Raw genomic sequence first — 57671 nt, 5'->3', positions numbered from 1 at the left:
GTCTCGGTGACCGTCCCCACGACACGACCTGCCGGCCAGGACCCGACCACCAGGACGACGACCCCGTCCACGACGACCTCCCCCACAACCGAGGACCCACGCACCACGCAGGACCCACCGACCAGCACGGCGTGACCCGCCGCGGCGAAGGAGACCCATGCGCATCGCAGTCCCGACAGAGACCAAGCAGGACGAGCTGAGGGTCGCCCTCACCGCGGACGGCGCCCACCACCTGGTGCAGGCGGGCCACGAGGTGCTGGTGCAGTCCGGCGCCGGGGTCGGGTCCTCCGTGACCGACGCCGACTACACGGCTGCGGGCGCGCGTGTGGTCGCCGACGCCGAGCAGGTCTGGGCGGAGGCGGAGCTGGTCGTCAAGGTCAAGGAGCCCCAGCCGTCGGAGCACCGGTTCCTGCGCAGCGACCTCACCCTCTTCACCTACCTGCACCTCGCCGCCGACCGCGCGTGCACGCAGGCGCTGCTCGACGCCGGCACCACGTCCTTCGCCTACGAGACCGTCCGTCTCGCAGACGGCTCGCTGCCGCTGCTCGCCCCGATGAGCGAGGTCGCCGGGCGGCTGGCCACCCAGGTGGGCGCCTACCACCTCACGAGCCCGGCCGGGGGAGCGGGACTGCTCATGGGCGGCGTCCCGGGGACCCGTCCGGCCAAGGTGGTCGTGCTCGGCGGCGGCACCGCCGGGCGCAACGCAGCGCAGGTCGCGCTGGGCATGCGGGCCGACGTCACCGTCCTCGACCTGCAGGCGCCGGTGCTCGCCTCGATCGACCGCGAGCACCGCGGGACCGTGCGGACCGTGACCTCGACGGCCGCCGCGCTCGACCGCGAGGTCGCCGGAGCCGACCTCGTGGTCGGTGCGGTGCTGGTCCCCGGTGCCCGGGCGCCCCGGCTGGTCTCGGACGAGCTCGTGTCCCGCATGCGCCCGGGCTCGGTGCTCGTGGACGTGGCCGTCGACCAGGGCGGCTGCTTCCAGAGCACGCGAGCCACGACGCACAGCGACCCCACCTACCGGGTGCACGGCAGCGTCTTCTACGCGGTCGCGAACATGCCCGGCGCGGTCCCGGTGACGAGCACGCAGGCGCTCACCAACGCGACCCTGCCGTACGTCGCCCGCCTCGCAGCGCTCGGCGGGGCACGGGACCTCGAGGCCCTCGCCGCCGACGCGCCCCTCGCCGCCGGGCTCGCGACGCTGCACGGCACGCTCGCCCACCGCGAGGTGGCGCAGGCGCACGGGCTCGGGTGGGTCGAGAGGTTCGCACCCGCCGTCTGACCGGGCAGGGACGGCGCGACCGCAGACGGGGGCGCGGGTCAGGTGGGCCCGTCTCGTCGTGGCTTGTCGACCTCGGACGGCTCGTGACGTATGAATGGAGTCATGTCTGACTCTTCCCACGAGCTCGACGCGAGCAACCCCTTCGCGAGCCGGTCCACCCTTCCCTACGCCCTGCCCGACTTCTCGGCGATCCGCGACGAGCACTACATCCCGGCGGTGCGCGCCGGGATGGCCGCGGAGCTCGCCGAGATCGAGGCGATCGTCACCGACCCGAACCCGCCGACCGTCGAGAACACCCTCGAGGCGCTCGAGACGAGCGGTGAGGTGCTCGACCGAGCCCTCACCGTCCTCTACAACGTCGCCTCGGCCGACGCGAGCCCTGCGCTCGAGGACATCGAGGAGACGCTCGCCCCCGAGCTCTCGGCGCACCACGACACCATCTACATGGACGCGCGCCTCTACGCCCGCGTCGTCGCCCTCGACACCGCGGTCCGCGCGGGCGAGGTCGAGGCCGGTGACGACACCCGCTGGCTGCTCGAGAACCTCCTCCAGGACTTCCGCCGCTCGGGCATCGACCTGAGCGCCGAGGACCAGGCGACGCTCCGCGACCTCAACGCGCGCACCACGTCGCTGGAGGCGGCCTTCGGGCGGCGCCTCCTGGCCGGTGCGAACGCGGCGAGCGTCTTCGTCGACGACGTCGCCGACCTCGAGGGCCTCGCCGACGACGCGATCGCGGCAGCCGCGCAGGCCGCCGCCGATCGCGGCGAGGAGGGGCGCTACCTCCTCGAGATGCAGCTGCCGACGCAGCAGACCGTGCTCGCCTCGCTCGCCCGTCGTGACGTGCGCCGCCGGGTGCACGAGGCCTCGGTGACGCGCGGGGCGACCGGTGACGACACCGACACCCGCGAGATCGTCGTCGAGCTCGCCCGGCTGCGGGCCGAGCACGCCCGCCTGCTCGGCTACGACCACCACGCGGCGTACATCGCCGAGGACGCCACCGCCAAGACGACCGAGGCCGTGAACGCGATGCTCGCCCCGCTGGCCCCGGCCGCGGCCGCGAACGCCCGCAAGGAGGCCCTCGACCTCACCGAGGCGCTCGTCGCCGACCTCGGCGACCCGGGCGCGACGCTCGAGGCCTGGGACTGGGCCTACTACGCCGAGCGTGTCCGCAAGCAGCGCTACTCCCTCGACGACGCCCTGCTCCGCCCGTACCTCGAGCTCGAGAAGGTCGTCCAGGACGGCGTCTTCAAGGCCGCCACCAAGCTCTACGGCATCACCTTCTCCGAGCGCACCGACCTCGTGGGCTACCACCCCGACGTGCGGGTCTTCGAGGTCTTCGACACCGACGGCGCCGGCATGGGCCTGTTCCTCGCCGACTACTACACGCGCGAGTCCAAGCGCGGCGGCGCGTGGATGAACAACCTCGTCGACCAGAGCTACCTCACCGGTGAGCTGCCGGTCGTGGTCAACAACCTGAACATCGTCAAGCCGCCGGCGGGGGAGCCCACGCTGCTCGTCTTCGACGAGGTCATCACGCTCTTCCACGAGTTCGGCCACGCGCTGCACGGGCTCTTCTCCGCCGTCCGGTACCCCTCGCACTCGGGCACCGACGTGCCGCGCGACTTCGTCGAGTACCCCTCGCAGGTCAACGAGATGTGGGCGTGGGACGAGTCGATCCTGCGCTCCTACGCGGTCCACCACGTCACGGGCGAGCCGCTCCCGGAGCAGTGGGTGCGCACCATGCTCGACTCCCGCCTGTTCAACGAGGGCTTCGCGACGACCGAGTACCTCGCCGCGACGCTCCTCGACCAGGCCTGGCACCAGGTGACCCCGGAGCAGGTCCCGAGCTCCGTGGACGAGGTCCTGCCCTTCGAGGCGGCCGCTCTCGAGGCCGCCGGCGTCGCGCTCTCCGAGGTCCCGGCCCGCTACCGCACCACGTACTTCAACCACGTGTTCGGCGGTGGCTACTCGGCCGGCTACTACTCGTACATCTGGTCCGAGGTGCTCGACGCGGAGACCGTCGAGTGGTTCCGCGAGAACGCCGACGCCGACGGCCGGGTCCTCAACCGCGCCTCGGGCGACCGCTTCCGCGCCGCGCTGCTGTCCCGCGGAGGGTCGACCGACCCGATGCAGGCCTTCGGCGAGCTGCGCGGGCGGGCGCCCGAGATCGCCCCGCTGCTGGCCCGCCGCGGCCTCGTCTGACGAGGCCACCGGTCACCTCCGGAGCCCCGCTCCCGGCCACGGCGGTCCCACCAGACCGTCGTGGCCGGTGCGCGTGATGCGGCGCGACCGCTCTCCGGGCACCTCGGCCGCGCCGCCGCGTGGCAGGTAGCGTGGGGGGATGACCTCACAGAACACCGCACCGACCCCAGTCCCGAGCGCCCAGGACGAGGTCGTCCAGATCTGTCAGGACCTGCTGCGCATCGACACGTCGAACTTCGGCGACGGGTCCGGCCCCGGTGAGCGTGCGGCGGCCGAGTACGTCATGACCTCCCTGCACGAGGTCGGTCTCGAGCCCGAGCTGTTCGAGTCCGAGCGTGGCCGCGCGAGCGTCGTGGTCCGGCTGCCCGGGCTCGACCCGACCCGTCCCGCCCTGGTGCTGCACGGTCACCTCGACGTCGTGCCGGCCCAGGCCGACGACTGGCGGGTCGACCCCTTCGGCGGCGAGGAGATCGACGGTCTTCTCTGGGGCCGCGGTGCGGTCGACATGAAGGACATGGACGCGATGATGCTCGCCGTCGTCCGCCAGATGGTCCGCGAGGGACGCAAGCCGGCGCGCGACGTCGTGCTCGCGTTCTTCGCCGACGAGGAGGCCGGAGGTGCACTCGGCGCCCGGTGGGCGGTCGACCACCGCCCCGAGCTCTTCGAGGGTGCGACGGAGGCGATCAGCGAGGTCGGAGGCTTCTCGACCACCATCAACGGCCAGCGGGCGTACCTGCTGCAGACCGCCGAGAAGGGCATCGGCTGGCTCCGTCTGATCGCCGACGGACGTGCCGGGCACGGCTCGCAGGTGCAGACGGACAACGCCGTGGTGCACCTCGCGGCAGCCGTCGCACGCATCGGTCAGCATCGATGGCCGTACGTGATGACGCCGACGGTCGAGGCGCTGCTGCGCGGGGTCTGCGACCTCACCGGCCTGCCCTTCGACCCCGAGGACCCGGCCACGGTCGACGCGCTCATCGACGCGATGGGGTCTGCCGCCCGGTTCGTCGGGGCGACGGTCCAGAACACCTCGAACCCCTCCCAGCTCGCCGCCGGGTACAAGGCGAACGTCATCCCGGGCCGAGCCGAGGCGACGGTCGACGCGCGGTTCCTGCCCGGGCACGAGGAGTCCGCGATGGCGACCCTCCGCGAGCTCGCCGGAGAGCACGTGCGGATCGAGCCCATCCACCAGGACATCGCGCTCGAGGTCCCCTTCAGCGGCAACCTCGTCGACGCCATGACGTCGTCGCTGCTCGCCGAGGACCCAGAGGCCGTGGTCCTGCCCTACGCGCTCTCGGGCGGCACCGACAACAAGTCGCTCGCGCGGCTCGGCATCACCGGCTACGGCTTCGCGCCCCTGCTGCTCCCCGAGAGCCTGGACTTCCCGGGGATGTTCCACGGCGTCGACGAGCGGGTCCCCACGGACTCGCTGAAGTTCGGCACGAGGGTCCTCGACCGGCTCCTCGCCACCTGCTGACGCGGGGTCTGCCCGGGGACGGCCCTGCCGGGGGACGGCCCTGGGCAGGGCCCGCGGCTCAGAGCGTGCTGCGCACCCGGATGATCTTGCGGCGCAGCCACACCCGACGCGCGCCGCCCATGTAGAGCACCGAGCGGGCCAGCTCCCACCGGCCGTACTCGGCCTCGTCGGTGAGCATCCGGCGGGTCTCGGACCGGCCCTGCTCCCGGGGGATCGAGATGACGCGGTACTCGTACTGGCCGCCGTCCTCGGCCCACATGGTGGGCCGGACGCGCGGCTGGGTCGGTGCTGGGGATGCGGGGGAACCCCCGGGGTTGTGACGATCCATGGTCCCACCACCTTCTCGCGTGCCGTCGGGGGCACCGGGGACGCCTCGATCGACCCGCCGAACGTACCAAAGCCTGCTGACAGCGGCCTGGGGTGGCCACGGTCTCGACCTGCGGCGGCCGCCTTTCCCGCCTGCAGCGGCCGCCGTCGCGGACCGGGCGGTGCTGCGGAGGGCGCGGTGCGGTCGAGCGTCGTGCGGGGTGTGCTGAAGTCGCAGGGTCTGCGTGGTGCCATTCGGGCTGGTGGGGCGCTACGGTCAGGGTATGACCGTCGACCCCCGCGCCGCCCTTGATCGTCTCGTCGCCGCACTCGAAGCCCACCACGGGGCCGTGAGCAGCGCACGCGGCGACCAGGACGCCTCCGTCGACGACGCCTACGACGTGCTGGCCGACGCCTTCGACGTCTACGACGAGGCCATCGGCAACTCGTACGGCGAGGCGCTGCCCTTCGTGCTCGCGGACGACGACGAGGACGACGACGGCGAGCACGACGACGACGTGGACGAGGACGACCTCGACGACGACGAGATCGACGGTGCGGACCTCGACGACGCGGACGAGTCTGGCTACCGCGGCTGAGGTCGGCGACCTCTCCCACACCCCGACGGTGCGTCAGCCGCGCGGCGCGCCAGCACCGTGCCCGTCGGCCGCGCGTCCGTCAGGCCTGCGGCGCGCTGACGTCGTCGAGGGCCCGGCTCACCGCCGACGGCAGCTCGAGGCCGTCGGCGCCGAGGATCTCGCGCAGCTGCGCCGGGGTCCTCGCCCCGACGATCGCCGACGACAGGTAGCCGCGCTCGAGCAGCCACGCGAGCGCGACCTCGAGCGGCGAGCGCCCGAGACCTGACGCAGCCGTGCACAACGCGTCGACCACGGACGAGGCCGGCCCGGAGAGGTAGGGCTCGACGAACCCGGCGAGGTGCGCCGAGGCGCCGCGTGACCCCGGCGGCACGGTGCCCCGGTACTTGCCGGTCAGCACGCCACGGCCGAGCGCAGACCACCCGAGCACGCCGACGCCGAGCGCCTGCGACGCGGGGACCAGGCTGCGCTCGACCTCGCGGGCCAGCAGCGAGTGCTCCACCTCGACCGCCGCGAGGCCCGGGCCGTCGCTGCCGGCCAGGCGACCCGCGACGTACCCGATGTGCCAGGAGCTGTGGTTCGACAGGCCCACGTAGCGGGTCCGGCCGGACGACACGGCGTGCGCGAGGGCGGCGACCGTCTCGTCGAGCGGCGTGCCCAGGTCGGGCGCCTGGACCAGGAAGAGGTCGACGTGGTCGGTGCCCAGCCGGGCCAGGGACGCGTCGAGGTCGGAGAGCAGGGCGCGCCGGGAGGAGTCCACGACCGTGCCCTGCGGAGAGCGGCGCAGCCCACCCTTGGTGGTCAGCACGAGGTCGTCGCGGTGCACCACCGAGCCGACCAGGGAGCCGAGGATCTCCTCGCTCGCGCCGTCGGCGTAGGAGCCCGCGGTGTCGACCAGCGTGCCGCCGGCGTCGGCGAAGTCGCGCAGCTGCTCCGCGGCGTCCTGCGCGTCGGTCTCGCGACCCCAGGTCATGGTCCCCAGACCGATCGCGGAGACGTGCAGGCCGGTGCGGCCGAGGCGGCGGTGTTCCATCCCCGCAGACTACGTGGAGCGTCGGGGCGTGCGTGCACGGCGTGCCCGTCGGCGGGTCCTGCGCCAGAGCGGGGCTGCGGGCCCGTGGAGGGGTAACGTGTCTCGACGTGAACGCGATCGAAGCACTCGTCCTCGGGCTCGTCCAGGGCCTCACGGAGTTCTTGCCCGTCTCGTCGAGCGCGCACCTGCGGATCGTCGGCGAGCTCATCGGCTCCTCCGACCCCGGTGCGGCGTTCACCGCCATCACCCAGATCGGTACCGAGGCCGCCGTCCTCCTGTACTTCAGGCGCGACATCGCGACGATCTGCCGGGCGTGGTGGCGCGCGCTGCGCGGCGCCGACGGCACGGGGTGGCGCGAGCGCATGGGCTCACAGGACCACGACGCCCGCATGGGCTGGTTCATCGGCCTCGGCAGCGTCCCGATCGTGATCCTCGGGCTCCTGCTCGAGGACTCGATCGACCAGAACTTCCGCAACCTGTACCTCGTCGCGCTCATGCTCGCGGTGTTCGGCCTCATCCTCGGCCTCGCCGACAAGGTGGGCAAGAAGACGCGCACCCTCGACCAGCTGACGCCCCGGCACGCGCTCTACTTCGGGCTCGCGCAGGCGATGGCGCTCGTGCCGGGCGTCTCCCGCTCGGGCGGCACCATCACCGCGGGGCTGCTCATGGGCTACTCCCGCGAGGCCGCGGCGCGCTACTCGTTCCTGCTGGCGATCCCGGCGGTGCTCGGCTCCGGGTTCTACAAGCTCTTCAGCTCCTCGGGTGACGTCGCAGGACCCGGTGCTGGCGCCACGCTGCTCGCGACGCTCGTCGCCTTCGTCGTCGGGTACCTCGTCATCATCGTGTTCCTCAAGATCGTGTCGACCTTCAGCTACAAGCCCTTCGTGTACTACCGACTCGGTCTCGCCGTCGTGGTCGTGCTGCTCCTGGCGACCGGCGTCCTCACGGCCCAGGGCGGCGTCTGACCGCACGCGGACCCGCTCTGACGGCGGCGCCCGCCCACCACGGGCGTCGGTCTGTGGGCCCGGTGGCTCAGAGCCAGCCGTTGTGCCGGAAGGCGCGGTGCAGCCCGAGGCAGATGCCGACCATCGCCACGAGCACCCCGGGGTAGCCCCAGGTCCACGAGAGCTCGGGCATGTGCTCGAAGTTCATCCCGTAGATCCCGGCGACCAGGGTCGGCACGGCAGCGATGGCGGCCCAGGCCGAGATCTTCCGCATGTCCTCGTTCTGACGGACGGACACGAGCGACAGCCGGACGGTGAGCATGTCGGAGAGCAGCCTGTCGTGGCTCTCGAGGTGCTGGTCTATGCGCTCGGCGTGCGTGGTGAGCCGCTCGAGGAGCTGACGGTCCAGGCGCAGCGACTCGGTCGCGGTCGTCGTGCGGTCGTCCCCGAGGTCGGGCAGCTCGACCGACAGGGGCAGCAGGGCACGCCGGGCCTCGGAGATCTCCCGCTTGAGGTTGTACAGCCGGGGGAGCGGGTCCTCGTCGAGCTCGAAGGCCACCTGCTCGAGGTGCGCCACCGCGTCGCCGAGCGCGAGCTCGACGTCGGACGCGCCGGCGAGCAGCTCGACGAGCATCGCGGCGAGCGCGGGCAGGGCGCCGGCGCCCTTGAAGGCGCGGTGCTCGGCGAGCTTCTCCGCCACCTTCTCGGTGATGCCGGCCGTGCCCGACTCGGCCGAGAACAGCATGGTCCCGGTCGCGAAGAGCACGAGGCGGCCGGTGGTGACCTGCTCGTCGTCGTAGGCTGCGGTCGGGACCACCACGTAGAGCGCGTGGTCGTTCACCCGGACCACCCGTGGGGCCGCGCTCGACGGGCCGTGGCTGGTGCGTGCCAGCCGGGCACGGACCTCCGAGACGTCTCCACCGCGCTCCTCGGCGGCGTCGAGGACGTCCGCGCCGTCGTCGACCACGAACCACCGTGCCTCCGGCCGGCTGGACCCTGCTGCGCCGGCGGCGGCTGCGGACCCGGCACCACCGACTGCCGGTGGCGTCCCTGCCTCGCTCCCGAGGTCGTGCCACTCGTCGTCGACCCGCTCGACCGTGCGCCGGACGGTGACGGAGTGCTCCTCGGTGGTCATGCCTGCATTGTGGACCATGCCCGCACCCGGTGCCGGGAGAGGGCCGCCCGCGCCCTGAACACGACCCAGCAGGGGCTCCAGCTCGGGATACTGTTGGACCGTGCTCACCTGGCCTGCCCCACAGATCCCTGAACTTCCCGGCCGCGGCGACGTCGTCCGCGTCCACGACAGCTCCACCGGCCGGCTGGTCGTCGCCGCCGAGGGGCCGTCGGCGTCGCTGTACGTGTGCGGCATCACGCCCTACGACGCGACCCACATCGGCCACGCGGCCACCTACGTGGCCTTCGACCTCCTCGGTCGGGCGTGGCGCGACGCCGGCCAGCAGGTCACCTACGCCTCGAACGTCACCGACGTCGACGACCCGCTGCTCGAGCGGGCCACGGCCACCGGCGTCGAGTGGCAGGACCTCGCGGTCGAGCAGACGGCGCTGTTCGCCGAGGACATGACGGCCCTCGGCGTCGTGCCGCCCGACGTGTACCTCGGTGCGGTCGAGACCATCCCCCCGGTCGCCGCCGCGGTCGAGGAGCTCGTGGCGGCCGGCGCGGCGTACCGCGTGCCCCTCGAGGAGGGCGCCGGCGGTGACGCGCCCGCTCTCGGCGACGTGTACGCCGACGTGACGGCCGACAGCGCCTTCGGGCAGGTGTCGCGCATGGACGAGGCGACCATGCTCGAGCTCTTCGCGGAGCGCGGGGGAGACCCCGGGCGTGCCGGCAAGCGCAACGCCCTCGACCCGCTGCTCTGGCGCCGGGAGCGCCCGGGCGAGCCGGCCTGGGAGGCCGGTTCCCTCGGGACGGGCCGTCCCGGCTGGCACATCGAGTGCGCCGTGATCGCCCGCGCAGGCCTCGGCCTGCCCTTCGACGTGCAGGGCGGCGGGTCCGACCTGCTGTTCCCGCACCACGAGATGAGCACCTCGCACGCCCGCCTCATCGGTGACGGCGACGTCCACGGCGTCGGCGCGGCGACGCACGTGCACGCCGGCCTCGTCGGCTACCAGGGCGAGAAGATGAGCAAGTCACGCGGCAACCTCGTGTTCGTGTCCCGGCTGCGCGCCGAGGGCGTCGAGCCCATGGCGATCCGCCTCGCGCTGCTCGCCCACCACTACCGCTCCGACTGGGAGTGGACCGACGCGAGCCTCACCGAGGGTGTCGCCCGCTTCGAGACGTGGCGCTCGGCGGTCTCCGGCAACGGCGGACCCGACGCCGACGCGACCCTCGCCGAGGTCCGTGCAGCCCTCGCCGACGACCTCGACGCGCCCCGTGCGCTGGCCGCCGTCGACCGGTGGGCCGAGCTCTCGCTCGCCGGCACGGAGAAGCCGGTCGAGGGAGCGCCGGGTGTCGTCTCGCGTGCCGTCAACGCGCTGCTGGGCGTGCGCCTGTAGGACGGACGCCGAGCAGGACGGGCCACCGGGCAGGTGCGCTGACGCCGAAGGCTTGCAGGTCACGTAGCGTCATGTGATCCGGTGGACTCACTCCAGTCCCCCTGAGGAAGGTCCCGCCCATGCTCTCGTCCATCACGTCGCCGCGACAGGTCAAGATCGGTGACGCCGCAGCGTTCGTCGGCACCACACCCCGGGCGATCCGTCACTACCACGCGATCGGCCTGCTCCCCGAGCCTGAGCGGGGTGGTGACGGCCGCCGCCGCTACGGCTACGACGAGATCATCCGGCTGCTGTGGATCCGCAAGATGGCCGATGCAGGCGTCGCCCTGGACGACGTCCGCGACGCCTTCGCCGACGCGGCACCTGCGGGAGCCGACGGCGAGAGCAGCAGCGGCGACGTCGCAGACGTCCTGGCGCGGCTGGAGCAGAACCTCGTGGCCCAGGAGGCCGAGCTGCGGCGCCAGCGAGCCGCCGTCGAGCGGATGCGCACCCGGGGCAGCCGGCTCGGTCTGCTCGACGACCTCGTCTCCCGCCGCCTCGAGGGTCTGCCCGAGGGATCCCTGCGCCAGGCAGACCTCGACACCCTGCTGGTCACGGAGCGGATCTTCAGCCCGCTCGGCGCCGCCGTCCAGGCCGGCCGCTTCGTCGCCCTGGCCACCACCCCTGGTCTGCGGGAGGAGTCCGACCGTGTCGACGCCGCGGAGGAGGCCCTCGACGACACGGTCGCCGTCGACGACCCTCGCGTCGCGCAGGTCGCCGAGCAGCGGCACGTGTTCGAGCTCGCGCTGCACGCGGCCATGGAGAACTCCGGGGCTGCGCAGGAGGACGACGCGCTCTTCGACGCCTGGGACGAGCTGCACCCCGCTGACGAACCCGCGTGCACGGCCAGCAGCCCTGCTCGTGGACGAGAGCCGAGGACCGTCGTCGAGGCCGTCGGGATGATGCCCTACGACTTCTCCCCGGCGCGCGTGCGGTGCATGGAGCTGGCCCTGGAGCTGAGCATGGAGACGTCCGTCGCCGAGGCACCCGCCCCTGAGGCACCGGCCCCGTGAGCTGCCCGCCGCTGCTGGTCCTCGCGCCCTAGAAGTCCTTGTCCCGTCGCTTGAGGTACTGCTCGAACTCGCGCGCGATGGCCTCGCCGCTCGCCTCCGGGAGGTCGGCGGTGTCCTTCGCCTCCTCGAGCTGGGTGACGTACTCGGCGATCTCGGAGTCCTCTGCGGTGAGCTTGTCGACACCGTTCTGCCAGGCCTCGGCGTCGTCGGGGAGGTCCTTGAGGTCCACGGGCTCGGCGAGGAAGGCCTCGAGACGGCTGAGGATCGCGACGGTGGCCTTGGGCGAGGGCGGGTGCGCGACGTAGTGCGGGACGGCGGCCCAGACGCTCAGCGAGTGGAAGCCGGCCTCGTGGGCCGCGCTGTGCAGGACGCCGACGATGCCGGTCGGACCCTCGTAGGTGTTGGCCTCGACGTCGAGCAGGTGCTGGACCGCGGGGTCGTCCGAGGTGACCGAGACGGGGATCGGCCGGGTGTGCGGCACGTCGGCCAGCAGCGCGCCGAGGGTCACAACGGTCGTCACGCCGAGGCTCTGGGCGATCTCGAGGATCTCCGTGCAGTACGACTTCCAGCGCAGCGACGGCTCGATGCCGTGCACGAGGACCACGCGGCGGCGGGTGCGCGGAGGCTCGACGACCGAGATGGTCGTGGTGGGCCAGGCGAGGTGCCGGGTGCCGTCGGGGGCTGTGGAGACCATCGGCCGGTTCTCCTGGAAGTCGTGGTACTCCTCCGGGTCGAGCTCGTCGATCTTCTCGGCGCCCCACACGTCGATGAGGTGCAGCAGCGCGGAGCTCGCCGCGCTGCCCGCGTCGTTCCACCCCTCGAAGGCCGCGAACATGATCGCGTCCTCGGCGGGACTCTCGGCGTCGGCGACCACGGCCTCCACGGCCGGGGTCGTCTCGCCCGAGCCGCCCGCGGCGTCGGTCACGTCTGAAGGGGTCTCGTCGGTCATCCCACCAGCCTAGTTGGCCCTCGCGGCGGGGTGCTCGTCGGCCGACTCCCCGCTCGACCCTGCCGGTCGAGCCGATACGATGGCCGGGTGCCCACCTCACCTGATCTGAGCCCTGTCCCCGCGCCCGCAGAGTCCCCGCGCACGACCATCACCTCGTCCGACGCCGCGCCGTCCGAGGTCGCGCCGCTCGACGCCGCGTCGCCCGGCGCCCGGCCTGCCGGTCTGCCCGCCGCCGTCCTGTGGGACATGGACGGCACGCTCATCAACTCCGAGCCCTACTGGATGGCCGCCGAGGGTGAGCTCACCCGCGAGCACGGCGTCCCATGGACGCACGAGGACGGCCTCCAGCTCGTGGGACGGGCCCTGGTCGACTCGGCCGCGATCATGCAGCGCGCCGGCGTGCGGCTCGAGGTCCCCGAGATCATCGAGTACCTCATCTCCCGTGTCATCGCACAGGTCGAGATCGAGGTCCCGTGGCAGGACGGCGCGGTCGAGACCCTCGCGTCCGTGCGGGCGCTCGGCGTGCCGTGCGCCCTGGTGACCATGTCCTACCGGTCCTTCGCCGACGCCTTCGTGGCGCAGGTCGCGCCGGGGACCTTCGACGTGACGGTGACCGGCGACGAGGTGGCGCAGGGCAAGCCGCACCCCGAGGCGTACCTGCGCGCCGCCGAGATGCTCGGTGTCGCGGTCGAGGACTGCGTCGTCGTCGAGGACTCGCCGTCCGGCATCGCCTCGGGGCTCGCCTCGGGTGCTGCCACCGTCGGCATCGAGGTCATGGTCCCCGTCGAGCCGCAGCCCGGCCTCAGCCGCATCCGCTCGCTGCGCTCGCTCACGCCGGAGACCCTCAGCCGTCTCGTGGCCGGGGAGGTCCTCGACGAGCTCGGCGCCCCGCAGGACGCTCAGGTCTGACAGCCGGCATCCCGATCGGGCCGCTCTCTCGGGTGCGGCGTCAGGTCGCGGGTCACGCGGCCGGCCGCACCCCCGTCGCCCGCTCGACCGCGTCGGGGTCGATCTCGGGCGGCGTGCCGCCGAACTCGGGGCAGACGCTCTGGTGGGCGCACCACCCGCAGAGCTTCGACCGCCTCGGTGCCCACACCCCGGTGGTCGCGGCGGTCTCGATGCTCGTCCAGATGGTCCGGACCTTCTGCTCCGTGGCGAGCAGCTGGGCCTCGGTGGGCTCGCTGCGCAGCACCTGCCCGTCGCCGAGGTAGACGAGCTGCAGCATCTTGGGGATCTCGCCGCGCTCGCGCCACAGGACCAGACCGTAGAAGCGCATCTGGAACTCTGCCGAGCCCGCGTACCCGGGGCGCGGCGACTTGCCGGACTTGTAGTCGACCACGCGCACGGCGCCGTTCGGGGCCACGTCGATGCGGTCGACGATGCCCCGCATGAGCGGCCCGCCGTCGAGCTGCGACTCGACGAACGTCTCGCGCGACTCGGGCTCGAGCCGGTTGGGGTCCTCGAGGGTGAAGTACGTGGACACGAGCCGCCCCGCGCCGTCGAGCCACCCCTCGGTCTGCGCGGCGTCGGCGAACAGCTCGCCGTACTCGGGGGAGGCCTCGCGCAGCCGGTCCCACTCGCCCGGGATGAGGCTCTGCGCGAGCTCGACGGTCCGTTCGCCGAGCGGTGCGTCGTACAGGCGCTCGAGGACCGAGTGCACGAGCGTGCCGCGGGCCGCCGCGGAGCTCGGCGGCTCGGGCAGGCGGTCGACGACCCGGAACCTGAACAGCAGGGGGCACTGGGTGAAGTCGTTGGCGCGCGACGGGGACAGCCCGGGGCGGCGAGGGGCCGGTGAGGCGGCCGGCGGCTGGGCCGGCACGTCGGCGAGGACGGGGAGCGGGTCGGGGTGCTGCATGGTGACGAGCCTAGGGTGCTCCACCCACACCTGGGCGACGTAGGGTGACGCCTGTGGAGAAGCGCAGAGGCTGGGTCGTCGGCCGCATCGCCGGAGCACCCGTGCTCCTCAAGCCGTCCGCCCTGCTCATGGTCGGCGTGCTCACCCTGCTGTTCGTCCCGACGGTCCGGACGGTCAGCCCCGAGCTCGGCTCGCAGACCCTGCTGGGCGCGTTCGTCGTCGTCGTCATGCTCATGGTGTCGGTGTTCCTCCACGAGCTCGCGCACGCCTTCGCGGCCCGTGCCCACGGCATGGTCGTCCAGGAGCTCGCGCTGACGCTCTGGGGCGGGCACACCGCGTACACCGACACCCGGTCGACCCCGCGGAGCTCTGCGGTGATCGCCGTCGTCGGGCCGCTCACCAACGTCGTGCTCGCAGCCCTCGCCTGGTTCGCCTACCAGGCGCACACCGGGTCCTCGGCGGTCGCGATGCTCCTCTACGTCACCGCCTACGCCAACGCCGCGGTCGCGATCTTCAACCTCCTCCCCGGCCTCCCGCTCGACGGCGGCCAGGTGACCGAGTCCGTCGTGTGGGCCGTCACCGGGTCCCGGCTCTCGGGGACCGTCGCGGCGGCGTGGACCGGTCGGGTGCTCGCGGTCGCCCTCGTCGCTGCCGCGATCGCCGTCCCCACCCTCGGCGGGTACCGGGTCGAGCTGCTCGTGGTCGTCTGGGCCGCCATCATCGGCTCCTTCATGTGGACCTCGGCGACGGCCGCCCTCACCCAGAGCCGCCGCCGCGCCAAGATCGACGCCCTCGACCCGCGGCTCCTCGCGCGCCCGGCCGTCGCGGTGAGCGCCGACGTCACCGTCGAGCGCGCCCGCGAGATCGCCCTCGCGGTCGGCGCGGAGGCCGCGCAGGTGCAGCTCGTCCTCGTGGCCGGCCCCCAGCCGGAGGCCGGTGTGGCGGCCGGCCAGCCTGTCGGGCTGGTCGACCACGACGCCCTCGCGGCTGTCCCGGACGACGCCGCCCGCACGGCCCCGGTGTGGACCGTCTCCGTCGCCCTGCCGACGGTCGCGGTCGTCGACGCCGCGCTCTCCGGCGCCGACCTCTTCACGGCGGTCCTGCACGCCGCGCCGCACGCTCCGGTGTGCATCCTGGTGCACGACGGGGACGTGGTCGGGGCCCTGCACGCCACGGACGTGGCCCGCTCGATCTAGACTCTCCCGTTGTGACCGACGAACTGAGCCCCGTGACCTCTGCCCCCACCGAGCCGACGGGCGCGCAGGTCCGGCGCGGCCCGTTCCGCCCCGGCGACCGGGTCCAGCTGACCGACCCGCGCGGCCGCCTCCACACGATCACCCTCTCCGCGGGGGCCAGCTTCCACACGCACCGCGGCTACTTCCAGCACGACGAGATCATCGGCCAGACCGAGGGGACCGTCGTCACCACGACCTCCGGCATCGAGTACCTCGCGCTGCGCCCCCTGCTCAGCGACTACACGCTCTCCATGCCGCGCGGCGCGGCCGTGGTGTACCCCAAGGACGCCGGCCAGATCGTCGCCATGGCCGACATCTTCCCCGGTGCCCGCGTGATCGAGGCGGGCGTCGGCTCGGGTGCGCTCACCCTGTCGCTGCTGCGCGCCGTCGGCGACGGCGGGTCGCTCCACTCGATCGAGCGCCGCGAGGACTTCGCGGACATCGCCCGCGCCAACGTCGAGCTGTTCTTCGGCGCCCCGCACCCCGCGTGGGAGCTGTCGATCGGCGACCTCTCCGACGTGCTGCCGACCGTGGCCGAGCCCGGCTCGGTCGACCGCGTGGTCCTCGACATGCTCGCCCCGTGGGAGAACCTCGAGGCCGTCGCCGGGGCCCTCGCCCCCGGTGGGGTCATGGTCTGCTACGTCGCGACCACCACCCAGCTCTCGCGGCTCGCCGAGGACCTGCGCGAGGACGGACGCTTCACCGAGCCCGAGGCGTGGGAGACCATGGTCCGCGGCTGGCACCTCGAGGGTCTCGCGGTCCGGCCCCAGCACCGCATGGTCGGGCACACCGGCTTCCTGCTCACGACGCGCCGGATGGCCGACGGCGTCGACGCGCCCGTCCGCCGGCGCCGGCCCTCGAAGGGCTCCTACCCGGTCACCGAGGAGGAGTGGAGCGCCGAGGACCTCGGCGAGCGCGCCGTCTCGGACAAGAAGGTCCGCCGGGTGCGCCGCGACGTCACCGCAGCGGTCGCCGAGGCCGGCGTGACCGGATCGTCACAGGACATCCCCGCGGACACGGGGGCGCACGACGACGATCTGTGACATCGTCGGACCTCACGCAGCGGAAGGGGCTCACCATGAGCGACTCGACACCCGACACCCCCCGGAGCACGCCTGAGGACGCCGCCCGCCGGCTCGCCGTGCTCTCCGCGCAGAACGAGCGCCTCGCCCAGGTGCTCGGCGAGGCACGCGGCAAGATCGTCGAGCTGCAGCAGCAGATCGAGGAGTTCGCCAAGCCCCCGGGCACCTTCGCGGTGTTCCTCGCCGAGCACGGCGACGGCACGCTCGACGTGATGTCGGCCGGCCGCAAGATGCACGTCGGCGCGAGCCCCTCCGTCGACCTCACGCAGCTGCGACCCGGCCAGGAGGTCAGCCTCAACGAGGCCTTCGTCGTGGTCGCCGCGGGAGGGTTCGAGCCGGTCGGGGAGATCGTCACCGTCAAGGAGCTCCTCGACGACGGCCGTGCCCTCGTGGTCGGCCGCTCGGACGAGGAGCGCGTCGTGCGCCTGGCGGGGTCCCTCGCCGGCGCGCCGCTGCGTGCGGGCGACGCCCTCACCGTCGACACCCGGTCGGGCTTCGTCTACGAGCGCATCCCCAAGGCCGAGGTCGAGGACCTGGTCCTCGAGGAGGTCCCGGACATCGACTACGGCGACATCGGCGGCCTCGGACCGCAGATCGAGCAGATCCGCGACGCGGTCGAGCTGCCCTTCAACCACCCCGACCTGTTCCGCGAGCACGGGCTCCGCCCGCCCAAGGGGATCCTCCTCTACGGCCCTCCCGGGTGCGGCAAGACGCTCATCGCCAAGGCCGTCGCCAACTCGCTCGCGGCCGCCGTGGCCCGTCGGGCCGCAGCGGCGGCCGAGGCCGGCGGGACGGTCGACGGCTCGCCGGTCCTGGTCGAGACGGCCAACCAGGCCAAGAGCTACTTCCTCAACGTCAAGGGGCCCGAGCTGCTCAACAAGTACGTGGGGGAGACGGAGCGCCACATCCGGCTGATCTTCTCCCGGGCCCGTGAGAAGGCGTCCCAGGGCTACCCCGTCGTCGTCTTCTTCGACGAGATGGAGTCGCTGTTCCGCACCCGCGGGACCGGGCTGTCCTCGGACGTCGAGACCACGATCGTGCCGCAGCTGCTCAGCGAGATCGACGGCGTCGAGCGACTCGACAACGTCATCGTCATCGGCGCGTCCAACCGCGAGGACATGATCGACCCGGCCATCCTGCGCCCGGGGCGCCTCGACGTGAAGATCAAGATCGAGCGCCCGGACCCCGAGGGCGCCCGCGAGATCTTCGCGAAGTACCTCACCACCGACCTCCCGATCCACGCCGACGACCTCGCCGAGCACCAGGGCGACACGGCCGCCGTGGTCGACGGCATGATCCAGCGGGTCGTCGAGCGCATGTACGCCGACACCGAGGAGAACCAGTTCCTCGAGGTGACCTACGCCTCCGGGGACAAGGAGACGCTGTACTTCAAGGACTTCAACTCCGGCGCCATGATCCAGAACATCGTGGACCGGGCCAAGAAGTCGGCCATCAAGGACTTCCTCGCCACGGGCCAGCGCGGCATCCGGGTGGAGCACCTGGTGACGGCCTGCGTCGACGAGTTCAAGGAGAACGAGGACCTGCCGAACACGACCAACCCGGACGACTGGGCGCGCATCTCGGGGAAGAAGGGTGAGCGCATCGTCTTCATCCGCACGATCGTCCAGGACAAGAACGGGTCGGGCCGGTCGGCGGCGGGCCGCACCATCGAGACGGCGACCAGTACGGGGCAGTACCTCTGAGCAACCTCTGAGCGATCTCTGACCACCTCTGTGCACGGGGCACGTTGCCTGCGCGGCCTCTGGCGGCTTGCTGAGCAGCGCAGGAGCCTCGGGTGGTGGCCCGTGGACGCCCGACGCCGGCCCTGCCGGGCGGGGCTAGGGTTGACCACGTGACTGTGCGACGAGTGATGGGGATCGAGACCGAGTACGGCGTCCACCAGCAGGGGAACCCGGCCGCCAACCCGATGCTCATGTCGAGCCAGGTGGTGACGGCCTACCGGGCGATCGCGTCGTCGGCCCGCTCGCGTGCGCGCTGGGACTACGACGACGAGGACCCGCTGCTCGACGCGCGAGGCTTCCACGTGCGCCGCGCCTCGGCGCACCCGTCGCTGCTCACCGACGACCCGACCCGACCCGCGCCCGCCGGTCCGGTCGCGGGCGAGCCCCAGGTGCAGAGCATCGAGCGCCCGACCGTCGAGGCCTACGACGACCCGAGCGCCGCGAACGCGATCCTCACCAACGGGGCCCGGCTGTACGTCGACCACGCCCACCCGGAGTACTCCTCGCCCGAGGTGACGAACCCGCTCGACGGCGTCCGCTGGGACGTGGCCGGGGAGCGCGTCATGGTCGCCGCGGCGCGCGAGGTCGCCGCGCACATGGGCGTGGACCTCCAGCTGTACAAGAACAACGTCGACGGCAAGGGCGCGAGCTACGGCACGCACGAGAACTACCTCGTGGACCGCGCCGTGCCCTTCGGCGTGATCGTCGAGCTCCTCACGACCTTCCTCGTGACCCGGACCGTGTTCACGGGCTCCGGGCGCGTGGGCCTGGGACCGACCGGCCAGCAGGCCGGCTTCCAGATGTCGCAGCGCGCCGACTACATGGAGGCCGAGGTCGGCCTCGAGACGACGCTGCGCCGCCCGATCGTCAACACCCGTGACGAGCCGCACGCGGACCGCAGGCGGTGGCGCCGCCTCCACCTCATCATCGGCGACGCGAACCTCTTCGAGACCGCGACGTACCTCAAGCTCGGCTCCACGTCCGCGGTCCTGTGGGCGCTCGAGCACCTGGAAGAGCTCCCGGGGGCCCAGGCGGCGCTCGCCGCGCTGCGCCTGCACGACCCCGTGGCGGCGGTGTCCCAGGTGAGCCGCGACCTCGCGCTCACCCAGGAGCTCGAGACGGCCGACGGCCGACGGATGACGGCCCTCGCCCTCCAGCAGGCGTACCTCGACGTGGTCCGCGACGCGGTCGACGCCCTCGGCTCCCACGACCCGGCGACCGACGAGGTCCTCGGTCGCTGGGCGAGCGTCCTCGACCGCCTCGCGACCGACCGGGCCTCCTGCGCCCGGGACGTCGAGTGGGTCGCGAAGCTGCGCCTGCTCGAGGGGCTGCGCAGCCGCGACGGGCTCGCGTGGGACCACCCCCGGCTGCGCGCGATGGACCTGCAGTGGTCGGACGTGCGCCCTGAGCGCAGCATCTACCAGCGGCTCGTCACGGCCGGCGCGGTGGAGCGTCTCGTGACCGAGGAGTCCGTCGTCGAGGCGGTGGCCCACCCGCCGACCGACACCCGGGCGTACTTCAGGGGCGAGGTCATGGCCCGGTTCCCGGCCGTGGTGTCGGCCGCGAGCTGGGACTCGGTGATCTTCGACCTGCCCGGGGCTCCCTCGCTCCAGCGGGTCCCGATGATGGACCCGTGGCGCGGCAGCGAGCAGCACGTCGGCCGGCTCTTCGCCGAGAGCCCGGACGCCGAGACGTTCCTGGCGGCGCTGCTCGGCTGAGGGGCCTGCCCACGCAGCCCCGATCACGGCCGACATGCCGTGCGACCTGTGGACTCGTCGCTCGTCGAGGCCGCCGATGTGGTGAGATGGGAGCCTGTCGACGCCCGTGAGGCGAGGCACCGAGGCAAGGAGGACCCCATGGCCGGTCAGGAACGCCAGCAGCACTCCCCGCAGGACCGCGAGCCTGACGACGCGGCCGCCCCGCCCGCCCCGGCTGCCGCCCAGGCACGCGACTCCGAGGTCGACGCCCTGCTCGACGAGATCGACGACGTCCTCGAGACGAACGCCGAGTCCTTCGTCCGCGGCTTCGTCCAGAAGGGCGGGCAGTGACCCGCCATGACGGCTGAGCACCCAGCACGGCTCCCGCAGGCCTTCATGACCCCGGGAAGCTCGTCCTTCGTCGACTTCCTGGCGGCGCACGACCCCTCGCTGCTGCCCTCGTCGCGGGCGCTGCCCGCCGGCTCGGCGCCGCCGGCACCGCACGGCACGACCATCGTCGCGGCGACCTTCGACGGCGGCGTGGTCGTGGCGGGGGACCGCCGCGCGACCTCGGGCTCGATGATCGCGCACCGCGAGATCGAGAAGGTCTTCGCCGCGGACGAGTTCTCGGCCGTGGGCATCGCCGGGACCGCCGGTCTGGCCCTCGAGCTCGTCCGGCTGTTCCAGCTCGAGCTCGAGCACTACGAGAAGATCGAGGGCACCCTGCTGTCCCTCGACGGCAAGGCGAACCGCCTGTCCACGATGATCCGCGGCAACCTCGGCCTCGCGATGCAGGGGCTCGCCGTGGTGCCGCTGTTCGCGGGCTTCGACCTGGTCGAGCGCCGCGGGCGGATCTTCTCCTACGACGTCACCGGCGGCCGTTACGAGGAGCTCGACCACCACAGCGTCGGCTCCGGCTCGGTGTTCGCGCGCGGCGCGCTGAAGAAGCTCTGGCGCCCCGGCCTCGACGCGGAGGCCGCGGTCCGGGTGGTCGTCGAGGCGCTGTTCGACGCGGCCGACGACGACTCGGCGACGGGCGGACCCGACGCCGTCCGGCAGATCTGGCCCGTCGTCGCGACCGTCAGCGAGGCCGGCTACCTGCGTCAGGGCGACGACGCCCTCGAGAGCGTCGTCGAGGACATCTCGCTCGAGCGGACCCGGCAGGCCCGCTCCTCCCGCTCGCGCCACGGATCGCTCGGAGGTGACCTGCGATGAGCATGCCGTTCTACGTCTCGCCCGAGCAGCTGATGAAGGACCGCGCCGACTACGCCCGCAAGGGCATCGCCCGCGGCCGCTCCGTCGTCGTGGCCGCCTACGACGGCGGCATCGCCTTCGCGACGGAGAACCCGTCGCGCGCGCTGCACAAGATCTCGGAGATCTACGACCGCATCGCCTTCGCGGCGGTCGGCAAGTACAACGAGTTCGAGAACCTCCGGGTCGCCGGCGTCCGGTACGCGGACCTGCGGGGGTACTCCTACGACCGGTCCGACGTCGACGCCCGCGGGCTCGCCAACGCCTACGCGCAGACGCTCGGCACGGTGTTCACGACGGAGTCGAAGCCGCTCGAGGTCGAGATCGTCGTCGCCCAGGTCGGTGCGACCGCCCACGACGACCAGATCTACCGGCTGTCGTACGACGGCTCCGTCGCCGACGAGCACGGTTTCGTGGTGATGGGCGGCGAGGCCGAGCAGCTCGGCACGGCGATGACCGAGCGGTGGCGCCCCGGCCTGACGCTCTCCGAGGTCCTCCGGCTGGTCCGCGAGGTGCTCGCCGGGCCGCCGGTCGACGGCTCCCCCCGCGAGATCCCCGCCACCCACCTCGAGGTGGCGGTGCTCGACCGCACGCGTCCGCGCCGGGCCTTCCGCAGGGTCGCCGGACCGGTGCTCGACGACCTGCTCGCTTCTCCGGCAGGTACCTCAGGACCGACCGGAGAGCCTGGGCCCGCCGGAACGGCCGCGACCGACGGCGGTGACCTGTGAGCACGCGACGGATCTTCGGGCTCGAGACCGAGTACGGCATCACCTGCGCCGCCCCTCCGGGGCAGCAGGGGCTGTCGGCCGACGAGGTCGCGCGCTACCTGTTCCGCAAGGTCGTGGCCTGGGGGCGCTCGTCGAACGTGTTCCTGCGGAACGGGTCGCGCCTCTACCTCGACGTCGGCTCGCACCCCGAGTACGCGACGGCGGAGTGCGACGACATCCGTCAGCTCATCACGTACGACCGCGGCGGCGAGCGGATCCTCGAGGGTCTCGTGGCCGACGCGCAGCAGCGGCTCGAGCTCGAGGGCGTCCCCGGCACGATCCACCTGTTCAAGAACAACACCGACTCGGCCGGCAACTCCTACGGCTGCCACGAGAACTACCTCGTGCGCCGGCAGGGTGACTTCACCCGGCTCGCCGACATCCTCGTGCCCTTCCTCATCACCCGGCAGGTGCTGACCGGCGCCGGCAAGATCCTCACGACACCGGCGGGGGCGACCTTCTGCCTGTCGCAGCGAGCCGACCACATCTGGGAGTCGGTCTCGAGCGCCACGACGCGCTCGCGCCCGATCATCAACACCCGCGACGAGCCGCACGCCGACGCCGAGCTCTACCGTCGTCTGCACGTGATCGTGGGGGACTCGTCGATGGCCGAGCCCACGGCCATGCTCAAGGTGGGCGCGACCGACATGGTGCTGCGCATGATCGAGGCGGGTGTCCCGATGCGGGACATGGCCCTCGAGAACCCCATGCGCGCCATCCGTGAGATCAGCCACGACATGACCGGGAAGGCACCGATCACGCTCGCCTCCGGGCGGACGGTGACGGCCGTGGACCTCCAGCAGGAGTACCTCGTCAAGGTCCGCGACTTCGTCGAGTCGACCGGAGAGGTGTCCGACACGGACCGCAAGGTCTTCGACCTCTGGGAGCGCGGCCTGCTCGCGCTGCAGTCGGGCGACCTCACGAGCGTCGAGCGCGAGCTCGACTGGGTGATCAAGCACCGCCTCGTGCGCCGCTACCAGGAGAAGCACTCGCTCGAGCTCTCCGACCCCCGGATCGCCCGGCTCGACCTGGCGTACCACGACATCTCGCGGACCGAGGGGCTCTACAACCTCCTGGCGGCGCGCGGGCTCGTCGAGCGGGTGACCAGCGACGTCGAGGTGCTCGAGTCCACCGCCGTCCCGCCGCAGACCACGCGGGCACGGCTCCGGGGCGAGTTCGTGCGACGGGCGCAGGAGGCGAAGCGGGACTACACGGTCGACTGGGTGCACCTCAAGCTCAACGACCAGGCGCAGCGCACCGTCCTGTGCAAGGACCCGTTCCAGAGTGTCGACGAGCGGGTCGACCGCCTCATCGAGAGCATGTGAGCGAGCGCATGTGAGGTAGTCGTGAGGCTGCTCCACGGCTCCTCCACCCCGGCCTCGGTACGATGGTCGGATGCCTCGTGCCCTCCCTCGAGCCCCCCGAGCTCTTCCTGACCCTGCTGTCGCCCCGCGGACGCGCCGCGGCGTCCTCGCCCGCAGCCGTGCGGCGTGGGCGGCGTCCGCGGTCGCCGTCACGCTCGTGCTCGCCGCCTGCGGCCCCGGCGCCGAGGAGGCGCCGACCCTCGAGCCGACCCCCGAGGCGACCATCAGCGTCACGGGGACCGGCGGTGCCGTCCCCGAGCTCGACTTCCCGGTGCCGCTGACGCTCTCCGCCCCGCAGGAGCAGGTGGTGTGGGAGGGCGCCGGTGACGAGCTCGTCGAGGGCGGCCCGGTGCTGCTGCGCGTCTACACCGAGAGCGGGGCCGACGGCTCGGTCGTCCGCGACGACTTCGCCTCGGTCCCGGTCGCCTACCTCATGACACCGGAGGAGATCGGGTCCGAGCTGTACGCCGTGCTCGAGGGGCACGCGGTCGGCGCCCGGCTCATGTACGCCGCCGACACCGACGGCACCCCGCTGGTGTCGACCATCGACATCCTCCCGACGAGCGCCTCGGGCGACGTCCGAGCCCCCGAGGAGGGCCTGCCGAGCGTCGAGCACGGCGAGGGCGGCGTCCCCACGGTGACGATCCCCGAGGGCGTCGAGCCGCCCGCCGAGCCGGTCGTGCGCCAGACGATCCGCGGCACCGGTGGCCAGGTGGCCAGCGGGCAGCAGGTCGTCATCCAGCTCCTCGCCGTCCGGTGGTCGTCGGGCGAGGTCTTCGACACGACGTGGGGAGAGGGTCTGCGTCCGCTGACCGTCACCCTCGGCGCCGACCAGCTCATCGAGGGCTTCGAGGAGGGCCTCGTCGACCTGCCCGTCGGCAGCGAGGTCATGCTCGTGGTGCCACCCGGTCTGGGCTTCGGCCCGAGCGGCAACGAGCTCGCGACGGAGACCCTGGTCTACGTCGTCGATATACTCGCGGTGTCTCCTCCGGCATGACCGCGGGAGCCGCCCGCAGCCGTGAGGCCGGGCGATCCCTGAGGAAGCAGGAGTGCATGTCTGTCTCGGTCCGCGTCATCCCGTGCCTCGACGTCGACGCAGGTCGCGTGGTCAAGGGCGTCAACTTCGAGAACCTCCGCGACGCCGGCGACCCCGTCGAGCTCGCGCGGACCTACGACGCGGCGGGTGCCGACGAGCTGACCTTCCTCGACGTCTCGGCGTCCTCGGGCAACCGCGAGACCACCTACGACGTGGTCCGTCGGACGGCCGAGGAGGTCTTCATCCCGCTGACCGTCGGGGGCGGCGTCCGGACCGTCGAGGACGTCGACCGCCTGCTGCGGGCCGGCGCGGACAAGGTCGGGGTCAACACCGCGGCGATCGCGCGGCCCGAGCTCATCGCCGAGATCGCCGACCGCTTCGGCAGCCAGGTCCTCGTGCTCTCGGTCGACGCCCGCCGCGTGCGTGACGACGTCCGGACCGACTCGGGCTTCGAGGTCACCACGCACGGCGGACGGCGGGGGACCGGCATCGACGCCGTCGAGTGGGCGGCGCGTGCCGCCGCCCTCGGCGCCGGCGAGATCCTGCTCAACTCCATGGACGCCGACGGCACCTACGACGGCTACGACCTCGAGATGTTCGCCCAGGTGCGCGCCGAGGTGACGGTGCCGATGGTCGCGAGCGGTGGCGCGAGCTCGCCGGCAGACTTCACCGCTGCGGCCCGGGCCGGCGCGGATGCCGTGCTCGCGGCGAGCGTCTTCCACTTCGGGCGCCTGACGATCGACGAGGTCAAGCGGGCGATGGCCGCCGACGGCGTGCCGGTCCGCCTCTAGCACCGGTCTGGCGCCGGTCGTCGTCCGGCGCCAGCCGTCGTCCGGCTCTGGCCGGTCAGGCCGCCGTCGTCTCCTCGGGCGGTCCGGGGAACCGTGCCACGAGGGCTCGCACGTCGGCAGGCTCACCCTGGAAGGTCACCCGGGTGCTCGCGCCGCGCCCGAAGGCGTAGAGGATCACGTCGGCGAGCTCGCCGGTGACGACCACGGAGCCGGTGCCGGATCGCGGCTTGCGGGCGACGACGCGCGGTCCGTCGGGCACGACGAGCACGACGCCGACCGGCGCCGGCCGCAGCAGCAGGCGCGAGAACAGCCGGAACTGCTTCCACATCGCCCGCCCGTGCTCGGGGTCGACGTCCGTGCTGCGAGCACCGTCGGGGCCGGCGCGGCGGAGGTCCTCGGAGTGCACGAACAGCTCGAGCAGGTTCATCTGCTCGGCGAACCAGTAGCCCGCGGAGAGCCTGCCGGGGCCCTCGGCGACCTTGGCGACGAGGTCGGCGTACCCCGCCGGGTCGGTCGAGGTCGCGGCGACCGACTCGAGGCGCGACGGCGGCATGTACCACGGCGTGCGGTCGCGCAGGACGAGGTGGGCTGCGAGGTGCTGCGACTCCCAGCCCACGCAGAGCGTGGGGGCTCCGGGGCCTGCTGCGGTGAGTGTCCGGGCGATGTCCGCGCGCTCGGTCGCGTTCCAGGTCTGGGCCATGGCCCCATCCTGGCACGCCCTCCGCAGCAGAGCAGCGGGTGGGGCGGCGGGGGAGCAGCGGGTGCGCGCCCGACCTGCTGCGGCCGAGCCGGAGGAGAGGGGAGTGTCGGTGGCCTGTGAGAATATTGTGGACACCCCTGTGGAAGGACCCCTCTCCGTGACCTCGCACGCCCTCACGGGTTCACGTTCGCGCCGTTCTGCCGTCCTCATCGGCCGAGGACTGCGGACGGAACCTGCTGTCTACTTCTGGGCCATCGGTGCCTCCGCCGTCTTCGGCGGTCTCACCGTGGCCGTCAGCCAGGTCCTCGGCTGGGTCACCGACGAGATGGTCGTACCGGCCCTCGACGGCTCGAGCGCCGCCGGACGCGCCTGGATCGGCGGGCTGCTCCTGGCGGCCGTCGGCCTCGGCCTCGCCCTCAGCGTCGCCGCGCGACGCATCTTCGCGGGCGTCGGGCTGTCAAACCTGCAGGCCCACCACCGGCGTGCCGTGACCCGCCGGTACCTCGAGCTGCCCATGTCGTGGCACCGCGCGCACCCGACCGGTCAGCTGCTGTCCAACGTCAGCTCGGACGTCGAGGCCGCCACCGGCGTGTTCACCCCGCTGCCCTTCGCGCTCGGCGTGTGCGTGATGATCCTCATCGCCGCGGTCGCCCTCCTGAGCCTCGACGTCTGGCTCGCCGTGGCGGCGCTCGTCGTGCTCCCGCTCGCCGTGCTGGTCAACCTCGTGTTCCAGAAGTACATGTCCCCGGCGATCACCCGGGCGCAGCAGCTGCGCGCCGAGGTCGCCGACGTCGCCCACGAGAGCTTCGAGGCCGCCCTGCTCGTCAAGGCCCTCGGCACCGAGGACCGCGAGGAGGCACGCTTCGCCGAGAAGGCCGCAGCGCTGCGGGCCGCCAACATCCGCGTCGGGAAGGTCCGTGCGGCCTTCGACCCGATCATCGAGTTCCTGCCCTCGGTCGGCACGCTCCTCGTCCTGCTCGTGGGCACCTCCCGGGTGTCGGGCGGCTACGTCGAGACCGGTCAGGTGGTCTCCGCTGCCTACCTGCTGACGATGATGTCGGTCCCGGTCCGCGCCTTCGGCTGGGTCCTGGGCGAGATCCCGCGCGGCCTCGTCGGCCACGACCGCATCGCGCAGGTGCTCGACGCCCCGGGCGCGCTCTCGGTCGGGACCCGCACACGACCCCCGCGGTCGGGCGACGGCTCCGCAGGGCTGCAGGTGCGGCTCGAGGGTGTCGGCGTGCGGGTGCACGGCGCCGCCGGCGGCGTGCAGATCCTCGAGGGTGTCGACCTCGAGGTCGAGCCGGGGGAGACCCTCGCGGTCGTCGGCCCGACCGGTGCGGGCAAGACGACGCTGGTCTCGCTGCTCAGCAGGCTCTCCGACCCGACGAGCGGCCACGTGCTGCTCGACGGTGTCGACGCCCGCGAGCTGACCGCCGAGGCCGTCACCGGCGCGGTGGCCTTCGTCTCGCAGTCGACCTTCATCTTCGAGGACACGATCCGCGGGAACATCACGCTCGCCGACGTCGGCGACCAGGGCTCGTTCACCGACGACGAGGTCTGGGCTGCGCTCGAGCTCGCCCGGGTCGCGGACGTGGTCCGCGCCCTGCCGGGCGGCCTGGACTCCCCGCTCGGCGAGCGCGGGGCCAACCTCTCGGGCGGGCAGCGCCAGCGCGTGGCCATCGCGCGCGCACTGGTGCGCCAGCCGAGCCTGCTGGTCCTCGACGACGCCACCTCGGCGGTCGACCCCGAGGTCGAGCGCGCCATCCTCGCCGGCCTGCGCGCCGGGTCGGGGACCACCGTGGTCATGGTCGCCTACCGCATGTCGAGCGTCGCGCTCGCCGACCGCGTGGTGCACCTCGAGTCCGGCCGCGTGGTCGACGTCGGGACCGCGGCCGAGCTGCTCGAGCGCGACGCAGGATTCCAGGACCTCGCCCTCGCCTACCAGCGTGAGGCCACCCGACGAGAGGACGAGGCGTGAGCGCCGACCGCACGACCGGCACGTCTCCCGCAGACCAGGAGAAGGCCACGCACAGCTCGATCGCCTCGGCGAGCGAGCTCGGGGTCTTCGCGACCCTGCGACGCGGCGTCCAGGTCTCGCCCGAGATCCTCGTCGGGTGGAAGCTCACCTTCCTGCTGGCCGTCTTCGCGGCGGCCGGCCGCATCGTCGTCCCGCTCGCGGTGCAGCAGACCGTCGACACCGGGATCATGGCGCCCGGCGGCGTCGACACCCAGCGTGTCGCGTGGCTGGTGAGCGCGGCCGCCGTCGTGCTCGTCCTCGCCGGCACCTGCTCGGCCCTGGTCAACGTCCGGCTGTTCACGAGCACGGAGACGGGCCTCGCGTCACTGCGCGTCAAGGCCTTCCGGCACGTGCACGACCTCTCGGTGCTGTCCCAGAACACCGAGCGCCGCGGGTCCCTCGTCTCGCGGGTGACCTCCGACGTCGACACCATCTCGCTGTTCGTGCAGTGGGGCGGGATCATGCTCCTCGTCTCGATGCTCCAGATCCTCGCGGCCACCGGGCTCATGCTCACCTACTCGTGGCAGCTGACCGTCGTCGTCTGGGTCTGCTTCATCCCGCTGTTCTTCGTGCTGCGCCCCGCGCAGAAGAAGGTCAACCAGGCCTACACCGCGGTGCGCGCGAAGGTCGGCGCCATGCTCGGGGCGATCTCCGAGGCCGTGGTCGGCGCCGAGACCATCCGCGCCTACGGCGTGGGCCGCCGGACGCAGCGCCGGATCGACGCGTCGGTCGACGACCACCGCCAGTCCGCCATCCGCGCGCAGAAGCTCGTCGCCGTCGTGTTCTCGAGCGGCGTGATGGTGGCCAACATCGTGCTGAGCGCCGTCGTGATCGCCGGTACGTACCTCGGTGTGGGCGGCGGGCTGTCCGTCGGACAGCTGCTCGCCTTCCTGTTCCTCGTCCAGCTCTTCACCGGCCCGGTCCAGATGGCCACCGAGATCCTCAACGAGCTCCAGAACGCCGTCGCCGGGTGGCGGCGCGTGCTGGCTGTCCTCGAGACGCCCGTCATGGTCGCCGACCCGGGGGAGGACGGCGTGCACAGCCCGCGCGGAGCGGCCGCGGTCGAGTTCCGGGGCGTCACCTTCGCCTACCCGGGTGGCGCGACCGTCCTCCACGACGTGCACCTCGCGCTCCCGCCGCGCACCAAGGTCGCTGTGGTCGGAGCGACGGGCTCGGGCAAGACGACGATCGCCAAGCTCGCGACCCGGCTCATGGACCCGACCGAGGGCACCGTGCTGCTCGACGGCACCGACGTCCGGACCATCCGGGCCGCCAGCCTGCGGCAGCGGATCGTCATGGTCCCCCAGGAGGGTTTCCTCTTCGACGGGACCCTCGCGGACAACATCGCCTACGGCCACCGACCCGAGCTCGACGACCCGGACGCCCCGTTCTCGCACGACCACCTGCAGCCCGGACGGTCGGCCGGACGGGTCCGCGACCCGCGCCTCGCCGCGGACCTCGAGCGAGCCGTCACCGACCTGGGTCTCGCCGACTGGGTCGCCGACCTCCCGCAGGGTCTCGACACCTCCGTGGGGCAGCGCGGGGAGTCGCTCTCGGCCGGAGAGCGTCAGCTCGTCGCGATCGCGCGCGCCTATCTCGCCCAGGCCGACCTGCTGGTCCTCGACGAGGCCACGAGCGCGGTCGACCCGGCGACCGAGGTACGCATCGCCCGCGCCCTCGACTCGCTCACGCACGGCCGCAGCACCATCACCATCGCGCACCGGCTCTCGACCGCCGAGGCGGCCGACCTCGTCGTGGTGGTCGACGCCGGGCGGGTGGCCCAGGTGGGGCCGCACGCCGAGCTCGTCCAGGCCGACGGCCAGTACGCCCGCATGCACGAGGCGTGGGTCTCGCAGGTCCGCTGAGCGCAGCGGCCGGGCAGACCGGCCGGTCCACCTGGCTCCGCGGGTGAGCGGGCAGGCACCGCAGCGTGGGAAGATGCTGCGGTGCCTGCGCCGACCCCCTCCTCTGTGCCCGTCAGCTCCCTCGACCCCGCGGTCGCCACGCTCCTCAAGCGTGACCCCGACGGCCTGGTCGCCGCGATCGTGCAGCAGCACGACTCGCGCGAGGTGCTCATGCTCGGGTGGATGGACGACGAGGCGCTCTCCCGCACCCTCACCGAGGGCAGGGTGACCTTCTGGTCGAGGTCCCGCCAGGAGTACTGGCGCAAGGGAGACACCTCCGGCCACGTCCAGTGGGTCCGCTCCGTCTCGGTCGACTGCGACGGCGACGCGCTGCTCGTCGAGGTCGACCAGGTGGGCGCCGCCTGCCACACCGGAGAGCGCACCTGCTTCATCACCGGCGGCGACCTCGGCGCCGTCGTCACCCACGACCGCCCAGCAGAGCCCAGCAGCAAGGAGACCACGGCATGACCACGTCACCCGCCCCCGTGAGCACACCCCGGTCCGTCGGGTCGCTGCCCTGGGGCCAGACGTGGCCCGCGCTGCCCGGCTTCCGCGAGCTCGCGACCGACCGCCGGGTCGTCCCGGTGGTCCGTCGCCTGCTCGCCGACGACCTCACCCCGGTCGCCCTCTACCGACGTCTCGCCCAGGGGCGACCCGGCACCTTCATCATGGAGTCCGCCGAGATCGGCGGGGGCTGGTCCCGGTACTCCTTCGTCGGGGTGCGGTCGCGGGCGACGCTGACCGTCGCCGACGACCAGGCCGTCTGGCGCGGCGACGTGCCCGCCGGAGTCCCGGAGTCGGGGGAGCCCCTCGAGGTCCTCGAGGCCACCCTGCGCGTGCTGCACACCGAGGCGATCGACGGGCTGCCCCCGCTCACCGGCGGATTGGTCGGCGCGCTCGGCTGGGACGTGGTCCGCCGCTGGGAGCCGACCCTCCCCAAGACCTCGCCGGACGAGCTCGGCGTCCCGGAGATGACGCTGTGCCTGGCGTCCGACCTCGCGGTCGTCGACCACGTCGACGGCTCCGTGTGGCTCATCGCCAACGCCATCAACTTCGACGCCAGCGACGAGCGGGTCGACGAGGCGTACGCCGACGCGGTCGCCCGGCTCGACACGATGGAGGCCGGCCTCGTCACGCCGCCCACCCCCGAGGACGCTGCCGGTGTCCGACGGGTCCTCATCGACGCGCCCGAGCCGGAGCTGGAGTTCCGCACCTCGCGCCCGGACTTCGAGGCGTCCGTGCTCGCAGGGCAGGAGGCGATCCGGGACGGCGAGGTCTTCCAGGTGGTGCTCTCGCAGCGCCTCGACCTCGAGTGCACCGCGGACCCGCTCGACGTGTACCGGGTGCTGCGCACCATCAACCCCAGCCCGTACATGTACTACTTCCAGCTGGTCGACGCCGACGGCACGGACTTCGCGGTCGTCGGGTCGAGCCCCGAGACGCTCGCGAAGGTCGCCGACCGCCGGGTGGTCACCTTCCCGATCGCCGGCTCGCGGCCGCGCGGCGCCACGCCGGAGGACGACACGCGCCACGCCGAGGAGCTGCTCGTCGACCCCAAGGAGTGCGCCGAGCACATCATGCTCGTCGACCTCTCGCGCAACGACCTCGCCAAGGTGTGCGAGCCGACGAGCGTCGAGGTGGTCGAGTTCATGGCCATCAAGCGGTTCAGCCACATCATGCACATGAGCTCGACCGTGGTCGGCTCGCTGCGCCCGGAGACCACGGCGCTCGACGTGCTCACCGCGACCTTCCCGGCGGGGACGCTCTCGGGTGCACCCAAGACCCGGGCGATCGCCCTCATCGACGAGATCGAGCCGGCCGGGCGCGGCATCTACGGCGGCACGGTCGGCTACCTCGGCTTCGACGGGACGATGGACATGGCGATCGCCATCCGCACCGCGCTCATCCGCGGCGGGCGTGCGAGCGTCCAGGCGGGCGGCGGCATCGTCGCGGACTCCGACCCGGCGCTCGAGTACGAGGAGTCGCGGAACAAGGCCGCCGCGGCCGTCCGCGCTGTGCAGGTCGCCAGCCGTCTGCGGGCCCGCCCGTGAGCGGGGCACGCTCGACGGTGCCCCGTCGCACCTTCGTCCTCACGCTGCTGCTGCTCGGCGGGCTCGGCGTGCTCACCGCCGTCCCGACCTGGTTGACGACCACCGCGGCGACGGCGCTCGAGACCTCGCTCGACGTGACCGTCTCGGGCACCACCGCCGCACCCGGCGTCAGCGCGGCGGCGCTCGTCGTCGTCGCGGCGGCCCTCTCCCTCGGGCTCGTCGGCCGTGTCGCACGGTGGGTCTCCCTGGCCGTGGTCGCGCTCGGCGGCCTCGTCATCGCCGGGTCGGCGCTGGCCTTCGTCCGGTCGCCCGACGCCGCAGCCCGGTCCGGCGTGGCCGAGGTGACCGGTGTGGCCCGGCCCGCGTCCGAGATCGACCTGTCGGTCGCCCCGTACCTCACGGTAGCGGTCGGCGTGGCCGTGGTCGCGGTCGCCGTGTGGGCCGTCGCGGCGCGTGTCGACTGGTCGCAGCGGTCGCGCCGCTACGACGCACCCGCCGCCGGTGTCTCCGGCGTCGTTGCCGCTGGCGGAGCAGCCGTTCCCGGTGCGGGCGCGCAGGTCGCTCCGGGCCGAGAGCCCGTGGACCAGGGTCCCGCAGGCCCGCCTGCGGCCGCCTCTGGTCCGGACGCGGTCCAGGGTGCGACGCGCCCGACCGACGTCTCAAAGACCACGGAGGCAGACGACCCGCTCGACGAGCGTGACGCCTGGGACTCGCTCACCCACGGCGACGACCCGACCTGACCACCCGGGCCGCCACGCGGCTCTCCGGCCCCCCGGAGCGCTGAAGGCGCCCGACCCCGCCAGCGTTCGCTAGGCTGGGACCACATTTCGTGAAAGGCAGTTCCCATGGCTGACAGCTCTGTCAAGGTCGACGACACCTACCTCCCGCCCTCCTCGCCCCCCACCAACCACGGTCACACGACCGCGGCGTGGTTCACCACGATCGTCGTGGTGCTCGGCTCCACGGTCGCCGGCGTCGCGGTGTGCTTCGCGCTCGTGTGGCTCGCGATCGTCGGCGGGGTCATCGTCCTGGCGGGTCTCGCCGGGGGCAAGATGCTCTCGGTAGCCGGCTACGGCCAGCCCGCCGCTGCAGGTCGGGGCGCCTCGCGCGCCTGACCGGTCCGGGCGGTCCGCCGTCTCACACTGCGCGACGCCGGTCGGTGGACCCGCACGGCGGCTCTACGATGACAGTGCAGGTGCCTCTCGAGGACGCGGTGGACCGCGTCCTGCGAGAACCCTGCTCGGTGCGGGTCCATGCTGGGGAGAAGAGACGTCATGACGGTGCTCGACGACATCATCGCCGGGGTGCGTGAAGACCTCGCGGTGCGCGAGGCGGCCACGCCGCTCTCGGTGCTCAAGGAGAAGGCCCAGCGCCAGACGAACGCCCTCGAGTGCGTCAGCCGCCTCAGCGGCGAGGACGCCGTGGCCGTGATCGCCGAGGTGAAGCGCTCGAGCCCGAGCAAGGGTGCGCTCGCCTCGATCGACGACCCTGCGGCGCTCGCCCGCGAGTACGAGAAGGGCGGCGCGTCCGTCATCTCGGTGCTCACCGAGCAGCGGCGCTTCGGCGGCAGCCTGGACGACCTGCGCGCGGTCCGCGCGGCGGTCGACATCCCCGTGCTCCGCAAGGACTTCGTGGTCACGCCCTACCAGGTGTGGGAGGCCCGCGCCTGGGGCGCCGACCTCGTGCTGCTCATCGTCGCGGCCCTCGAGCAGACCGTGCTCGAGTCGCTCCTCGACCGCGTGCACTCGCTCGGCATGACGGCCCTCGTCGAGGTGCACACCGTCGACGAGGTGACCCGCGCGGTCGACGCCGGGGCGCGCCTCGTCGGCGTCAACGCCCGCAACCTCAAGACCCTCGAGGTCGACCGCACGACCTTCGCGCGTCTCGCCCCGGCGGTCCCCGAGGGGATCGTGCGGATCGCCGAGTCGGGTGTCCGCGGCCCCCACGACGTCATGGACTACGCCCGCTCCGGCGCGCACGCCGTGCTCGTCGGCGAGGCGCTCGTGACGGGGGAGTCCCCGCGCTCCTCGGTCGCCGACCTGGTCGCCGCCGGGTCCCACCCCTCGCTCCGGGCAGTCCGCCACTAGCCCTCGGCGGCCTCGAGCCGCCGGTCTGGCCCAGTCCGGTCCCACCGACCTTGCGCCTAGGCGCCGCATGCGTCCGCAGACGCCCACCCACATCCGCCCCGTGCCTGACGCCAGCCCGGCGTCAGGCCGGGGCGCTCAGCATCCCTCTGGAGGCCACCCCGTGCCCGAGTCCCTGCAGAACCTGTCCGGCCCGTACTTCGGCGAGTTCGGCGGCCGGTACGTCCCCGAGGCGCTGATCGCCGCCCTCGACGAGCTCGACGTGGCGTACCAGGCGGCGGTCGCCGACCCGGTGTTCCAGTCGCAGCTCGCCGAGCTGCACCGGTCCTACAGCGGTCGACCGAGCATCATCACGGAGGTGCCGCGCTTCGCCGAGCACGCCGGGGGTGCCCGCGTGATCCTCAAGCGCGAGGACCTCAACCACACCGGGTCGCACAAGATCAACAACGTGCTCGGCCAGGCGCTGCTCACCAAGCGCATCGGCAAGAAGCGCGTCATCGCGGAGACCGGCGCCGGTCAGCACGGTGTCGCCACGGCGACGGCGGCAGCCCTGTTCGACCTCGAGTGCGTCGTGTACATGGGCGAGGAGGACACGCAGCGCCAGGCGCTCAACGTCGCCCGGATGCGTCTGCTCGGCGCCGAGGTCATCCCGGTGACCACCGGGTCGCGCACGCTCAAGGACGCGATCAACGAGGCTCTCCGCGACTGGGTCACCAACGTCGACTCGACCAACTACGTCTTCGGCACGGCCGCGGGCCCCCACCCGTTCCCCGCGATGGTGCGCGACTTCCAGCGGATCATCGGCGTCGAGGCGCGCCAGCAGGTCCTCGACCTGGTCGGCCGGCTGCCCGACGTCGTCGCAGCGTGCGTCGGCGGAGGCTCCAACGCGATCGGCATCTTCGACGCCTTCCTCGACGACGAGTCGGTCCGGCTCGTCGGCCTCGAGGCCGGCGGTGACGGTGTCGAGACCGGGCGTCACGCCTCGAGCATCACGGGAGGCGCCACCGGCGTGCTGCACGGCGCGCGCTCGTACCTGCTGCAGGACGAGGACGGCCAGACCAAGGACAGCCACTCGATCTCGGCGGGTCTGGACTACCCGGGCGTCGGCCCCCAGCACTCGTACCTGTCGAGCATCGGTCGCGCCGAGTACCAGCCGGTGACCGACACCGAGGCCATGGAGGCCCTGCGCCTGCTGTGCCGTACCGAGGGCATCATCCCGGCCATCGAGTCGGCGCACGCCCTCGCCGGTGCGATGCGCCTGGGCCGCGAGGCCGCGGAGCAGGGGCGCACCGACGAGGTCATCCTGGTGAACCTCTCGGGGCGCGGGGACAAGGACGTCGCGACCGCGGCGCGCTGGTTCGAGCTGGTCGACGCGGACGCCGACCTCGGTGCAGAAGGAGCAGACGCGTGAGCGCGACAGCACGACGGATCGACGACCTCAAGGCCGAGGGGCGGGCGGCCCTCGTCGGCTACCTGCCTACCGGGTTCCCCACGGTCGACCAGTCGATCGAGGCCGCACGGGCGCTCGTCGAGGCCGGCGCGGACGTCATCGAGCTCGGCATCCCGTACAGCGACCCGGTGATGGACGGGCCCACCATCCAGGAGGCCGTCGACCACGCCCTCCGCTCGGGTGCGCGGGTCCGCGACGTGTTCCGCGTCGTCGAGGCCGTCGCCGACCTCGGCGCGCCGGTGCTGGTCATGACGTACTTCAACCCGGTCCTGCGGTACGGCGTCGACGCCTTCGCCCGCGACCTCGCGGCCGCCGGCGGTGCGGGTCTCATCACGCCGGACCTCGTCCCCGACGAGGCTGCCGAGTGGATCGAGGCGGCGGACTCCCGCGACCTCGACAAGGTGTTCCTCGTGGCGCCGAGCTCGACCCCCGAGCGTCTCGCGATGACCTCCGCAGCCTCCCGCGGTTTTGTCTACGCCGCGTCGACCATGGGTGTCACCGGAGAGCGTGCCACGGTCGGCGCGCGGGCCGAGGAGCTCGTCGCCGCGACCCGGGCGGCGGGCGCAGAGCGCGTCTGCGTCGGCCTCGGTGTGTCGCGGCCCGAGCAGGCCGCGGAGGTGGGCCGGTACGCCGACGGCGTCATCGTCGGCTCGGCCTTCGTCAAGCCCCTGCTGGGGGACGCGCCGTTCGCGGACCGCCTCACGCAGATGCAGTCGGTGGTGTCCGGCATCGCCGCGGGCGTCCGCTCGGCACGGACCGGGGCGGTGTCCTCGTGAGCGCGCTGCTCGCCCAGGGGGCCGTCTACGCGTCGATCCCCAGCCCGAGCACCGGGGTGTGGCACCTCGGCCCGCTGCCGCTGCGCGCCTACGCCTTCGCGATCCTCCTCGGGATCTTCGTCGCCTTCTGGATGACCAGCAAGCGCTGGGAGGCTCGCGGCGGCTCGGTCGACGACATGTACACGATCGTCTACTGGGCGGTGCCCTTCGGCATCATCGGTGGCCGGATCTACCACGTCTTCAGCTCGCCGGCCGCGTACTTCGGCGAGGGCGGAGACCCGCTCAAGGCCTTCGCGATCTGGGAGGGCGGCCTCGGCATCTGGGGCGCGATCGCCTTCGGCGCCGTCGGCGCCTACATCGGGTGCCGCCGCACCGGCGTGAGGTTCTCGTCCTTCGCGGACGCCGTCGCCCCGGGCCTGCTCGTCGCCCAGGCGATCGGGCGGCTGGGGAACTGGTTCAACCAGGAGCTCTTCGGCGGGCCGACCACGCTCCCGTGGGGCCTCGAGATCAGCCCGGAGCGCATCCCCGCGGGCTTCCCGGCCGGCACGCTGTTCCACCCGACCTTCCTCTACGAGATGCTGTGGAACCTCGCCGCCGCAGCCCTGCTCGTGTTCCTGGACAGGCGGTTCAGGCTCGGTCGCGGGCGCGTATTCTGGTTGTACGTCGTCTTCTACACGGCCGGTCGCCTCTGGATCGAGCTCCTGCGGATCGACCCTGCGGAGCAGGTGCTGGGGCTTCGCCTCAACGTCTGGACCTCGATCATCGTCGGGCTCGTCGGTGTGGCAGCCTTCGTGCTGCAGGGCCGCCGGCACTCCGGCCGCGAGGACTCGGTCTTCGTGCCGGGCCACGAGCCCGCGGTCGTGCCAGCCGGCGCGGCAGCAGAAGACGCACCAGACGTCGTGACCGACCACCCCACCGGTCACGACGAGTCGACGGACACCGCCGACGAAGGTCAAGACCAGCCCAAGATGTGACCCCAGTCACACCGGTTGGAAACGCCGCCGAAACACGAGCGTCGTACTGTCGTAACGTTTGGGCCGACGACGTCCCGCATACCCCCAGCCAAGTCAAGCCTGCGTCAAGCAGGCTCCCCGTGAGGACGGTGTCGATGACCACGCCGCTGCACAGCGCATCCAGCCCCGCGACGTTCGGTGCCCCCGCCGCCCAGGGCCTCTACGACCCCCGCGCCGAGCACGACGCGTGCGGTGTCGCCTTCGTCGCGACGCTGCGCGGGACCCCCGGACGCGACATCGTCGACGCCGGGCTGACGGCCCTGCTCAACCTCGACCACCGCGGCGCCGTCGGCGCCGAGGAGAACAGCGGGGACGGCGCGGGGATCCTCACGCAGATCCCCGACGCGTTCATCCGCGACGTCGTGGCCGTCGACCTGCCCCCGGTCGGCAGCTACGCGATCGGCATGGCCTTCCTCCCGCAGGACCTCGCCGAGGCCGCAGAGGTCGTCGCCGCCGTCGAGACCATCGCCGCCGAGGAGCGCCTCGAGGTGCTCGCCTGGCGCGACGTGCCCGTGACGGCCGACCTCGTCGGACCGAGCGCACGCGCGTCGATGCCCACGTTCCGTCAGCTCGTGGTCGCCGACCCCGAGCGCCGCCTCGCCGGCATCGAGCTCGACCGCCGCACCTACCGCCTGCGCAAGCGCTCGGAGAACGAGCTCGGCCTGTTCTTCGCGTCGCTGTCGGCACGCACCATCACCTACAAGGGGATGCTCACCACGGCTCAGCTCGAGCCGTTCTTCCCCGACCTGTCGGACCCGCGGTACGCCTCCGAGCTCGCCCTCGTGCACTCGCGGTTCTCGACCAACACCTTCCCGTCGTGGCCGCTCGCGCAGCCCTTCCGGATGATCGCGCACAACGGTGAGATCAACACCGTCCGCGGCAACCGCAACTGGATGGCGGCCCGCCAGGGCAAGCTCGCGAGCGAGCACCTCGGCGACCTCGCACCCCTGCTGCCCGTGTGCTCCGAGGGGGCGAGCGACTCCGCGTCCTTCGACGAGGTGCTCGAGCTGCTGCACCTCGGCGGGCGCTCCCTGCCGCACGCGGTGCTGATGATGATGCCCGAGGCGTGGGAGAACCACGCCGAGATGTCGCCCGAGCGCCGCGCCTTCTACGAGTTCCACGCGAACCTCGTCGAGGCGTGGGACGGCCCGGCGTGCCTCAACTTCACCGACGGCACCCTCATCGGTGCCGTGCTCGACCGCAACGGGCTGCGCCCGGGCCGGTTCTGGGTGACCGAGGACGGCCTGGTGGTCCTCGCGAGCGAGGCCGGCGTCCTCGACATCGACCCCTCGACCGTGGTCCAGAAGGGCCGCCTGGAGCCGGGCCGCATGTTCCTCGTGGACACCGCCGCCGGGCGCATCGTGCCCGACGACGAGATCAAGTCCCAGCTCGCCGCGCAGCGCCCCTACAAGCAGTGGGTCGAGGAGAACTCCGTGTTCCTCGACTCGCTGCCCGACCGCGAGCACGTGGTCCACAGCCCTGCGTCCGTCCAGCGTCGCCAGCGTGCCTTCGGCTACACGGAGGAGGAGGTCAAGATCCTCCTCACGCCGATGGCCAACACCGCCGCCGAGCCCCTCGGCGCCATGGGTACCGACACGCCCATCGCGGTGCTGTCCTCGCGACCGCGCCTGCTGTTCGACTACTTCACGCAGATGTTCGCCCAGGTGACGAACCCGCCCCTCGACGCCATCCGCGAGGAGCTGGTCACCTCGATCGGCGGTGCGATCGGACCCGAGCCGAACCTGCTCTCCGACACGGCCGAGCACGCCCGCAAGGTCGTGCTCTCGTTCCCCGTGATCGACAACGACGAGGTCGCCAAGATCATCAACATCCACAAGGCGCCCTCGCTCGGCGGTGCCTTCGACGCCGTGACCATCCGTGGTCTGTTCCGTGTCGACGGCGGCGGAGAGGGCCTGCGCGACCGGCTCGAGGAGATCTTCGACGAGGTCGACCTCGCGGTCGCCCAGGGCACGAGCTTCATCGTGCTGTCCGACCGTGACTCCTACCAGGACTACGCGCCGATCCCGTCGCTGCTGCTCCTGAGCGCCGTGCACCACCACCTGCTCCGCAAGCACACCCGCACCCAGGTGTCGCTCGTGGTCGAGGCCGGAGACGTGCGCGAGGTGCACCACACCGCGCTGCTCATCGGCTACGGCGCGGCTGCGGTCAACCCGTACCTCGCGATGGAGACCGTCGAGGACCTCGCCAAGTCCGGCTACCTCGACGTCACGCCCGACAAGGCCGTGAAGAACCTCATCAAGGCGCTCGGCAAGGGCGTGCTCAAGGTGATGAGCAAGATGGGCATCTCCACGATGTCCTCCTACCGCGGTGCTCAGGTGTTCGAGGCCCTCGGTCTCTCGCACGAGCTCATCGGCGACTACTTCACCGGGACCACCAGCCGTCTCGGCGGGATCGGTCTCGACGTCATCGCGGCCGAGGTCGCCGCCCGTCACACCGAGGCGTACCCGTCCTCCGGCAACTTCCAGGCGCACCAGCGCCTGGCGGTCGGCGGCGAGTATCAGTGGCGCCGTGACGGGGAGGAGCACCTCTTCGACCCCGAGACGGTCTTCCGCCTGCAGCACTCGACCCGCACGCGTCAGTTCGACGTGTTCCGCGAGTACACGCAGCGCGTCGACGACCAGACGGCGCGCCTCATGACGCTGCGCGGCCTGCTCGAGTTCTCGGGCGACCGCACGCCGGTCCCGCTCGACGAGGTCGAGCCCGTCTCGGAGATCGTCAAGCGCTTCAACACCGGTGCGATGTCCTACGGCTCCATCTCGCAGGAGGCCCACGAGACCCTCGCGATCGCGATGAACCGGCTCGGTGCACGCTCCAACACGGGGGAGGGCGGCGAGGACTCCGAGCGCCTCCACGACCCCGAGCGCCGCAGCAAGGTCAAGCAGATCGCGTCGGGCCGCTTCGGCGTCACGTCGGAGTACCTCACCTTCGCCGACGACATCCAGATCAAGCTCGCCCAGGGCGCCAAGCCCGGCGAGGGCGGTCAGCTGCCCGGCCACAAGGTGTACCCCTGGGTCGCCAAGACGCGTCACTCGACCCCGGGCGTCGGGCTCATCTCGCCGCCGCCGCACCACGACATCTACTCGATCGAGGACCTGGCGCAGCTGATCCACGACGCGAAGAACGCCAACCCCTCGGCCCGCATCCACGTGAAGCTGGTCTCGGAGTTCGGTGTCGGGACCGTCGCGACGGGTGTGTCCAAGGCGCACGCCGACGTCGTCCTCATCTCGGGGCACGACGGCGGCACGGGCGCGAGCCCGCTGACCTCGCTCAAGCACGCCGGGACGCCGTGGGAGATCGGCCTCGCCGAGACCCAGCAGACCCTCGTGCTGAACAACCTGCGTGACCGCATCGTCGTGCAGGTCGACGGCCAGATGAAGACCGGCCGCGACGTCATCATCGGTGCGCTGCTCGGCGCCGAGGAGTTCGGCTTCGCGACGGCCCCCATGGTCGTCTCCGGCTGCATCATGATGCGCGTGTGCCACCTCGACACGTGCCCGGTGGGTGTCGCGACCCAGAACCCCGAGCTGCGCAAGCGGTTCACCGGTTCACCGGAGTTCGTCATCAACTTCTTCGAGTTCATCGCCGAGGAGGTCCGTGAGCACCTCGCCGCGCTCGGCTTCCGGACGGTCGAGGAGGCCATCGGGCAGGTGCAGGCGCTCGACACCCGCAAGGCCGTCGACCACTGGAAGGCGCAGGGTCTCGACCTCGCGCCCGTGCTCGCCGTGCCGAAGCCCGTGGAGGGCTCGTCGCTGCGCAACACGACCACCCAGGACCACGGGCTGTCGCGGGCTCTCGACAACCAGCTCATCACCGCTGCGGCGGCGGCGCTCGAGGACGGCACGCCCGTCTCGATCGACCTGCCCGTCCGCAACGTCAACCGCACGGTCGGCACCATGCTCGGCCACGAGGTGACCAAGCGGTACGGGGGCGACGGCCTGCCCGACGACACGATCGACGTGACCCTCACGGGGTCCGCCGGCCAGTCTCTCGGAGCGTTCCTGCCGCGAGGTGTCACCCTGCGCCTCTTCGGCGACGCGAACGACTACGTCGGCAAGGGCCTGTCGGGCGGACGGATCGTCGTGCGCCCCGACCGCTCCGCGGTGCTGACCGGCGCGAGCAACGTCATCGCCGGCAACGTCATCGGCTACGGCGCCACCAGCGGCGAGATCTTCCTCCGCGGCCTCGTGGGCGAGCGCTTCGGCGTCCGCAACTCCGGCGCGACGCTGGTCGTCGAGGGCGTGGGTGACCACGGCTGCGAGTACATGACCGGTGGCACCGTGTTGGTCCTCGGCAACACCGGGCGCAACTTCGGCGCCGGGATGTCGGGCGGTACCGCCTACGTCCTGGACCTGCGCGAGGAAGCCCTCAACACCGTCGCGGCGTCGACCGGTGAGCTCACGCTCTCCGGCCTCGGCGACGACGACCTCGTCCTGGTCGAAGGCCTGCTCCGCCGTCACGCGGAGGAGACGGGCTCGCGGGTCGCCGAGGCACTGCTCGCCGACCTGCCCACCTCGCTCGCGCGCTTCACCAAGGTGCTGCCGACCGAGTACGCACGTATCCGCACCGCCCTCGCCAAGGCCGACGCCGACAGCGTCGACCTCAGCGTCCCCGGTGCATGGGAAGAGATCTTGGAGGTGGCTCGTGGCTGACCCACGTGGATTCCTGAAGGTCCGGGAGCGTGAGCTCCCGGCCTACCGACCGGTGCCCGTCCGTCTGATGGACTGGCGCGAGGTGCACGAGCACCGCGCCGAGGACTCGGCGATCCTCAAGGTGCAGGCCGGTCGCTGCATGGACTGCGGCATCCCGTTCTGCCACCAGGGGTGCCCGCTGGGCAACCTCATCCCCGACTGGAACGACCTCGTCTGGCGTGACCAGTGGGAGGACGCGATCGACCGCCTGCACGCGACGAACAACTTCCCGGAGTTCACCGGTCGCGTGTGCCCGGCGCCGTGCGAGTCGAGCTGCGTGCTCGGCATCAACCAGCCGGCCGTGACCATCAAGAACGTCGAGGTCTCGATCATCGACGAGGCCTTCGCGCGTGGCTACGTGGTGCCGCAGATCCCGCAGCGCCTCACCGGCAAGACGGTGGCCGTCGTCGGGTCTGGCCCGGCGGGTCTCGCCGCCGCGCAGCAGCTGACGCGCGCGGGCCACACGGTCGCCGTATACGAGCGCGACGCCACCATCGGTGGTCTGCTGCGCTACGGCATCCCCGACTTCAAGCTCGAGAAGTCCCACATCGACCGTCGTCTCGCGCAGATGGAGGCCGAGGGCACGCGCTTCCGCCCGGGCGTCGAGATCGGCGTGGACGTCACGTGGGACGAGCTGCGGTCGCGCTTCGACGCGGTCGTCGTCGCCACCGGCGCGACCGTCCCGCGCGAGCTGCCGATCCCGGGCAACGACCTCGACGGCGTGCACTTCGCGATGGAGTTCCTGCCGCAGGCGAACGCCGTCGTGGCGGGGGAGACGGTCGAGGACCAGATCCTCGCCACCGGCAAGCACGTGGTGGTCATCGGCGGCGGCGACACCGGCTCGGACTGCATCGGCACGTCGCTGCGCCAGGGTGCGGCCTCCGTGACGACGCTGGCCATCGGCAAGAAGCCGCCGACGTCGCGGCCGGAGAACCAGCCGTGGCCCACCGACCCGCTGCTCTTCGAGGTCTCGAGCTCGCACGCCGAGGGTGGCGAGCGCGACTACCTCGCCTCGACCGTCGCCCTCGTGGGTGACGACCAGGGCCGCGTCACCGGGCTCAAGGTCGCGACCACGGAGTACCTGCCCGACGGGCGCCGCGTCCCCAAGGCCGGCACCGAGCGGGTCATCCCGGCCGACCTCGTGCTCATCGCGATGGGCTTCACCGGCCCGGAGACCGAGCACCTGGTCGAGCAGACCGGGGCGGCGCTCACCCCGCGCGGCCTCGTGGCCCGCGCGGACGACTTCTCGTCCGCCCTCCCGGGCGTGTTCGTGACCGGTGACGCCGGCCGCGGGCAGTCCCTCATCGTGTGGGCGATCGCCGAAGGTCGCGCGACAGCGGCTACGGTAGACGCATACCTGCAAGGCACGACAGAGCTCCCGGCCCCCGTGCGGGCGACGACAGTCGCACTGCGCCCGTGACCGACCGGCCCGCAGCACCTGATCTGCGGGCCGGGCAAGACCTTTGTCCCGTGAGCAGCACCTCAACAATCAACTAGGCTGGAGCCATGCGCAGAGCGAAGATCGTTTGTACCATCGGGCCCGTCACAGCGTCCCCCGAGCAGATCCAGAACCTTGTCGACGCCGGGATGGACGTCGCCCGGATCAACCGCAGCCACGGTGACCCGGAAGAGCACGAGGCGGTCTACCGCAACGTGCGTGCCGCCGCGAAGGCCTCCGGCCGTTCCGTGGCCGTGCTGGTCGACCTCCAGGGGCCGAAGATCCGCCTCGGCCGGTTCGCCGGTGACGAGAAGCACTGGCTCAACGTCGGTGACGTGTTCACCATCACGACCGAGGACGTCGTGGGCACCAAGGAGCTCGTCTCCACGACCCACAAGGGTCTGACGGACGACGCCCGTGTCGGCGACCCCCTCCTCATCGACGACGGCCGTGTCCTCGTCCGCGTCACCGCCGTCGAGGGTCCGCGCGTCGTGACCCGCGTCGAGGTGTCCGGCCCGGTCTCCAACAACAAGGGCATCAACCTGCCCGGCGTCGCCGTCTCCGTCCCCGCCATGTCCGACAAGGACGAGGCCGACCTCCGCTGGGCCCTCAAGCTCGGCGCCGACATCATCGCGCTCTCCTTCGTGCGCAACGCCGCCGACTACGACGACGTCCGCCGCATCATGGAGGAGGAGGGCCGCGTCCTCCCCGTCATCGCCAAGGTCGAGAAGCCGCAGGCTGTCGAGAACCTCGCCGAGATCGTGGACGCCTTCGACGGCATCATGGTCGCCCGTGGCGACCTCGGCGTCGAGCTCCCGCTCGAGCAGGTCCCGCTGGTGCAGAAGCGCGCCGTCGAGCTCGCCCGCCGTGCCGCCAAGCCGGTCATCGTCGCCACCCAGGTGCTCGAGTCGATGATCTCGGCCCCGCGCCCGACCCGCGCCGAGGCCTCGGACTGCGCCAACGCCGTCCTCGACGGTGCTGACGCCGTCATGCTCTCGGGCGAGACCAGCGTCGGTGACTACCCGATCGAGGCCGTGCGCACGATGGCACGCATCATCGAGTCCACCGAGGAGCTCGGCCGGGAGCGCATCGCGCCCCTCGGCTCGACCCCGCACACCCGCGGTGGTGCGATCACGCGTGCTGCTGCCGAGATCGGTGAGATCCTCGGCGTCAAGTACCTCGTGACCTTCACCCAGTCTGGCGACTCGGCGCGTCGTATGTCGCGCCTGCGCTCGGGCCTGCCGCTCCTGGCGTTCACGCCCGACGCAGCGGTCCGCAACGTCCTGTCCCTCTCCTGGGGCACGCAGTCGTACGAGGTCCCCTCGGTCGACAGCACGGACGCGATGGTCCGCCAGGTCGACACGACCCTCCAGGCCAACGGTCTCGCCGAGACGGGCGACCTCGTCGTCGTCGTCGCCGGCGCACCGGTCGGCGTGGCTGGCTCGACGAACTCGATCCTGGTGCACCGCATCGGCGACGAGCTCTGACCTACCCGTCCTGACCCGCCGCGGCCCCTGGCCGCGGCGGTGACGACACCACGCAGCCCCTGTCCTCCTCCGGGAGGGCGGGGGCTGCGTCGTACCTCCCTCAGGCGGTCCCGGGGCGGGACGTTCGTGACCAGCGCCACCAGGCGCGGACCACGAGGACGGCGAAGACGCACCGTGCGCCGAGCAGGACGCCCCAGACGAGCCCGGCAGAAGGTCCTGTGGCAGCGACCACGACGAGCGCGGGCACGGCGAGCCCCCACATGACGACGGTGATCTCCGCGAGGAGCGCGGTCGGAGCCACGAGGACCTTGAGCATGGTGTTGCCCACGCCTGTGACCGCCTCGAGCACCAGCTGGGCCCCGGCGACGGCCACGACCGCCGGACCCAGGTGGAGCGGGAGCCCCAGGGCGACCGCGACCGGCTCACGGAAGAGGACCACGGCGACGCCGGTCGTCACGCTCAGGCAGAGCAGCACACCGACGATCCGAGCGCTCTCCCGCACCTCTGCGGCGGGTGACGGCGAGCAGACGCGGGTGAGCCTGCCCGCGACCACACCGAAGGCCTTGAGCGGGACGATCACGGTACGGAGCAGGGCGATCACCGTCGCGGTCGTCGCGCCGACCTCCTCGGACACGGTCGACGCGACGGCGGTGGCGACGGCGAAGGTCGTCATCAGCGGGATCACGTCGAGCGACGGCGCCACGGCGCGCGGGAGGCGGCGGACGGTGCGGCGGAGGTCGTCCCGCAGCGCCCCGCGGGCGACGTGGCCCGCACCCTGCCAGTCGACGAGGTCGCGGGCGGCCCGACGGCTCACCAGTGCGCCGAGGAGCTTGCAGATCGAGGTGGTCGCCCCGACGACCAGGACGAGGACGGTCGGGTCGTCGGTGAGGGACCGCGCGCCGGCCGCCAGGGCGAGGCTCGCCGCGACGGAGCAGACGGAGATCTTCAGGGCGGTGCTCTCGCGTCCCGCGACCTGGAGGACACCCGTGACCACCTGGTACCAGGGGACGACCGCACAGCTGAGGACGAGCCCGGCGTAGGCGGCGGCGAGCAGCCGAGCGGTCGAGCCCTCGAGGACGACGACCAGCATCGTCCCGGTCAGGACGACGAGCGTCACGAGCGCGACGGTCGAGACACGGGCGACGGCCAGCATGCTCCCGACGGTGGACGTGACGTCGGTGCGGGCGGAGGTCGAGCCCCGGCGCTGCGTCAGTGCTCCGACCGTCGCGATGGTCAGGCCCGAGGCGAGGGCGAGGGCGAGGCCGTAGACGGTCTGGGCGAGGCCGAAGGCCGTCACCGCAGCGGGGGAGACGCTCCCGAGGATCGTGAGGATGACAACGGACGATACCGTATGAATGGCCGCTATGCCCGTATAGCCGGGTTGTGTCACCGGTGCGACCGTCCTGGCGACGCGCGCCACCGCCAGTCCTCGGCGGGTCCGGCGACGAACCCCTCACGGCACGGGCCTGGCGGTCGATGAGACGTGCAGCGAGGAGCTCCTCGGCCCGTCGTGGTCGGGGTAGCGGGAGGAGGCGGCATGACGGAGACGGACGTGGCGGGGTTCGACGAGATCGACCTCGAGCGGCTCGACCCCGACGTGCTCGACGCGCCTGCGCTCGGAGCTGTCCTCGCCCCCGCTGCCCACGAGGCGGTGCCCTCGCCGAGCGCTCCCGAGCCGGTCGTCGTCGCCCTCGTCGCCGCGCTGGCGCGCTGCCGGGGCCTGCCCGAGCAGGCTGTCGCCCTCGCGCACCCGCTGCACGCCCCGGACGCGGCCGACCGCCTCGTGGTCGACCTCGCCCGCTGCCGCGGGACGAGCGAGCAGGTGGTCCGTCTGGCCTTCGGTCTCCCGGTCACGGGGACGTGGTGACCCGGTAGCGAGAGCTCGTCCTTGTGGCTGCGCGTGCGGCTGCGGCGCGCGTCGGACGACCTCCGCCGTCCGTCTGACAGGCTAGGACCGTGGACCGACCTCGTACCGACGCCGTGGACGACCCCCTCGAGGGGTACGTGCGCCCGACGGCTGACACAGCCTGGTGGCTGGCCGGGGTCGACGACGCGTCGGCGATCGCACCTCCCGGTCAGAGCGCGCCGCAGACGGGGACCTTCGCGCCGTTGGCCATCGGGCCGCTCGGTCGCACCGGGACCGTCCCGCTGACGAGCATCGACCACGACAGGACCGCGTGGTTCTACGGCAAGAACGCCTTCGTCAGCGACGCCGTGCCCGGCGCGGAGCCCATGACCGCCGACGAGCTCCACTGGTTCGTCAGCGACCGGGCGAACCTGCGCACCTACGAGAAGCGTGCCGTGCTCGACCGCGGGAAGGTGCTGCGCGTGTGGCCCCGGCGGTCACCGAGGAAGGGCAGGTTCGTGCTCCTGACGCCGCCGACCGCCACGGAGGTGAGCGTGCGCCCGAAGGGCGTCGACGGCCTCGTGCTCGAGACCGGCGCACGGCTGCGACCCGCGCTGCGTGACGCGATCATCACGTCGGCGCGGCTGGACGACACGGTCGTGCTCGCCTGCGTCGTCGCCGAGAGCAGCCTCCTGTGACGTGGCCGGGCTACGACGCGCAGACCCTCCTCGGGGCGAACCGGTGGTGGGGGACCGACGAGCCGAGACGGCTCACCTGGGACGACGACCGCCCGTTCGTGCACCCCGAGGCGGTCGCGCCCTCGGCGCGCTGCTTCGCCGGGCTCGACCTGCTCGGGGCTGCTCCCCGGACCAGTCCGCTGCTGTCGCTCGACCACGACGACACCCGGGTCTTCTACGCGGCCGGCGCGACGCTCAGCGACCTCGTCCTCGACGGCGACCTGACCGCCGACGTCCTGGCCGACCTGTCGGGTGCGCACCAGGCAGACGTCAGGCCCTTCGAGAAGCGCGCCGTCGTCCACTCCGGCGCGGTGCAGAGGTACTGGCCACCCACGCGACGACGTGAGTACTACCCGGGGACGGACCGCGAGACGCAGCCCGCGCTGGTCTTCTTCGTGCCGGCGACGCCCGCGGGGGACGACGGGCTCGTCTTCACCCACCACTGGAGCGTGACGTGGGAGCTGCCGAGGGCGGTCGTGCTGTCGGTGCGGATGCGCACGACGGTCCTGGTCGGATCGCCGTGCGCACCCGCCACGGTCGGTCAGCCCACGCCGAGGTAGGCCTCCTTGATCGCCGGGTCGGCGAGGAGCGCCTTGCCCTCGCCGGTCCGGACGACCGACCCGGTCTCGAGGACGTAGGCGCGGTCTGACCGGGACAGCGCCTGCTGCGCGTTCTGCTCGACGAGCAGCACGGTGGTGCCCTGGGCGTTGATCTCCGAGATGATCCGGAAGATCTGCTGGATGATCATCGGCGCCAGGCCCATCGAGGGCTCGTCGAGCAGCAGCACGCGCGGGCGGGCCATGAGCGCACGGCCGATCGCGAGCATCTGCTGCTCGCCGCCGGACATGGTCCCGCCGAGCTGGGTGCGGCGCTCGAGGAGCCGCGGGAAGAACGTGAACACCCGCTCGACCGTCTCGTCGTGCTCGGCCTTGGACGCGAAGGGCCGCGCGAAGCACCCCATCTCGAGGTTCTCCATGACGGTCATCCCGGCGAACACGCCCCGGCCCTCCGGGGCCTGGATGATCCCCGCCGCGACCCGCAGGTGGGGCTTCATGCGGGTGACGTCCTGCCCGTCGAAGACGATGCGCCCGCGCGCGAGCGGCCGGACCCCAGACACGGCGCGCATGGTCGTGGTCTTCCCCGCGCCGTTGGCACCGATGAGGGTGACCAGCTCGCCGGTCTCGACCGTGATCGACACGTCCCGGATGGCCTCGATGCGGCCGTAGGAGACGGTCATGTCGGTGATCTCAAGCAGTGGCATCGTCGGGAACCCCCAGGTAGGCGGCGATGACCGCCGGGTCGCTCGTGACCGCGTCAGGGGTGCCCTGGGCGATCACCTTGCCGAACTCGAGGACGACGATGCGGTCCGTGACACCGCGCACGAGCTTCATGTCGTGCTCGATGAGCAGGACGGTGTAGCCGTCGTCCCGGATCTGCCGGATGAGGTCCATGAGGGCCTCCTTCTCGGCGGGGTTGAAGCCTGCTGCGGGCTCGTCGAGGCACAGCAGCTTGGGCTCGGTGGCCAGCGCCCGGGCGATCTCGAGCCGGCGCTGGTCCCCGTACGAGAGGTTGCGGGCCTTGTCGGTCGCGCGCCCCCCGACGCCCACGAACTCCAGCAGCGCCATCGCGCGGTCGATGCCCTCGCGCTCCTCGCGGCGGTGCCGCGGGGTGCGGAAGACCGCGCCCGGGACCGACGTGCGGTGCCGGGCGTCCGTGCCGACCACGACGTTCTCGAGGGCCGTCATCTCGTTGAACAGCCGGATGTTCTGGAAGGTGCGCGCGATGCCCATCTGGGTGATCTGGAACCGCTTCTTGCGCCCGACGGGCTCCCCGTCGAACACGACCGACCCGGAGGTGGGCCGGTACACGCCGGTCATGGCGTTGAAGCACGTGGTCTTGCCGGCGCCGTTGGGGCCGATGAGCCCGAGGATCTCGCCGCGCCGGATGTCGAAGGTGACGCCGTCGACGGCGGTGAGCCCGCCGAACTGGACGGTGACGTCCTCCATCCGCAGCAGCGGCTCGCCGACGGCCGCGTGCACCTCCCGGTCGGAGGCGACCTTCTCGGCCACGACCTCGGGGTCGGCGAGCTCGGGGTGGACGTCGGCGACGTCGACGACCACGGGCTCCTCGACGCCGCCGCCGGGCAGGTCCTTCTCGGGGGTGGCCTCGGCGACGTCCTGCTCGGTCCCGCGGAACTCCTCGCCGTGCTCGGCGCCGGCGCCGACACCACCGGGCTCGTGGGTGCTCATGCGTGCTCCTTCGTGGTGCTGTCCTGCTGGCGGATGGTGCGCCGCGCCGCGACGTACAGCTCACGGCCGTAGGTGAGCAGCTTCTGCCGCACGGGCAGCAGCCCCTGCGGTCTGAACACCATGAGGACCATGAGGGCGATGCCGAAGAACAGGTACCGGTACTCGGCGATCTGCGTGCCGTCGATCGGGATGCCGAACAGCTCGGTGCGCCCGAGGAAGAAGTTCGGCAGGTAGACGATGACGAAGGCCCCGAGGATCACGCCGAGCTTGTTGCCCTGACCGCCGAGGACGACGGCGCAGAGGAAGAGCACCGAGTTGATGACGTTGAAGTTCGTGGGGTTCACGAACTGCACCTGCCCGGCGTACAGCGCACCGGAGGCCCCGCCGATCGACGCCCCGATGACGAAGGCCCACAGCTTGAAGCGGAAGGTGGGGACGCCCATGATCTCGGCGGCGTCCTCGTCCTCGCGGATGGCCACCCAGGAGCGCCCGACGCGCGAGCGCTCGAGGTTACCGACGAACAGCAGGGCGGCGACGATGAGCACGATGCTCAGCCAGTACCACCAGACGCCCGAGTTGAGGGCACCGGACCCGGAGCCTGCGGAGAACACCCCGTTGGGGTTGGTCTCGCTGACGCCGAGCCGCGGGTAGGCGACCTGGTTGAGTCCGCGGCCACCACCGGTGATGCCGTCGAGGTTGTCCGCCAGGAGACGGACGATCTCGCCGAAGCCGAGGGTGACGATCGCGAGGTAGTCGCCGCGCAGGCGCAGCGTCGGCGACCCGATGAGCAGGCCGGACAGCGCGGTGATCGCGACGGCGATGGGCAGCGCAGCGAGCCACGCCCAGTCCTGGGACAGCCACCCGCCCTCGCCGGTCTGGTTCCAGGGGCTCGACGGGCTGGTGAGCAGCGCGACGGTGTACGCGCCGATGGCGTAGAAGCCGATGTACCCGAGGTCGAGCAGCCCGGCCTGGCCGACGACTACGTTGAGGCCGATCGCGATGAGCGCGTACATGCCGAACTGCGCCATGACGCCGCCGAAGTTCGTCCCGACGGTCGTCAGGACGGGGATCTGCAGGATGGGCAGCAGCGCGACGAGCACGAGCAGCGGGAGCCCCAGCGCCCACTGGGTGGGGCGTGCCTGGGAGTCCCACCAGAGGCGCAGTGCGTCGCCGACCCCGGAGTGCGGACGTCGGCCCGTGGTGGTCGTGTGCTCTGCGGTGGTGCTGGCGGCCGAGCTGGTGGTGGGCTTCTCGGCCGGGGACTTCTCGGTCGGCTGGTCCGGGGTGGGGGGAGTGGGGCCGGTCGGTGTCGTCATGCGCGTGCCCTCCCGAGGGACTCTCCGAGGATGCCTGTGGGTCGGACCATGAGGACGAGGATGAGCAGCGCGAAGGCGACGACGTCGCGCCACTCGGTGCCGAAAACGACCTGGCCGTAGTTCTCCATCACCCCGAGGAGCAGCCCACCGAGGAGGGCGCCGCGGAGGTTGCCGATGCCGCCGAGCACCGCGGCGCAGAACGCCTTGATGCCGAGGATGAACCCGCCCGAGTACACGATGCCGTTGGGGACGCGCAGCGTGTAGAGCAGCGCTGCGGCGCCGGCGAGGATGCCGCCGATGAGGAAGGTGAGCATGATGATGCGCTCGCGGGAGACCCCCATGAGGGTCGCGGTCACCGGGTCCTGGGCGACGGCGCGGATCCCGCGGCCGAACTTGGTGCGGTTGATGAACTGGTCGGTCGCGAGGGCGAGCAGCAGCGCGGACACCACGATGATGATGGTCACGTTGGTGACGTTCGCGGAGCCGATCTGGAACTGCACCTCGGGCTCGACCAGGCGGATCGGGCGCTGGGCGTTCACGCCGCCGAGCGTCCCGCCGGTGAGGCGGGGGAGCACGAAGTGCACGAACTCCTGGAGCACGAAGGAGGCACCGATGGCGGTGATGAGGAACACGAGGGAGGGAGCCCCGCGCTTGCGCAGCGGCCGGTAGGCGACGCGCTCGAGACCGACGGCGACGCCGCCGGAGATCGCCATGCCGCCGATCATCGCGGCCCCGAGGTACAGGACCGTCATGAGGATCCCCATGTTGTACGCGTCGCCGTTGGGCCCGAAGCCCAGCAGCATGAGCGCCGCGTACTGGCCGAACATCCCGAGCATGAACACCTCGGAGTGGGCGAAGTTGATGAGCCTGAGCACCCCGTACACGAGGGTGTAGCCGACGGCGACGAGCGCGTAGACCGACCCGTAGGTCAGACCGTCGATGGTGAGGGCCCAGAAGTTGCGCCCGAGGGCCGCGACGTCGAACCCGATGAGGGGTTCTGCCACGACCATCGCGTGGATGAGACCACCTGTCATGTGCTGCACACTCTCTCTCGTCTGCTGGTCTGCGTCGTGCACGTCCGTCCGCAAGCAGTCGCGCTCCCGGTCCGCCGGTAGGGCGGGCCGGGAGCGCGGTGTCAGCTGCCGGCGGTGCGGCTGCGGTTACTCGACGTCGTAGATCCAGATGAGTGCGGAGGTGAGCTCGCCGGTGTCGGTCCACTCGTAGCTGCGGGCGAGCCCGGCGCCGGAGTAGCTCGACACGAAGTCGACGAGCCCGGCACGGTCGGTCACGCCTGAGTCGATCCCGGCGAGCATGATGGTCATGAGGTCGTAGCCCTCGACGGAGTAGACGCCGGGTGCCTGGCTGAACGCGGTCTCGTACTCGGTCGCGAAGGCGTCCGGGGCGGGGCCGCAGGGGCAGGAGAGGATCGCGCCGTCGGCCGAGGACCCGGCCTGCTCGACGAACTGCGGGTCGTTGGTGCCGTCGGCCGAGACGAAGGTGGTCTCGACGCCGGCGTCGCGCAGCTGCTGGACGAACGGTGCGGCCTCGGCGTAGTAGCCGGCGTAGAAGACCGCGTCGGCCTCGGCGCCGCTGATGATCTGCACTGCGGCGGCGAAGTCCTTGTCGCCGGTCTTGACGGAGGCGGAGCACGAGGTGTCTGCGGCGTCGCCGAGGCCCTCGGTGATCTGCTCGGCCAGGCCGATGCCGTAGTCGGAGTTGTCGGCGACCACGCAGACCTTGGCGTAGCCCAGGGTGTCGACCATGTACTTGGCGACGGCCGGGCCCTGGACGGCGTCGTTGGCGAGGCCGCGGTAGAAGGTCTTCCACCCGAGGGTGGTGAGGTCGGGGTTGGTGGCCGACGCGGACAGCGAGAGCAGCCCGGCCTGGTTGAAGATGTCGCCGGTCGCCTTGGTCTCGCCCGAGAACGCCGGGCCGAGGAGGCCGAGGACGTTCGCGTCGCCGACGATCTGCGGTGCGACCTGGGTGGCCTTCTGCGGGTCGCCCTCGGTGTCGAACTGCTTGAGTGCGACCTGGCAGTCGGCGTTGGCCTCGTTGTGCTTGTCCAGCGCGAGCTGTGCACCGTTGAGGATGTTCTGGCCGAGCGCCGCGTTCGGGCCGGTGAGCGCGCCGGCCATGGCGATGGTGGTGCCCTCCGCGCAGGTCGCGGTACCGTCGCCGGCCGGGTCGACCGCCGTGTCGCCGGTGGACGCCTCGACCTCGACGCCCTCGGGGTCGATCTGGACGAGCGGGACGATGGAGAGGCCGCCGGTGGCACTGGCGCTGGCGCCGGGCGACGAGCCCGTCTCGTCGTCCGTGGACTTCTGCCCGCAGGCAGTCAGCACGAGGGTGGTGGCGAGGACGATCGCCAGTGCTTGGGGTGTACGTCGAGCGTGAAGACGCATCTCATGACCTCCGCTTGGGCCCCCTGGGGCCGGGTGTTGGGTAGTGCGACGAGGTGGAGCTGGCGGTGCGGTGGGTGTGGGTCCTCGGTGGACAGCGTGCGACGGTGCACTCTTCTCGGCTCCGTGGTACCCACACCTTGGTGGCCGTGTGTTTCGGCCAGCGGCGCTCGGTGTTGCGTCAGTGTTACGGAAAAGGCACGCTTCTGCACGGGTGAGTTTTCTGCCCCAGGTGCGTAGAACGTCAAGGATCGGTCAAAATCCCAGGTCGGGATTGTGACTGCGGTCACTAAACATTTCTCGACAGGTCGGCGCGTTCCCGTCCTGCGAGACGCCGCCCCCTCGGGGCGTGTCTGCGGCCGGGCGTAAGATCTCACCCGCCGCGTCAGTGAAGGAGGACGTCCCGACGTGCCTCTCGACCGCGTCACCGGCGCACCCCGCCCGCCCGCCATGCGGGCCCGCCCGACCATCGCCCACCTCGACGCCGACGCCTTCTTCGCGAGCGTCGAGCAGCACCAGCGCCCTTCCTTGCGCGGCCGCCCCGTCCTCGTCGGCGGTGTCGGCCCGCGCGGCGTCGTCGCGACCGCGTCCTACGAGGCGCGCGCCTACGGGGCGCGGTCCGCCATGCCCATGGAGCAGGCGCGCCGGATGTGCCCGACCGCCACGGTGGTCGTCCCCAGGTTCGACGCCTACTCCGCGTACTCCGCCCAGATCATGGAGGTGCTCCGCGAGGTGAGCGAGCAGGTCGAGGCGATCAGCATCGACGAGGCCTTCGCCGAGCTCGACCACCTGCCAGGCTCGAGCGCCGACCTCGAGGCCCTCGCGCTCGAGTTCCGGCGCCGGGCCCACGAGCGCACCGGGCTGTCCGTCTCTCTGGGCCTCGGGCGCTCCAAGCTCGTCGCCAAGCTCGCCTCCGAGGCCGCCAAGCCCGGGGGCGTGAAGGTGGTCGACCCGGCCGACGAGGACGCCTTCCTCCTCGCGCTGCCCGTCCGCGCGCTCTGGGGCGTCGGACCGGTATCGGCCGCACGCCTCGACCAGCTCGGGGTGCGCACCGTCGAGGACCTCCGCGCGCAGCCCATGGACACCCTCGTCATGGCCACCGGCGAGGCAGCCGGGACCAACCTCTACCGGATCGCCCGAGGCTGGGACGACCGCCCGGTCACCACCGTCCGAGAGCGCAAGTCCGCCGGCGCCGAGCACACCTTCGACGACGACCTCCACGGCCGCCGCGCGATCGCCGCCGCCCTCGACGGGGTCACCGACTCCGCGCTGCGCCGCCTCGACCGGCACGGCGTCGCCGCCCGCACCGTCGTCGTCAAGGTCCGCGTCGCGTCCTTCACCACCATCACCCGGTCCGTCACGCTGAGCCGCCCGACCTCCGACGTCGACGCACTGCGCGAGGCCGCCCGACGCGCCCTCGACCTCGCCGAGGTGGTCGAGCCCGTCCGGCTGCTCGGCGTCTCGTTCCACGGGCTCTCCGCGCACTCCCAGCTCATGCTGCCGCTCGGCGGCGACGGGACCGAGGCGGCGCTCGCGGCCGGGACCACGGACGGCGCGGCGCTCCTGGGCGACCTGCCCACGGCCACCACTGCGGACGACGGGACGCTCACGGCGGTGGCCGACGACGGTCCGGCCACCGTGGTCCCGACCCGTGTGACCGCCGCGGACCTGGCGCCCGGTCTCGACGTCGAGACCGACCGCGGTCGCGGGTGGGTGGTGCACCTCGGTGACGACGGACGCGTGGCCGTGCGGTTCGAGACGGCTCAGACCGGTCCGGGCTACCAGCGCTGGGTCGACCCGCGCACCGAGGACCTGCGTCTCGTCGGAGCGCTCGGTCCCGACGGTCGCGAGGCGTCGGCCGCTGCCGAGGTGACGGACCCGGCGGTCGGTGAGGCCGCGGCCGAGCCGGGTGAGGACTGAGCGCGCCTCGAGCGGCTCGGGCCTCTCAGCGGCGCCAGGGCTCTCGAGCCGCGCCGACGGGTGACTGCGCGTAGCGTGCGAGAGGACCCCACGACCTCCCAGCAGTGCGGAGCCCACCCCTCATGAGCACCCCCGAGCACCACGACGTCGTCATCGTCGGCGGCGGCAACGCAGGACTGTCCCTGGCCGGTCGCCTGCGCCGCGACGGAGCCCAGGACGTCGTGGTGGTCGAGCCGCGGCACGAGCACCACTACCGCCCGCTGCTGTCCTACGTGGCAGGAGGGCAGGCGACCCTCGACGACCTGCGCCGACCGCAGCAGGACGTGCTCCCCGACGGCGTGCGCTGGGTGCGTGACTCGGTCGCCTCGGTGGACCCCGAGCGGTCGGTCGTGGTGCTCGCCGGGGGAGGGGAGCTCCACTACACCGACCTCGCGCTGTGCCCAGGCTCCCAGGTGGACTGGGACGCGATCCCCGGCTCCGAGGCAGCGGTCCGGACGCCCTACGCGGCGACCAGCTACCTGCCGGCCTCGGCCGTCGACACGTGGGAGATGCTGTCGACGCTCACCGCCGGGCGTGCCGTCTTCGTCATCTCGGACAGGCACGTGCCCTGCGCACCCGTCGGGCTCAAGCCGCTCTTCCTCGCCCTGGACCACTGGGAGGACACCGGCGTGCGGGACAGCATCGAGGTCGAGCTGCTCGTCGAGAGCGACCGTCTCGTCGACCTCGAGAGCGCCGACGAGCGCCTGCGGCAGGCCCTCGAGGAGCGGGACGTGCGGGTCTCGCTCGCCACCACCGTCACCTCCGTCGACGCCCAGACCCGGCACCTCGTCGCCGAGCAGCGCGACGTGGCACCCGGGCGCAACCCCCTCACCCTCGGCTACGACGCGCTGTACGTCGCACCGCCGCACCGCGCACCCGCGTGGGTGGCGCAGAGCGGCCTGGCGACGACGGACGACGGCGGCTTCCTCCGCGTCGACCCCCACACCCTCCAGCACCCCGAGCACCCCCGGGTGTGGGGTCTGGGCGACGTCGCCGACCTCGACGCCCTGCCGTCCGGCGGCGCGCTGCGCAAGCAGGTCCCCGTGGTGGCCCGCAACATCGCCGCCCGGCGCACCGGCGGCACCATGCAGCGGTACGACGGCTACTCGATCGCCCCGGTCACGACGTCACGGCGCAGGCTGCTGCTCGCCGAGTTCGACCGCGCCGGGCGTTCGCAGCCGTCGGTGCCCTTCGTCGACCTCGTGAAGCCGCGCCTGCTCACCTGGGCCTTCGACAGGTTCCTCGAGCCGCAGGTCTACTTCCGCCGGTTGATCCAGGGGAAGGTCTGACCCCTGCAGCCCGGCGCGGGCTGCGGGGTCCCGGTGCGGAGCCCAGCACCGGGAGCCGGCGAAGAAGGCGAGCCCGACGACGAGGAACAGCGCAGCCAGCGCGGCCCACCCTGCGGTGCCGTGGCTGAGGGCCGTAGCGGTCACGAGCAGCGGCGCCACCATCATGGCGATCGCGTAGCCCATCGTGCTCACGCCCTGGTAGGCCCCGGCCGTGCGCTCGTCGGCGAGGTCGAAGGACAGCGTCCACGAGCCGGCCTCGCCCCACAGCTCGGCCGCGGCGTGGACGACGGCCGCCAGCACGAGCAGGCTCACGGCCAGGGCGACGTTCCCCACGGCGGCAGCAGCGTAGAGGCCGCACGCGACGGCGAGCACCACGCAGGCACGGGTCATGGTGCGCGCCGCGGCCGGGACGGTCGTCGCACCACGGGCGAACCGCACCTGGAAGAGCGCCACCAGGACCGTGTTGAGGACCAGCAGCACGGAGATCATCACCGACGGGACGCTCGTGTGCTCGGCGACCCACAGCGGCAGCCCGACGGTCTGCAGCCCGAAGTGCACCGCGAAGACGCTCGTCAGGCCGACCGCCACGAGGTACTGCGGGTCGCGGAAGGGCGAGCGACCGGGCGAGACCGTGGAGCCGGTCTCGGGCTCGTCAGGAGCGGGCCCGGCCGTGCGTCGGGCCGCGGAGCTGCGCGCGAGCCGCACGAGCGGCACCGCGCCCGTGGCGGCGACGCAGCCGACCACGAGGACGCTCACCCGGTACGCGACCGGGGTGTCGACGAGCAGCGCAGCCGCGGCCACGCAGGTCCCGACCCCGATCCCGACGTTGACCACGACGTGCAGGCGAGCCCGCATCTCCACCCTGGACGGCCCCGTGAAGGACCGCGCGACGAGTGCCGACCGTGCGGACGCCCCAGCCTGCCGGGTGCCCGTCGCGAGGCAGGCGACAGCGACGAAGGCCGCCACCCCGTCGACCACGGAGAACGCCGCGAGCGACAGCCCCTGCGCGACGACGCACAGCGTGAGCAGGCGCAGCGCTCCGACGCGGTCGGCGAGGAACCCCGCGCACAGCG

Annotated in this window: 49 protein-coding genes and 1 pseudogene (2 of these 50 only partly in view); 37 read left to right on the top strand and 13 right to left on the bottom strand. The window is 72.3% G+C overall.

From position 1 onward, the window contains the following. The 4 genes from SKED_RS10325 to SKED_RS10310 form a co-directional block, all read left to right on the top strand. A protein-coding gene (locus tag SKED_RS10325; protein WP_052293886.1) for an AI-2E family transporter crosses the window boundary here: on the top strand, nt 1-135 show its end. 1206 nt of this gene lie to the left of the window's left edge; the window shows 135 of its 1341 coding nt (coding positions 1207-1341); its start codon lies beyond the left edge, outside the window; its stop codon occupies nt 133-135. Nucleotides 136-157: 22 nt separating this feature from the next. After that, complete coding sequence (gene ald, locus SKED_RS10320; protein WP_012867096.1) at nt 158-1282, top strand: alanine dehydrogenase; 1125 nt, start codon at nt 158-160, stop codon at nt 1280-1282. Nucleotides 1283-1384: 102 nt separating this feature from the next. Continuing rightward, on the top strand, nt 1385-3484 hold the full coding sequence (locus SKED_RS10315; protein WP_012867095.1) for a M3 family metallopeptidase: 2100 nt from the start codon (nt 1385-1387) through the stop codon (nt 3482-3484). Nucleotides 3485-3623: 139 nt separating this feature from the next. After that, nucleotides 3624-4961, top strand: a complete 1338-nt coding sequence (locus SKED_RS10310; protein WP_012867094.1) for a M20/M25/M40 family metallo-hydrolase — start codon at nt 3624-3626, stop codon at nt 4959-4961. 58 nt (nt 4962-5019) lie between these two features. Here SKED_RS10310 and SKED_RS10305 read toward each other — a convergent pair whose 3' ends face one another. After that, on the bottom strand, nt 5020-5220 hold the full coding sequence (locus SKED_RS10305) for a DUF5703 family protein (protein WP_012867093.1): 201 nt from the start codon (nt 5218-5220) through the stop codon (nt 5020-5022). A gap of 331 nt (nt 5221-5551) precedes the next feature. Between SKED_RS10305 and SKED_RS10300 the strand changes: the two genes are divergently transcribed. Further along, nucleotides 5552-5866 carry a hypothetical protein gene (locus SKED_RS10300; protein WP_012867092.1) on the top strand — a complete coding sequence of 105 codons (315 nt, stop codon included), beginning with the start codon at nt 5552-5554 and terminating at the stop codon, nt 5864-5866. Nucleotides 5867-5945: 79 nt separating this feature from the next. Here the strand turns inward: SKED_RS10300 and SKED_RS10295 are convergent, their stop codons facing one another. Further along, nucleotides 5946-6896, bottom strand: coding sequence for an aldo/keto reductase (locus SKED_RS10295; protein ID WP_012867091.1), 951 nt, complete (start codon nt 6894-6896; stop codon nt 5946-5948). Between the two features lie 107 nt (nt 6897-7003). Between SKED_RS10295 and SKED_RS10290 the strand changes: the two genes are divergently transcribed. Further along, nucleotides 7004-7861: an undecaprenyl-diphosphate phosphatase gene (locus tag SKED_RS10290; protein ID WP_012867090.1), complete on the top strand. Its 858-nt coding sequence runs from the start codon at nt 7004-7006 to the stop codon at nt 7859-7861. 67 nt (nt 7862-7928) lie between these two features. Here the strand turns inward: SKED_RS10290 and SKED_RS10285 are convergent, their stop codons facing one another. Then, nucleotides 7929-8975 carry a magnesium and cobalt transport protein CorA gene (locus SKED_RS10285; protein ID WP_012867089.1) on the bottom strand — a complete coding sequence of 349 codons (1047 nt, stop codon included), beginning with the start codon at nt 8973-8975 and terminating at the stop codon, nt 7929-7931. A gap of 100 nt (nt 8976-9075) precedes the next feature. Here SKED_RS10285 and mshC point away from each other — a divergent pair, with 100 nt between their 5' ends. Next, nucleotides 9076-10353: a cysteine--1-D-myo-inosityl 2-amino-2-deoxy-alpha-D-glucopyranoside ligase gene (gene mshC, locus SKED_RS10280; RefSeq protein WP_012867088.1), complete on the top strand. Its 1278-nt coding sequence runs from the start codon at nt 9076-9078 to the stop codon at nt 10351-10353. Between the two features lie 119 nt (nt 10354-10472). Further along, entirely contained in the window at nt 10473-11405 is a 933-nt protein-coding gene (locus tag SKED_RS10275; RefSeq protein ID WP_012867087.1) for a helix-turn-helix domain-containing protein, read from the top strand. Between the two features lie 28 nt (nt 11406-11433). On the opposite strand, the gene SKED_RS10270 is transcribed toward SKED_RS10275, so the two are convergent. Next, nucleotides 11434-12354, bottom strand: coding sequence for a PAC2 family protein (locus SKED_RS10270; protein ID WP_012867086.1), 921 nt, complete (start codon nt 12352-12354; stop codon nt 11434-11436). Nucleotides 12355-12441: 87 nt separating this feature from the next. On the opposite strand from SKED_RS10270, the gene SKED_RS10265 reads away from it, so the two are divergent. After that, nucleotides 12442-13263 carry an HAD family hydrolase gene (locus SKED_RS10265; protein WP_012867085.1) on the top strand — a complete coding sequence of 274 codons (822 nt, stop codon included), beginning with the start codon at nt 12442-12444 and terminating at the stop codon, nt 13261-13263. Nucleotides 13264-13315: 52 nt separating this feature from the next. On the opposite strand, the gene SKED_RS10260 is transcribed toward SKED_RS10265, so the two are convergent. Further along, a complete protein-coding gene (locus tag SKED_RS10260; protein WP_012867084.1) occupies nt 13316-14209 on the bottom strand; it encodes a RecB family exonuclease in 894 nt (297 codons plus the stop codon). 53 nt (nt 14210-14262) lie between these two features. On the opposite strand from SKED_RS10260, the gene SKED_RS10255 reads away from it, so the two are divergent. From SKED_RS10255 to hisF, 10 genes are all read left to right on the top strand, one after another. Further along, nucleotides 14263-15405 carry a site-2 protease family protein gene (locus SKED_RS10255; RefSeq protein WP_012867083.1) on the top strand — a complete coding sequence of 381 codons (1143 nt, stop codon included), beginning with the start codon at nt 14263-14265 and terminating at the stop codon, nt 15403-15405. 32 nt (nt 15406-15437) lie between these two features. Further along, nucleotides 15438-16487 (top strand): tRNA (adenine-N1)-methyltransferase, encoded by a 1050-nt coding sequence (locus tag SKED_RS10250; protein ID WP_012867082.1) that lies wholly within the window; start codon nt 15438-15440, stop codon nt 16485-16487. A gap of 35 nt (nt 16488-16522) precedes the next feature. Next, nucleotides 16523-18229 carry a proteasome ATPase gene (gene arc, locus SKED_RS10245; RefSeq protein ID WP_042439028.1) on the top strand — a complete coding sequence of 569 codons (1707 nt, stop codon included), beginning with the start codon at nt 16523-16525 and terminating at the stop codon, nt 18227-18229. A 167-nt stretch (nt 18230-18396) separates the two neighbouring features. Further along, on the top strand, nt 18397-19986 hold the full coding sequence (gene dop, locus SKED_RS10240) for a depupylase/deamidase Dop (protein WP_012867080.1): 1590 nt from the start codon (nt 18397-18399) through the stop codon (nt 19984-19986). A 138-nt stretch (nt 19987-20124) separates the two neighbouring features. Beyond that, nucleotides 20125-20316: a ubiquitin-like protein Pup gene (locus tag SKED_RS10235; protein ID WP_012867079.1), complete on the top strand. Its 192-nt coding sequence runs from the start codon at nt 20125-20127 to the stop codon at nt 20314-20316. Nucleotides 20317-20322: 6 nt separating this feature from the next. Then, nucleotides 20323-21180, top strand: a complete 858-nt coding sequence (gene prcB, locus SKED_RS10230) for a proteasome subunit beta (protein WP_012867078.1) — start codon at nt 20323-20325, stop codon at nt 21178-21180. Beyond that, complete coding sequence (gene prcA, locus SKED_RS10225; RefSeq protein WP_012867077.1) at nt 21177-21944, top strand: proteasome subunit alpha; 768 nt, start codon at nt 21177-21179, stop codon at nt 21942-21944. The genes prcB and prcA overlap by 4 nt, the downstream gene beginning before the upstream one ends. Next, nucleotides 21941-23308: a Pup--protein ligase gene (gene pafA / locus SKED_RS10220; RefSeq protein WP_012867076.1), complete on the top strand. Its 1368-nt coding sequence runs from the start codon at nt 21941-21943 to the stop codon at nt 23306-23308. Before prcA ends, pafA begins: the two co-directional genes overlap by 4 nt. 70 nt (nt 23309-23378) lie before the next feature. Then, entirely contained in the window at nt 23379-24344 is a 966-nt protein-coding gene (locus SKED_RS10215; protein ID WP_012867075.1) for an FKBP-type peptidyl-prolyl cis-trans isomerase, read from the top strand. A 56-nt stretch (nt 24345-24400) separates the two neighbouring features. Continuing rightward, nucleotides 24401-25174, top strand: coding sequence for an imidazole glycerol phosphate synthase subunit HisF (gene hisF / locus SKED_RS10210; RefSeq protein WP_012867074.1), 774 nt, complete (start codon nt 24401-24403; stop codon nt 25172-25174). 55 nt (nt 25175-25229) lie between these two features. On the opposite strand, the gene SKED_RS10205 is transcribed toward hisF, so the two are convergent. Then, nucleotides 25230-25874: a TIGR03085 family metal-binding protein gene (locus SKED_RS10205; protein WP_012867073.1), complete on the bottom strand. Its 645-nt coding sequence runs from the start codon at nt 25872-25874 to the stop codon at nt 25230-25232. Nucleotides 25875-26031: 157 nt separating this feature from the next. On the opposite strand from SKED_RS10205, the gene SKED_RS10200 reads away from it, so the two are divergent. The 13 genes from SKED_RS10200 to pyk all read left to right on the top strand — a co-directional run bounded on the left by SKED_RS10200 (nt 26032) and on the right by pyk (nt 44803). Continuing rightward, entirely contained in the window at nt 26032-27852 is a 1821-nt protein-coding gene (locus SKED_RS10200; protein WP_012867072.1) for an ABC transporter ATP-binding protein, read from the top strand. Further along, nucleotides 27849-29756 carry an ABC transporter ATP-binding protein gene (locus SKED_RS10195; protein ID WP_012867071.1) on the top strand — a complete coding sequence of 636 codons (1908 nt, stop codon included), beginning with the start codon at nt 27849-27851 and terminating at the stop codon, nt 29754-29756. The genes SKED_RS10200 and SKED_RS10195 overlap by 4 nt, the downstream gene beginning before the upstream one ends. 105 nt (nt 29757-29861) lie before the next feature. After that, nucleotides 29862-30263, top strand: coding sequence for a phosphoribosyl-AMP cyclohydrolase (gene hisI / locus SKED_RS10190; RefSeq protein WP_425358112.1), 402 nt, complete (start codon nt 29862-29864; stop codon nt 30261-30263). Beyond that, the gene (locus SKED_RS10185) at nt 30260-31846 is read left to right on the top strand and encodes an anthranilate synthase component I (RefSeq protein ID WP_012867069.1); all 1587 of its coding nucleotides are present in this window, start codon (nt 30260-30262) and stop codon (nt 31844-31846) included. The genes hisI and SKED_RS10185 overlap by 4 nt, the downstream gene beginning before the upstream one ends. After that, on the top strand, nt 31843-32586 hold the full coding sequence (locus SKED_RS19005) for a Trp biosynthesis-associated membrane protein (RefSeq protein WP_052293885.1): 744 nt from the start codon (nt 31843-31845) through the stop codon (nt 32584-32586). The genes SKED_RS10185 and SKED_RS19005 overlap by 4 nt, the downstream gene beginning before the upstream one ends. 105 nt (nt 32587-32691) lie before the next feature. Next, the gene (locus tag SKED_RS10175) at nt 32692-32961 is read left to right on the top strand and encodes an HGxxPAAW family protein (RefSeq protein WP_012867067.1); all 270 of its coding nucleotides are present in this window, start codon (nt 32692-32694) and stop codon (nt 32959-32961) included. 159 nt (nt 32962-33120) lie between these two features. Next, entirely contained in the window at nt 33121-33933 is an 813-nt protein-coding gene (gene trpC / locus SKED_RS10170; RefSeq protein ID WP_012867066.1) for an indole-3-glycerol phosphate synthase TrpC, read from the top strand. Nucleotides 33934-34093: 160 nt separating this feature from the next. Next, nucleotides 34094-35341, top strand: coding sequence for a tryptophan synthase subunit beta (trpB, locus tag SKED_RS10165; RefSeq protein ID WP_012867065.1), 1248 nt, complete (start codon nt 34094-34096; stop codon nt 35339-35341). Continuing rightward, nucleotides 35338-36156 (top strand): tryptophan synthase subunit alpha, encoded by an 819-nt coding sequence (gene trpA, locus SKED_RS10160; RefSeq protein WP_012867064.1) that lies wholly within the window; start codon nt 35338-35340, stop codon nt 36154-36156. Before trpB ends, trpA begins: the two co-directional genes overlap by 4 nt. Further along, nucleotides 36153-37130 (top strand): prolipoprotein diacylglyceryl transferase, encoded by a 978-nt coding sequence (gene lgt / locus SKED_RS10155; RefSeq protein WP_012867063.1) that lies wholly within the window; start codon nt 36153-36155, stop codon nt 37128-37130. The genes trpA and lgt overlap by 4 nt, the downstream gene beginning before the upstream one ends. A gap of 134 nt (nt 37131-37264) precedes the next feature. Beyond that, complete coding sequence (gene gltB / locus SKED_RS10150; protein ID WP_012867062.1) at nt 37265-41839, top strand: glutamate synthase large subunit; 4575 nt, start codon at nt 37265-37267, stop codon at nt 41837-41839. Then, nucleotides 41832-43298: a glutamate synthase subunit beta gene (locus SKED_RS10145; protein WP_012867061.1), complete on the top strand. Its 1467-nt coding sequence runs from the start codon at nt 41832-41834 to the stop codon at nt 43296-43298. Before gltB ends, SKED_RS10145 begins: the two co-directional genes overlap by 8 nt. Before the next feature lie 86 nt (nt 43299-43384). Next, nucleotides 43385-44803 carry a pyruvate kinase gene (pyk, locus tag SKED_RS10140; RefSeq protein WP_012867060.1) on the top strand — a complete coding sequence of 473 codons (1419 nt, stop codon included), beginning with the start codon at nt 43385-43387 and terminating at the stop codon, nt 44801-44803. Nucleotides 44804-44903: 100 nt separating this feature from the next. Here the strand turns inward: pyk and SKED_RS10135 are convergent, their stop codons facing one another. Next, nucleotides 44904-46100: a hypothetical protein gene (locus SKED_RS10135; protein WP_012867059.1), complete on the bottom strand. Its 1197-nt coding sequence runs from the start codon at nt 46098-46100 to the stop codon at nt 44904-44906. A 240-nt stretch (nt 46101-46340) separates the two neighbouring features. On the opposite strand from SKED_RS10135, the gene SKED_RS10130 reads away from it, so the two are divergent. The 3 genes from SKED_RS10130 to SKED_RS10120 all read left to right on the top strand — a co-directional run bounded on the left by SKED_RS10130 (nt 46341) and on the right by SKED_RS10120 (nt 47946). Then, a complete protein-coding gene (locus SKED_RS10130; RefSeq protein ID WP_012867058.1) occupies nt 46341-46670 on the top strand; it encodes a hypothetical protein in 330 nt (109 codons plus the stop codon). Between the two features lie 89 nt (nt 46671-46759). Beyond that, nucleotides 46760-47347, top strand: coding sequence for a hypothetical protein (locus SKED_RS10125; RefSeq protein WP_143755709.1), 588 nt, complete (start codon nt 46760-46762; stop codon nt 47345-47347). Further along, nucleotides 47344-47946: a hypothetical protein gene (locus tag SKED_RS10120; protein WP_012867056.1), complete on the top strand. Its 603-nt coding sequence runs from the start codon at nt 47344-47346 to the stop codon at nt 47944-47946. The genes SKED_RS10125 and SKED_RS10120 overlap by 4 nt, the downstream gene beginning before the upstream one ends. Here the strand turns inward: SKED_RS10120 and SKED_RS10115 are convergent. The 5 genes from SKED_RS10115 to SKED_RS10095 all read right to left on the bottom strand — a co-directional run bounded on the left by SKED_RS10115 (nt 47928) and on the right by SKED_RS10095 (nt 53353). Next, nucleotides 47928-48647 (bottom strand): ABC transporter ATP-binding protein, encoded by a 720-nt coding sequence (locus tag SKED_RS10115; RefSeq protein ID WP_012867055.1) that lies wholly within the window; start codon nt 48645-48647, stop codon nt 47928-47930. The two genes, SKED_RS10120 and SKED_RS10115, sit on opposite strands and share 19 nt — an antisense overlap. Next, the gene (locus SKED_RS10110) at nt 48634-49635 is read right to left on the bottom strand and encodes an ABC transporter ATP-binding protein (RefSeq protein ID WP_012867054.1); all 1002 of its coding nucleotides are present in this window, start codon (nt 49633-49635) and stop codon (nt 48634-48636) included. Before SKED_RS10110 ends, SKED_RS10115 begins: the two co-directional genes overlap by 14 nt. Next, nucleotides 49632-50951 (bottom strand): branched-chain amino acid ABC transporter permease, encoded by a 1320-nt coding sequence (locus SKED_RS10105; RefSeq protein ID WP_012867053.1) that lies wholly within the window; start codon nt 50949-50951, stop codon nt 49632-49634. Before SKED_RS10105 ends, SKED_RS10110 begins: the two co-directional genes overlap by 4 nt. Then, on the bottom strand, nt 50948-51985 hold the full coding sequence (locus SKED_RS10100; protein WP_042437958.1) for a branched-chain amino acid ABC transporter permease: 1038 nt from the start codon (nt 51983-51985) through the stop codon (nt 50948-50950). The genes SKED_RS10105 and SKED_RS10100 overlap by 4 nt, the downstream gene beginning before the upstream one ends. Nucleotides 51986-52111: 126 nt before the next feature. Then, a complete protein-coding gene (locus SKED_RS10095; RefSeq protein WP_012867051.1) occupies nt 52112-53353 on the bottom strand; it encodes a branched-chain amino acid ABC transporter substrate-binding protein in 1242 nt (413 codons plus the stop codon). Between the two features lie 405 nt (nt 53354-53758). Here SKED_RS10095 and SKED_RS10090 point away from each other — a divergent pair, with 405 nt between their 5' ends. After that, the gene (locus SKED_RS10090; protein ID WP_052293884.1) at nt 53759-55270 is read left to right on the top strand and encodes a DNA polymerase IV; all 1512 of its coding nucleotides are present in this window, start codon (nt 53759-53761) and stop codon (nt 55268-55270) included. A 122-nt stretch (nt 55271-55392) separates the two neighbouring features. Further along, a complete protein-coding gene (locus SKED_RS10085; protein ID WP_012867049.1) occupies nt 55393-56598 on the top strand; it encodes an NAD(P)/FAD-dependent oxidoreductase in 1206 nt (401 codons plus the stop codon). A 162-nt stretch (nt 56599-56760) separates the two neighbouring features. Here the strand turns inward: SKED_RS10085 and SKED_RS20730 are convergent. After that, nucleotides 56761-57671: pseudogene (locus SKED_RS20730) on the bottom strand (MFS transporter); its annotated part runs 130 nt beyond the window's last position; the annotation flags it as partial.

Origin of the sequence: Sanguibacter keddieii DSM 10542 (assembly GCF_000024925.1) — a bacterium.
Taxonomy (GTDB): domain Bacteria; phylum Actinomycetota; class Actinomycetes; order Actinomycetales; family Cellulomonadaceae; genus Sanguibacter; species Sanguibacter keddieii.
This window is presented reverse-complemented; position numbering and strand designations above follow the sequence as displayed.

Bases quoted from the DNA above. Each gene is read 5' to 3' on its own strand.
- gltB (WP_012867062.1), top strand. From the start codon at position 37,265: ATGACCACGCCGCTGCACAGCGCATCCAGCCCCGCGACGTTCGGTGCC.
- SKED_RS10085 (WP_012867049.1), top strand. From the start codon at position 55,393: ATGAGCACCCCCGAGCACCACGACGTCGTCATCGTCGGCGGCGGCAAC.
- SKED_RS10315 (WP_012867095.1), top strand. From the start codon at position 1,385: ATGTCTGACTCTTCCCACGAGCTCGACGCGAGCAACCCCTTCGCGAGC.
- prcB (WP_012867078.1), top strand. From the start codon at position 20,323: ATGACGGCTGAGCACCCAGCACGGCTCCCGCAGGCCTTCATGACCCCG.
- SKED_RS10185 (WP_012867069.1), top strand. From the start codon at position 30,260: ATGACCACGTCACCCGCCCCCGTGAGCACACCCCGGTCCGTCGGGTCG.
- SKED_RS10305 (WP_012867093.1), bottom strand. From the start codon at position 5,220: ATGTGGGCCGAGGACGGCGGCCAGTACGAGTACCGCGTCATCTCGATC.
- SKED_RS10095 (WP_012867051.1), bottom strand. From the start codon at position 53,353: ATGCGTCTTCACGCTCGACGTACACCCCAAGCACTGGCGATCGTCCTC.
- dop (WP_012867080.1), top strand. From the start codon at position 18,397: ATGGGGATCGAGACCGAGTACGGCGTCCACCAGCAGGGGAACCCGGCC.
- ald (WP_012867096.1), top strand. From the start codon at position 158: ATGCGCATCGCAGTCCCGACAGAGACCAAGCAGGACGAGCTGAGGGTC.
- SKED_RS10115 (WP_012867055.1), bottom strand. From the start codon at position 48,647: ATGCCACTGCTTGAGATCACCGACATGACCGTCTCCTACGGCCGCATC.
- SKED_RS10215 (WP_012867075.1), top strand. From the start codon at position 23,379: ATGCCTCGTGCCCTCCCTCGAGCCCCCCGAGCTCTTCCTGACCCTGCT.
- SKED_RS10110 (WP_012867054.1), bottom strand. From the start codon at position 49,635: ATGAGCACCCACGAGCCCGGTGGTGTCGGCGCCGGCGCCGAGCACGGC.
- SKED_RS10270 (WP_012867086.1), bottom strand. From the start codon at position 12,354: ATGACCGACGAGACCCCTTCAGACGTGACCGACGCCGCGGGCGGCTCG.
- arc (WP_042439028.1), top strand. From the start codon at position 16,523: ATGAGCGACTCGACACCCGACACCCCCCGGAGCACGCCTGAGGACGCC.
- SKED_RS10130 (WP_012867058.1), top strand. From the start codon at position 46,341: ATGACGGAGACGGACGTGGCGGGGTTCGACGAGATCGACCTCGAGCGG.
- SKED_RS10205 (WP_012867073.1), bottom strand. From the start codon at position 25,874: ATGGCCCAGACCTGGAACGCGACCGAGCGCGCGGACATCGCCCGGACA.
- SKED_RS10175 (WP_012867067.1), top strand. From the start codon at position 32,692: ATGGCTGACAGCTCTGTCAAGGTCGACGACACCTACCTCCCGCCCTCC.
- hisF (WP_012867074.1), top strand. From the start codon at position 24,401: ATGTCTGTCTCGGTCCGCGTCATCCCGTGCCTCGACGTCGACGCAGGT.
- SKED_RS10105 (WP_012867053.1), bottom strand. From the start codon at position 50,951: ATGACGACACCGACCGGCCCCACTCCCCCCACCCCGGACCAGCCGACC.
- SKED_RS10285 (WP_012867089.1), bottom strand. From the start codon at position 8,975: ATGACCACCGAGGAGCACTCCGTCACCGTCCGGCGCACGGTCGAGCGG.
- SKED_RS10310 (WP_012867094.1), top strand. From the start codon at position 3,624: ATGACCTCACAGAACACCGCACCGACCCCAGTCCCGAGCGCCCAGGAC.
- SKED_RS10235 (WP_012867079.1), top strand. From the start codon at position 20,125: ATGGCCGGTCAGGAACGCCAGCAGCACTCCCCGCAGGACCGCGAGCCT.
- SKED_RS10100 (WP_042437958.1), bottom strand. From the start codon at position 51,985: ATGACAGGTGGTCTCATCCACGCGATGGTCGTGGCAGAACCCCTCATC.
- SKED_RS10260 (WP_012867084.1), bottom strand. From the start codon at position 14,209: ATGCAGCACCCCGACCCGCTCCCCGTCCTCGCCGACGTGCCGGCCCAG.
- prcA (WP_012867077.1), top strand. From the start codon at position 21,177: ATGAGCATGCCGTTCTACGTCTCGCCCGAGCAGCTGATGAAGGACCGC.
- SKED_RS10275 (WP_012867087.1), top strand. From the start codon at position 10,473: ATGCTCTCGTCCATCACGTCGCCGCGACAGGTCAAGATCGGTGACGCC.
- SKED_RS10300 (WP_012867092.1), top strand. From the start codon at position 5,552: ATGACCGTCGACCCCCGCGCCGCCCTTGATCGTCTCGTCGCCGCACTC.
- trpC (WP_012867066.1), top strand. From the start codon at position 33,121: ATGACGGTGCTCGACGACATCATCGCCGGGGTGCGTGAAGACCTCGCG.
- SKED_RS10295 (WP_012867091.1), bottom strand. From the start codon at position 6,896: ATGGAACACCGCCGCCTCGGCCGCACCGGCCTGCACGTCTCCGCGATC.
- pyk (WP_012867060.1), top strand. From the start codon at position 43,385: ATGCGCAGAGCGAAGATCGTTTGTACCATCGGGCCCGTCACAGCGTCC.